The organism is Phycicoccus sp., from assembly GCF_035325325.1.
GTDB lineage: Bacteria > Actinomycetota > Actinomycetes > Actinomycetales > Dermatophilaceae > Phycicoccus.
Window position 1 is genome coordinate 1 of the sequence record NZ_DAOLAC010000010.1, and the last position, 57671, is coordinate 57671.

General features: G+C 69.7%; 43 protein-coding genes, 1 tRNA gene and 1 pseudogene (1 of these 45 running past the window's edge). 21 read left to right on the forward strand and 24 right to left on the reverse strand.

Features of this window, described 5'->3' with window-relative positions:
• Positions 1 to 121: 121 nt before the first annotated feature.
• Positions 122 to 1321, reverse strand: coding sequence for an endonuclease (locus PKA89_RS08275; RefSeq protein WP_324418445.1), 1200 nt, complete (start codon positions 1319 to 1321; stop codon positions 122 to 124).
• Positions 1322 to 1474: 153 nt separating this feature from the next.
• Between PKA89_RS08275 and PKA89_RS08280 the strand changes: the two genes are divergently transcribed.
• Entirely contained in the window at positions 1475 to 1801 is a 327-nt protein-coding gene (locus tag PKA89_RS08280) for a hypothetical protein (RefSeq protein ID WP_324418447.1), read from the forward strand.
• A 12-nt stretch (positions 1802 to 1813) separates the two neighbouring features.
• On the opposite strand, the gene PKA89_RS08285 is transcribed toward PKA89_RS08280, so the two are convergent.
• The 5 genes from PKA89_RS08285 to PKA89_RS08305 form a co-directional block, all read right to left on the reverse strand.
• Positions 1814 to 2341 (reverse strand): isochorismatase family protein, encoded by a 528-nt coding sequence (locus tag PKA89_RS08285; RefSeq protein ID WP_324418449.1) that lies wholly within the window; start codon positions 2339 to 2341, stop codon positions 1814 to 1816.
• A complete protein-coding gene (locus tag PKA89_RS08290; RefSeq protein WP_324418450.1) occupies positions 2341 to 3864 on the reverse strand; it encodes a cytosine permease in 1524 nt (507 codons plus the stop codon). The genes PKA89_RS08285 and PKA89_RS08290 overlap by 1 nt, the downstream gene beginning before the upstream one ends.
• A gap of 102 nt (positions 3865 to 3966) precedes the next feature.
• Positions 3967 to 4155 carry a DUF3073 domain-containing protein gene (locus PKA89_RS08295; RefSeq protein WP_324418452.1) on the reverse strand — a complete coding sequence of 63 codons (189 nt, stop codon included), beginning with the start codon at positions 4153 to 4155 and terminating at the stop codon, positions 3967 to 3969.
• Between the two features lie 188 nt (positions 4156 to 4343).
• Positions 4344 to 5435 (reverse strand): Glu/Leu/Phe/Val dehydrogenase dimerization domain-containing protein, encoded by a 1092-nt coding sequence (locus PKA89_RS08300; protein ID WP_324418454.1) that lies wholly within the window; start codon positions 5433 to 5435, stop codon positions 4344 to 4346.
• A gap of 41 nt (positions 5436 to 5476) precedes the next feature.
• On the reverse strand, positions 5477 to 6091 hold the full coding sequence (locus tag PKA89_RS08305; protein ID WP_324418456.1) for a DUF1345 domain-containing protein: 615 nt from the start codon (positions 6089 to 6091) through the stop codon (positions 5477 to 5479).
• A 148-nt stretch (positions 6092 to 6239) separates the two neighbouring features.
• Here PKA89_RS08305 and PKA89_RS08310 point away from each other — a divergent pair, with 148 nt between their 5' ends.
• The 3 genes from PKA89_RS08310 (at position 6240) to PKA89_RS08320 (ending at position 9296) form a co-directional block, all read left to right on the forward strand.
• Entirely contained in the window at positions 6240 to 6803 is a 564-nt protein-coding gene (locus tag PKA89_RS08310) for a M23 family metallopeptidase (RefSeq protein WP_324418458.1), read from the forward strand.
• A 244-nt stretch (positions 6804 to 7047) separates the two neighbouring features.
• Positions 7048 to 8085, forward strand: coding sequence for a glucose-6-phosphate dehydrogenase (coenzyme-F420) (gene fgd, locus PKA89_RS08315; RefSeq protein WP_324418460.1), 1038 nt, complete (start codon positions 7048 to 7050; stop codon positions 8083 to 8085).
• Positions 8086 to 8090: 5 nt separating this feature from the next.
• On the forward strand, positions 8091 to 9296 hold the full coding sequence (locus tag PKA89_RS08320) for a CaiB/BaiF CoA-transferase family protein (protein ID WP_324418462.1): 1206 nt from the start codon (positions 8091 to 8093) through the stop codon (positions 9294 to 9296).
• 8 nt (positions 9297 to 9304) lie between these two features.
• On the opposite strand, the gene PKA89_RS08325 is transcribed toward PKA89_RS08320, so the two are convergent.
• On the reverse strand, positions 9305 to 10477 hold the full coding sequence (locus PKA89_RS08325) for an SGNH/GDSL hydrolase family protein (protein ID WP_324418464.1): 1173 nt from the start codon (positions 10475 to 10477) through the stop codon (positions 9305 to 9307).
• A gap of 60 nt (positions 10478 to 10537) precedes the next feature.
• Here PKA89_RS08325 and PKA89_RS08330 point away from each other — a divergent pair, with 60 nt between their 5' ends.
• The 9 genes from PKA89_RS08330 to PKA89_RS08370 all read left to right on the forward strand — a co-directional run bounded on the left by PKA89_RS08330 (position 10538) and on the right by PKA89_RS08370 (position 21253).
• Positions 10538 to 11299, forward strand: a complete 762-nt coding sequence (locus PKA89_RS08330) for an enoyl-CoA hydratase-related protein (RefSeq protein ID WP_324418466.1) — start codon at positions 10538 to 10540, stop codon at positions 11297 to 11299.
• Positions 11300 to 11519: 220 nt separating this feature from the next.
• The gene (locus PKA89_RS08335; protein WP_324418595.1) at positions 11520 to 11606 is read left to right on the forward strand and encodes a potassium-transporting ATPase subunit F; all 87 of its coding nucleotides are present in this window, start codon (positions 11520 to 11522) and stop codon (positions 11604 to 11606) included.
• Positions 11607 to 11616: 10 nt separating this feature from the next.
• The gene (kdpA, locus tag PKA89_RS08340) at positions 11617 to 13263 is read left to right on the forward strand and encodes a potassium-transporting ATPase subunit KdpA (RefSeq protein WP_324418468.1); all 1647 of its coding nucleotides are present in this window, start codon (positions 11617 to 11619) and stop codon (positions 13261 to 13263) included.
• Positions 13260 to 15296, forward strand: coding sequence for a potassium-transporting ATPase subunit KdpB (kdpB, locus tag PKA89_RS08345; RefSeq protein WP_324418470.1), 2037 nt, complete (start codon positions 13260 to 13262; stop codon positions 15294 to 15296). The genes kdpA and kdpB overlap by 4 nt, the downstream gene beginning before the upstream one ends.
• Before the next feature lie 10 nt (positions 15297 to 15306).
• Positions 15307 to 15873 (forward strand): potassium-transporting ATPase subunit KdpC, encoded by a 567-nt coding sequence (kdpC, locus tag PKA89_RS08350; RefSeq protein WP_324418472.1) that lies wholly within the window; start codon positions 15307 to 15309, stop codon positions 15871 to 15873.
• Between the two features lie 10 nt (positions 15874 to 15883).
• Positions 15884 to 18388 carry an ATP-binding protein gene (locus tag PKA89_RS08355; protein WP_324418474.1) on the forward strand — a complete coding sequence of 835 codons (2505 nt, stop codon included), beginning with the start codon at positions 15884 to 15886 and terminating at the stop codon, positions 18386 to 18388.
• Entirely contained in the window at positions 18388 to 19074 is a 687-nt protein-coding gene (locus PKA89_RS08360; protein ID WP_324418597.1) for a response regulator transcription factor, read from the forward strand. The genes PKA89_RS08355 and PKA89_RS08360 overlap by 1 nt, the downstream gene beginning before the upstream one ends.
• 112 nt (positions 19075 to 19186) lie before the next feature.
• The gene (locus tag PKA89_RS08365) at positions 19187 to 19621 is read left to right on the forward strand and encodes a GNAT family N-acetyltransferase (protein ID WP_324418476.1); all 435 of its coding nucleotides are present in this window, start codon (positions 19187 to 19189) and stop codon (positions 19619 to 19621) included.
• Positions 19622 to 19717: 96 nt separating this feature from the next.
• Positions 19718 to 21253, forward strand: coding sequence for an ATP-dependent DNA ligase (locus tag PKA89_RS08370; protein ID WP_324418478.1), 1536 nt, complete (start codon positions 19718 to 19720; stop codon positions 21251 to 21253).
• Positions 21254 to 21276: 23 nt separating this feature from the next.
• Here PKA89_RS08370 and PKA89_RS08375 read toward each other — a convergent pair whose 3' ends face one another.
• Both PKA89_RS08375 and PKA89_RS08380 read right to left on the reverse strand, forming a co-directional pair.
• Complete coding sequence (locus PKA89_RS08375; RefSeq protein WP_324418480.1) at positions 21277 to 21729, reverse strand: hypothetical protein; 453 nt, start codon at positions 21727 to 21729, stop codon at positions 21277 to 21279.
• Between the two features lie 170 nt (positions 21730 to 21899).
• Positions 21900 to 22643: a class I SAM-dependent methyltransferase gene (locus PKA89_RS08380; RefSeq protein ID WP_324418482.1), complete on the reverse strand. Its 744-nt coding sequence runs from the start codon at positions 22641 to 22643 to the stop codon at positions 21900 to 21902.
• 70 nt (positions 22644 to 22713) lie between these two features.
• On the opposite strand from PKA89_RS08380, the gene PKA89_RS08385 reads away from it, so the two are divergent.
• Positions 22714 to 23436: an aldolase/citrate lyase family protein gene (locus PKA89_RS08385; RefSeq protein WP_324418484.1), complete on the forward strand. Its 723-nt coding sequence runs from the start codon at positions 22714 to 22716 to the stop codon at positions 23434 to 23436.
• A 13-nt stretch (positions 23437 to 23449) separates the two neighbouring features.
• Here the strand turns inward: PKA89_RS08385 and PKA89_RS08390 are convergent, their stop codons facing one another.
• The 4 genes from PKA89_RS08390 to PKA89_RS08405 form a co-directional block, all read right to left on the reverse strand.
• Positions 23450 to 24418 carry an aldo/keto reductase gene (locus PKA89_RS08390; RefSeq protein ID WP_324418486.1) on the reverse strand — a complete coding sequence of 323 codons (969 nt, stop codon included), beginning with the start codon at positions 24416 to 24418 and terminating at the stop codon, positions 23450 to 23452.
• Positions 24355 to 25515: a lysylphosphatidylglycerol synthase domain-containing protein gene (locus PKA89_RS08395; protein WP_324418488.1), complete on the reverse strand. Its 1161-nt coding sequence runs from the start codon at positions 25513 to 25515 to the stop codon at positions 24355 to 24357. The genes PKA89_RS08390 and PKA89_RS08395 overlap by 64 nt, the downstream gene beginning before the upstream one ends.
• Before the next feature lie 146 nt (positions 25516 to 25661).
• Entirely contained in the window at positions 25662 to 26504 is an 843-nt protein-coding gene (locus PKA89_RS08400; protein ID WP_324418599.1) for a DUF72 domain-containing protein, read from the reverse strand.
• Between the two features lie 984 nt (positions 26505 to 27488).
• Positions 27489 to 27570 (reverse strand) — tRNA-OTHER (locus PKA89_RS08405).
• Positions 27571 to 27844: 274 nt separating this feature from the next.
• Between PKA89_RS08405 and PKA89_RS08410 the strand changes: the two genes are divergently transcribed.
• Positions 27845 to 28048 carry a helix-turn-helix domain-containing protein gene (locus PKA89_RS08410; protein WP_324418490.1) on the forward strand — a complete coding sequence of 68 codons (204 nt, stop codon included), beginning with the start codon at positions 27845 to 27847 and terminating at the stop codon, positions 28046 to 28048.
• 101 nt (positions 28049 to 28149) lie between these two features.
• Positions 28150 to 29310, forward strand: a complete 1161-nt coding sequence (locus PKA89_RS08415; RefSeq protein ID WP_324418492.1) for a tyrosine-type recombinase/integrase — start codon at positions 28150 to 28152, stop codon at positions 29308 to 29310.
• A gap of 536 nt (positions 29311 to 29846) precedes the next feature.
• Here the strand turns inward: PKA89_RS08415 and PKA89_RS08420 are convergent.
• Positions 29847 to 32246 (reverse strand): DEAD/DEAH box helicase, encoded by a 2400-nt coding sequence (locus PKA89_RS08420; RefSeq protein ID WP_324418494.1) that lies wholly within the window; start codon positions 32244 to 32246, stop codon positions 29847 to 29849.
• Between PKA89_RS08420 and PKA89_RS08425 the strand changes: the two genes are divergently transcribed.
• The 3 genes from PKA89_RS08425 (at position 32217) to PKA89_RS08435 (ending at position 42713) form a co-directional block, all read left to right on the forward strand.
• Entirely contained in the window at positions 32217 to 36026 is a 3810-nt protein-coding gene (locus tag PKA89_RS08425; RefSeq protein WP_324418496.1) for a helicase-related protein, read from the forward strand. The genes PKA89_RS08420 and PKA89_RS08425 overlap by 30 nt on opposite strands.
• Before the next feature lie 560 nt (positions 36027 to 36586).
• Positions 36587 to 39355, forward strand: a complete 2769-nt coding sequence (locus tag PKA89_RS08430; RefSeq protein WP_324418498.1) for a DUF1156 domain-containing protein — start codon at positions 36587 to 36589, stop codon at positions 39353 to 39355.
• A 1-nt stretch (position 39356) separates the two neighbouring features.
• Positions 39357 to 42713: a DUF499 domain-containing protein gene (locus PKA89_RS08435; RefSeq protein ID WP_324418500.1), complete on the forward strand. Its 3357-nt coding sequence runs from the start codon at positions 39357 to 39359 to the stop codon at positions 42711 to 42713.
• A gap of 421 nt (positions 42714 to 43134) precedes the next feature.
• Here PKA89_RS08435 and mobF read toward each other — a convergent pair whose 3' ends face one another.
• Positions 43135 to 46653: a MobF family relaxase gene (mobF, locus tag PKA89_RS08440; protein ID WP_324418501.1), complete on the reverse strand. Its 3519-nt coding sequence runs from the start codon at positions 46651 to 46653 to the stop codon at positions 43135 to 43137.
• Positions 46654 to 47201: 548 nt separating this feature from the next.
• Between mobF and PKA89_RS08445 the strand changes: the two are divergent.
• A pseudogene (locus PKA89_RS08445) lies at positions 47202 to 48370 on the forward strand (IS3 family transposase).
• A 73-nt stretch (positions 48371 to 48443) separates the two neighbouring features.
• Here the strand turns inward: PKA89_RS08445 and PKA89_RS08450 are convergent.
• The 6 genes from PKA89_RS08450 to PKA89_RS08475 all read right to left on the reverse strand — a co-directional run bounded on the left by PKA89_RS08450 (position 48444) and on the right by PKA89_RS08475 (position 53615).
• Positions 48444 to 49103, reverse strand: a complete 660-nt coding sequence (locus PKA89_RS08450; RefSeq protein ID WP_324418502.1) for a hypothetical protein — start codon at positions 49101 to 49103, stop codon at positions 48444 to 48446.
• Between the two features lie 84 nt (positions 49104 to 49187).
• A complete protein-coding gene (locus PKA89_RS08455) occupies positions 49188 to 49721 on the reverse strand; it encodes a sigma-70 family RNA polymerase sigma factor (protein ID WP_324418601.1) in 534 nt (177 codons plus the stop codon).
• 151 nt (positions 49722 to 49872) lie between these two features.
• Positions 49873 to 51228, reverse strand: coding sequence for a hypothetical protein (locus PKA89_RS08460; protein ID WP_324418503.1), 1356 nt, complete (start codon positions 51226 to 51228; stop codon positions 49873 to 49875).
• 323 nt (positions 51229 to 51551) lie between these two features.
• Complete coding sequence (locus PKA89_RS08465; RefSeq protein WP_324418505.1) at positions 51552 to 52982, reverse strand: ThiF family adenylyltransferase; 1431 nt, start codon at positions 52980 to 52982, stop codon at positions 51552 to 51554.
• On the reverse strand, positions 52972 to 53352 hold the full coding sequence (locus tag PKA89_RS08470) for an E2/UBC family protein (protein ID WP_324418507.1): 381 nt from the start codon (positions 53350 to 53352) through the stop codon (positions 52972 to 52974). The genes PKA89_RS08465 and PKA89_RS08470 overlap by 11 nt, the downstream gene beginning before the upstream one ends.
• 5 nt (positions 53353 to 53357) lie before the next feature.
• Positions 53358 to 53615, reverse strand: coding sequence for a multiubiquitin domain-containing protein (locus tag PKA89_RS08475; protein WP_324418510.1), 258 nt, complete (start codon positions 53613 to 53615; stop codon positions 53358 to 53360).
• Between the two features lie 267 nt (positions 53616 to 53882).
• Between PKA89_RS08475 and PKA89_RS08480 the strand changes: the two genes are divergently transcribed.
• The gene (locus tag PKA89_RS08480; protein WP_324418512.1) at positions 53883 to 54893 is read left to right on the forward strand and encodes an aldo/keto reductase family protein; all 1011 of its coding nucleotides are present in this window, start codon (positions 53883 to 53885) and stop codon (positions 54891 to 54893) included.
• Positions 54894 to 54958: 65 nt separating this feature from the next.
• On the opposite strand, the gene PKA89_RS08485 is transcribed toward PKA89_RS08480, so the two are convergent.
• The 3 genes from PKA89_RS08485 to PKA89_RS08495 all read right to left on the reverse strand — a co-directional run.
• A complete protein-coding gene (locus PKA89_RS08485) occupies positions 54959 to 55942 on the reverse strand; it encodes a hypothetical protein (RefSeq protein ID WP_324418514.1) in 984 nt (327 codons plus the stop codon).
• Positions 55943 to 56153: 211 nt separating this feature from the next.
• Positions 56154 to 56837 (reverse strand): nuclease-related domain-containing protein, encoded by a 684-nt coding sequence (locus PKA89_RS08490; RefSeq protein WP_324418516.1) that lies wholly within the window; start codon positions 56835 to 56837, stop codon positions 56154 to 56156.
• 339 nt (positions 56838 to 57176) lie between these two features.
• Positions 57177 to 57671, reverse strand: partial view of a DUF3500 domain-containing protein gene (locus tag PKA89_RS08495; RefSeq protein WP_324418519.1) — the 3' end only. 651 nt of this gene lie beyond the right edge of the window; the window shows 495 of its 1146 coding nt (coding positions 652–1146); the start codon falls outside the window, past its right edge; it ends in the stop codon at positions 57177 to 57179.

The window sequence follows — 57671 nt, forward strand, 5'->3', positions numbered from 1 at the left end:
CTTCGGTGGGCCCGACGACGGCCGGCGGCTTCGGTGGGCCCGACGACGGCCGGCGACTTCGGTGGGCCCGACGTCGGCCGGTGGCTTCGGGGGTCGGGCGCCCGGCACCTGACCCGGTCGGTCAGCCCCAGATCGCCGAGGCCCACTCGGGGTGGTCGATGAACGGGTTCCGGTTGTGCTGCCAGGTCGTGTAGATGCGGTCGTTGCGGCGCAGCTCGAAGGAGTCGACCGGATCCTGGGCGTTCCACCGCAGGAGCACCGACAGCCTGCCGATGTGCGGGGCGCTGCCGTTGCCGACCGCGTCGTTCATCTCGAGGTCCGCCCAGCCGTCGTCGCCCTCGTAGCGGACGGCCATGTAGAAGATCATCCGGGCCACGTCGCCCTTGACGGCGTCGCGGGGCTCGAACGAGTCGGAGTCCGAGCGGCAGCCGGAGCACTGGGCCACCGGGCTGCCCCCCTCGTCGAAGTCGAGGTTCCCGCGGGTCGAGTTGACGGTGACGTCCTCGGGGCGGAGGTGGTGCACGTCGGTGCCGGGACCGGTGGCGGTGCCGAAGTCACCGTGCGACTTCGCCCAGACGTGCTCACGGTTCCACTGGTCGACGCCACCACCGTTGTCCGACTTGGCGATCGAGCGCCCTGAGTAGATCTCGACGACGTCGTTCGTGTTGTTCGGGTCCTCGTCGGTGTCCTTGAGGGCGGTCCACACCTGGTCGTAGGTGAGCGTGGTCTGGTCGTCGATGATGTCGTGCAGCGCGGTCTTGAGCGCCGCCCCGGTCCGGCCGATGGCGGGTGCCCAGTAGGTGCTGTCGTAGTCACCGGTGCCCCCGCCACCGGTGCCGCCACCGGTGCCGCCGCCAGTGCCGCCACCGGTGCCGCCACCGGTCCCGTCGCCCACCGCGGCGAACGCGGTCGTGCCGGTCATCCCGGGGTGCGCGAAGTACGCCGCGAGGAGGCCGGTGACGTCGACCCGGGTCCCCAGGAGGTTCGGGTTGGACCGCAGCCCCCACTGCGCCCGGAAGGCCGACGGGATCTGGACGTAGAGCATCTTCGCCGTCGAGGTCTCGGACGCCGAGTCCGCGACGGCCATCGCGTAGTCGTTCGGGAAGGCGGAACGCACGACCGTCGAGGTGGCCGTCGGCTGGCCCACGACGTAGCCGCGCACCGTGTGGGAGGCACGGTCCTGGGTGGCGACGGCCTGGGCGACGGTCAGCGGGGTCGCCGCTTCGGACGCTGGGGCGGCGAGGCCGAGGAGGGCGAGGAGGGTCGCGGTGAGGGCGAGCCACGTCGTGGCGGTCCGCCGGCGGGTCTGGTGTCGGGTCACGGGTCCCGACCCTGCCGGATGCCCCGCATGGCGGGGGTGTGGCCGGGGTAAGGATCTGGCAAGGAGTCGGCCTCGGGCCGGTCAGCCGCCGACCCACGGATCTGAGTAGCGCACCCCATGCCCGACCCGCCGCCCGGCCACCACCCTCGAGGGATGGACGCGACCCCGGCCCTGCGCCCGACGACCCGGGCCCGCCACGCCTCGCCCGCGAACCACTTGAGCACGGCCCGGGGATGGACGTCCTCGGTGCTCGTCGTGGCCACGCTGGCCGCGGTCGCCGTCGGAGTCCGGGCGCTCGGCCTCCTCGCCACGCTGCCGCTGCTCGCCCCGACCCTGCTCCTCGGCTGGTGCTCGGGCTTCGCCGCCCTGGCGCTCCTCCTCCGCCGACGCGCGTCCGGTCCGGTCGGCGCCGGCCTGCTGGCCGGCGCGCTGGGCACGGCGGTCGGCGCCGCCGCGCTCCTGCTCCAGCGGCTCGCCTGAGGCACCCCGGCGTCAGACGATGGTGACCTGGGGGGTGAACAGCGCCATCGCGGCCAGGGCCCGCTCGTGATTCTCGGGGGTCGACCCGGCGCAGGCCGCGCCCACGACCTCGACCGTGACGCCCGCGTCGGCCATCGGCAGGACGGTCGAGATGACGCAGCAGTCGGTGGCCACCCCGGCGACGGTCACCCGGCCCGAGGCCCCGACGACCGCCCGCAGGACCGGCCACTTGCCGAAGGTCCCGGCCGTCACGACGGTCTGCGCCACGTCGGCCAGCTCGGGGACGACCGCGTACAGCGGGTCGGAGTCCGGGACGAGGGCGAACGGCCACTCCGCGTAGTACGGACCCCAGGAGCCGCCGAGCCCCGGGTCGGCGACGAAGCGCGTGACCACGGTGCGCTCCGGACCGAACGCGTCGGCGAGCTCGCGCATCCTCCCGACGGCGCCGGCGAACATGGGGGAGCCCCACGGCGAGGTGCCGGGGTCGGCGAAGACGACCTGGGGGTCGACGACGACGAGCCGTTCGTCGGACCCCGGCATCAGGCGACCGGCTCGACGGCGCGCTCCGGCAGCGGCGTCTCCTCCTGGCGGCGGACCGTGCCCCGCCGGAGCACGAGCGAGCCGAGCAGGCCGAGGACGAGCGCGAGCAGCACCCCGAGGTTGGCGTACGGCCAGGTGCCGTCCCAGTACGGGCCGCCCTGCGACGCCGGGACGAAGGTGCCGAGGCCGAGCGGCTCGATGAGGTAGCCCTGCCAGTTGTTCCACGCGGCGTCGGCGGCGAACCCGTTGACGACGAGCCCCCAGCCCAGCACCGAGGCGAGCACCATCGTCCCGATCGAGACGAGGTCCCAGGAGCCGTAGCGGCCGCGCGGCGTGAAGAGGTCGTCGTCGGCGTAGTCGCGCCGGCGCAGCCAGATGTCGCCGATCATCAGTCCGGCCCATGCCGCGAGTGGCACCCCGAGGGTGATGAGGAAGGACTGGAACGGGCCGAGGAAGTTCTTCGTGAAGAAGACGACCCAGACCGTGCCGAGGGTGAGGATGACGCCGTCGACGAACGCCGCGGCCGGCCGCGGGATGCGCACGCCGAGGGAGAGCAGCGTCAGGCCCGAGGAGTAGATGCCGAGGACCGCCCCCGAGACGAGGGAGAGGATGACCGCCACGAGGAAGAGCACGAGCAGCCAGGTCGGGAGCAGCGTCGCGAGCGTGCCGATCGGGTCGGCGGCGATGCCGTTGCGGAGCTTCTCGTCGGACCCCGCGAGCAACAGCCCGTAGAGGACGAGGACGACCGGGGCGACCGCGCCGCCGATCGTGTTCCACGCGACGATCGCACCACCCGAGGCGTCCCGTCGCTGGTAGCGGGACCAGTCGGCGGCGATGTTGATCCAGCCGAGCCCGAAGCCGGTCATCACCATGACGAGGGCGCCGACGACGGCACCCGGCGACCCACCCTTCAGCGACGTGACGGCCGACCAGTCGACGTGGTCGACGGTGAGCACGATGTAGCCGATGGTGACGACGCCGGTCACCCAGGTGAGCACCGACTGCAGCCGCATGATGACGTGGTAGCCGGCGACCGAGGCGCTGACGATGAGTGCCGCGACGACCGCCGCGGCCACGATCTGGGTGCCCTTGCCGCCACTCCAGCCGAGCCGGGTGAAGATCGTCGAGGTCGCGAGCACGGCGAGGATCGCGAGGAAGGTCTCCCAGCCGATCGAGGTGAGCCACGAGATGACGCCGGGCACCTTCTGGCCGGTGACCCCGAAGGCGGCGCGCGAGAGGATCATCGTCGGCGCCGAGCCGCGCTTGCCGGCGATGGCGATGACGCCGCACAGCGCGAACGAGACGGTGATGCCGACGACGGCGACGAGGACGCCCTGCCAGAACGAGACGCCGAACTGGAGGACGAAGGCGGCGTACGAGATGCCGAAGACCGACACGTTGGCCGCGAACCACGGCCAGAAGAGGTCGCGGGGGGAGGCGGTGCGCTCGGCCTCGTCGATGATCTCGATGCCGGTGGTCTCGACGCCGAGGCGACGGGTCTCGGCCGCGGTGGACGTGCTCATGGGGGGAGCATGGCAGACCACGGCACCGTGCGGCAGGTGCCGCACGCGCTCAGCCGGGGTGGCTCAGCGCACCACGCGCACGTGGGAGGAGCGGACGAGGCGTCAGCGGGACCCGGAGGTCCACTGCCCGTAGTCGTCCTCGTTCTCCCAGTCGCGCTCGTCGGCGGAGTCGCCGCGAGTCGTCTGGGTGTGGAGTTCTCGCTCAAGCGCGGAGAGGTCGGTGTCGGGGCTGAAGTACTTCAGCTCGCGGGCGACCTTCGTCTGCTTGGCCTTGGCTCGGCCGCGCCCCATGGCGTGACCCCCTCGTGCGTCTGCCGGGGCGGCACCACAGGTCGGATGGCCCCGAAGCGGGGGTCATCCCACACCGCGGGGCGGCTCCGGGAATGGTGTGCATATCGTGACGCCAACGATACATGGCCCGCGGGCCTCTCGGCGACGCCACCGACGTCAACACCGGCGGAGGCCGGGGGTGTTCCGACCTACGAGACGGAGCCCCGGGTCGGCGTCGGCAGCCACGGGGTCCGACCGCCCGCCGCGATGCGCCGTTCGGCGAGCCGGTCGGCCGCGACGGCCGGGGTGACGCCCTCGGCGTCGGCGGTGCGGAGCACCTCGAGAGTGCTCTCGAAGATCGCCTGCGTGCGGGCCCGCGCGCGCTCCATGTCGAACCCGTGCAGCTCGTCGCTCACCTGGATGACGCCCCCCGCGTTGACGAGGAAGTCCGGGGCGTAGACGACGCCGCGCTCGGCGAGCCGGTCGGCGGTGTCGTCGGCGGCGAGCTGGTTGTTCGCGCCCCCGCAGACGACGCGCGCCCGCAGGGCGCCGACGGTCTCGTCGTCCAGCGCTCCGCCGAGGGCGTTCGGGCTGAAGACGTCGAGCTCGGTGCGGGCCAGCTCGTCGGCGTCTTGCACCGCCGTGACGCCGGGGTGCCGCTCGAGCAGCCGGGCGAGCGCGGTCTCGTCGACGTCGGTGACGACGAGCTCGGCTCCGTCGTCGAGGAGGTGCTCGGCGAGCCTCGCCCCGACCTTGCCGACGCCCGCGAGCCCGACCCGTCGGCCGGCGAGGGTCGGCTCGCCCCAGACGTGCTGGGCGGCGGCGCGCATCCCCTGGAAGACCCCGAGGGCGGTGAGCACCGAGGAGTCGCCGGCGCCGCCGCGCTCGGGCGAGCGGCCGGTGGCCCAGCGGGTCTCCTCGGACACGACGTCCATGTCCGCCACGTAGGTGCCGACGTCGCAGGCGGTGACGTAGCGCCCGCCGAGGGACTCGACGAAGCGGCCGTAGGCGCGGAGCAGCTCGGGGGTCTTGTCGCGGTGGGGGTCGCCGAGGACGACCGCCTTGCCGCCGCCGTGGTCCAGGCCGGCCAGCGCGTTCTTGTACGACATCGCGCGGGAGAGCCGCAGCACGTCGGCGAGTGCCTCGTCCATCGAGCCGTAGGGGTGGAACCGCGTGCCGCCGAGCCCCGGGCCGAGGGCCGTCGAGTGCAGGGCGATGACGGCGCGCAGGCCGGTGGTGGGGTCGGAGCAGAAGACGACCTGCTCGTGACCCGCGAGGTCGACGAGGTCGGTGGGGGCCATGCCCGCCACGGTAGTCCCGGGATGCCGCACCGGCGACGCCGTCAGGAGGCGAGGGAGACGACGAGGTTGATGGTCGCCGCGACGACGACGGTGCCGAGCACGTAGGAGAGGAGGGTGTGGCGCAGGACGAGGCTGCGGACGGCGGACGTGCGCAGGTCGGTGTCGGAGACCTGGTAGGTCATCCCGAGGGTGAAGGAGAGGTAGACGAAGTCGGACATCCGCGGGTGGTCCGAGCCGGGGAAGTCGACGCAGCCGGGCTCGTCGAGGAACCAGTGGCGCGCGTACCGCAGCGCGTAGACGGTGTGCACGGCCAGCCAGCTCGAGGCGACCGCGGCCACCGCGAGGGCGGACTCGCCGCCGCCACCCCGGCCGGCGAGGAGCATGACGCCGACCGCGCCGAGGCTGGCGACGGCCGCGGTGACCACGACGACGTCGGTCTCGGTGCGGCCGCCCTCGAGGCCCTCGAGGTGCTTCCGCGTCGCCGCCGCGTCGGCCCGGTGGCAGCGCACGAGGACCGGGATGCTGAAGGCGAGCGACCCGACGACCCAGCCGAGGAGCAGCCGCGCCACGACCCCCTGGCCCGGCAGCGGGACGAGCGCCCAGACGAGGACGAGCACGACGCCGCCGATGAGCAGGTGCCTGCGGGTGTGGCGCACGGGGCCACGGTAGCCCCGGGAGGTCCGGCCGGGCGCCGCGCGGACCGCCGCCCGCAGACCGCGGGCACAGCGTCGCCGCAGCGCCCTGCGCGACGGTGGGTGCGGACCCCGGCCCGACGAGCCGGGGCCGACTCCGGGAGGGAACGAGATGCCCACCACGTCCGCCACGTCCGTCACCCGCCGCGCCACCGCGGGGTTCGCTGCGCTCGCGGCCACCGCCGCCGCCGTCTCTGTCGCGGCCGCCCGGCCCGCCGAGGCCGCCGACCGACCGCTGCTCAAGGTGCCGTTCCCCTGCCACCAGACCTGGCGCGGGTCGACCTGGGCGGGGCACTCCCCGAGCGACCGCGCGATGGACCTCAACCTGCCACCCGGCGGCGACACCGACCTCGGCAAGCCGGTCAAGGCGAGCGCCGCCGGCAAGGTCGTCTCCGCCGGGGTCGGCGGCGGTGGGTACGGCAACCGCGTCCTCATCGGTCACGGCAACAACTGGTCGACCTTCTACGCGCACCTGTCGCGGATCGACGTCAAGGTCGGCCAGCACGTCGAGGCGACGACGACCATCGGGGCGGTCGGCAAGTCGGGCGGCCAGTCCTCGGCCCACCTGCACTACGAGCAGCGGCACCACGGCACGCCGGTGAGCATCCGCTTCGGCAGCTCGACCTGGGCGACGTACTACTCCAACACCCAGACCTTCACCCGCACCCGCTGCTGAGCGGAGGGGCCACGGGCCGCGCAGCGGATTCGCAGCGATGCCGAAGCGGGCGCGGGCACGCTGGTGCCAACGCACCACCGGGGGGGACGGTGGCGCGGGGCCCGCACCACCGGGGGGATGGTGGCGCGGGACGCACCACCACCCGGGGTGCGGACCGGTCGAGGGGGTCGGTCCGCACCCCGCAGCGCGTCCCGGGGCGCGCCGCGGCGGTCCGGGGCAGCCGGCGGTGTAGCAGGATGGCCGCATGACGGCAGCACACGGCATCCGGGTCGGGTACAAGGCGTCGGCGGAGCAGTTCGCGCCGGGTGAGCTCGCGGGGTACGCGGTCCTCGCCGAGGAGCTGGGCCTGAACTCGGTGACCATCTCCGACCACTTCCAGCCGTGGCGGCTCGAGGGCGGGCACGCGCCGAACTCGCTGGCCTGGATGGCGTGGGTGCTGGCGCGCACGGAACGGATCGTGGTCGGCACCTCGGTCATGACCCCGACCTTCCGGTACAACCCGCCGGTCGTCGCCCAGACCTTCGCGACGATGGCCTGCCTCGCGCCCGGTCGGGTCATGCTCGGCGTCGGCACCGGCGAGGCGCTCAACGAGATCGCCGTGGGGTCGGTCGCCGAGGGGGAGTGGCCGGAGTTCAAGGAGCGCTTCGCCCGGCTGCGCGAGGCGGTGACGCTGATGCGACGGCTGTGGACCGAGGAGCGGGTGACCTTCGAGGGCGACTACTACCGCACCGAGGACGCCGCGATCTACGACCGCCCGGACGTCCCGGTGCCGGTGTACGTCGCGGCCGGTGGGCCGATGGTCGCCCGGTACGCGGGCCGCCACGGCGACGGCTTCATCTGCACCTCCGGCAAGGGTGAGGAGCTCTACCGCGACCAGCTGGTCCCGGCGGTCGACGAGGGGTTGGACAAGGCCGGCCGCGACCACGAAGAGATCGACCGGATGATCGAGGTCAAGGTGTCCTGGGACCCCGACCCCGAGCGGGCGCTGGAGAACTGCCGGTTCTGGGCGCCGCTGTCGCTCAGCGCGGAGCAGAAGCACTCCATCCACTCACCGGAGGAGATGGAGCGGGCGGCCGACGAGCTGCCGATCGAGCAGGTCGCCAAGCGGTGGATCGTCGCGTCGCGGCCCGAGGACGTGGTCGAGACGATGCGCTTCTACACCGACCTCGGGTTCGACCACCTCGTGGTCCACGGCCCCGGCCACGACCAGGAGCGGTTCCTGCGCACCTTCACCGAGCAGGTGCTGCCCGGCCTGCGCGAGCTCGAGCCCGCCGCCCGGTGAGCCCGGTGGGCTCCGGGCCCGGGCCGGCGGCCGGGCCGCGGGCCGGGCAGCTGGCCGGGCCCCCGGCCGGGCCCCCGGCCGGGCCGCTCACGGGAGTCCGGGTCGTCGAGCTCGGTGGCATCGGCCCCGGGCCGTTCGCCGCGATGCAGCTCGCGGAGCTCGGGGCGGACGTCGTGCGGGTCGACCGGCCGGGGGAGGCCAACCCGCTCGCGCTGGCCGGGGGGATGCGGCGCTCGCGGCCGGGCATCGCCGTCGACCTCAAGCACCCGGACGGCGTCGAGGTGGTCCGGCGGCTGCTCGCCGACGCCGACGTGCTCCTCGAGGGCTTCCGGCCCGGTGTCCTCGAGCGCCTCGGGCTCGCACCCGACGACCTGCTCGAGGCCAACCCACGGCTCGTCGTCGCGCGGATGACCGGGTGGGGCCAGGACGGGCCGTGGGCCCAGCGGGCGGGGCACGACATCACGTACGCCGCCCTGTCCGGCACGCTGCACGCCCTCGGGCCACGCTCCCGACCGGTGGCACCGGTGCCGGTGCTCGGTGACTTCGCGGGAGGCTCGATGTACGTCCTCGTCGGCGTGCTCGCAGCGCTCGTGTCACGGGCCACGACCGGGCGGGGTCAGGTCGTCGACGCCGCGATGGTCGACGGCGCCGCCCACCTGCTGACCATGGTCCACGGGATGCTGGGCGCGGGCCTGTGGCGGGACGAGCGCGCGGCCAACCTGCTCGACGGCGGTGCACCGTTCTACGACGTGTACGAGTGCGCGGGTGGCGGGTTCGTCGCGGTCGGGGCCCTGGAGCCGCAGTTCTGGCGCGAGCTCGTCTCCGGGCTCGGGCTGGAGCTCGAGGGCGAGCAGTACGACACGGACGCCTGGCCGGCGCACCGCGCGGCGTTCACGGCCGCCTTCGCCACGCGCACGCGGGACGAGTGGGCCCAGGCGTTCGAGGGCACCGATGCCTGCGTCGCGCCGGTCCTCTCCCTCGCGGAGGCGCCGTCGCACCCGCACCTCGCGGCCCGCGGGACCTTCGTCGAGGGGCCGGCGGGTGGGCATCCCGTGCCACGGCCGAGCCCGCGGTTCTCGGCGACGCCGCAGCGCGACCCGGGTCCCGAGCCCGCGCCCGGCGCCGACACGGTCACGTACCTCACGGCGCACGGGTTCACGGGCGAGGAGATCGAGGCGCTGCTCTCCTCCGGGGCGGTCGTCCGGTCCTGACCGGCCGGTCAGGAGGTGGGGAAGGGCCCGCCTGCGCCGAACACGGTGCGCGCGAAACGCTCTCCCATCAGCTGGTGCGTCTCGGCGTCGGGATGGAGGGCGTCCGGGAGTGGTAGTGCGTCGACGTCGCCCGCGCCGTACATCCCGAGCCCGTCGACGAGGTGGAGGTTCGGGTCGTCCGCCCGACGCTGCTCGACCACCCGGGCGAGCTCCTCGCGGACCGTGCGGAGGGTGAGCCGGCCGGCCGGGACCTCGGCCGGGTCCCCGACGGCGGTGAAGACGAGCCGGCCCTCCTGCAGCGCCACCGGGTCGACGGCGCCGGGGCCCGGGGTGTCCTCGTGGATCGGGCAGAGGACCGGCGTGACGACGAGCAGCGGCGTGGTCGGGTGCCCCTCGCGGAGGGTGTCGAGGAAGCCGTGGACGGCCGGGCCGAACACGCGACGGCGCATGAGGTCGCCGCCGACGATGTTGATGCCGACCTTGAGGCTCAGCAGGTCGGCGGCGGTGTCGCGCATCGTCCGGGCCACGAACGGGTCGAGGACGGCCGAGCCGCCGAACCCGAGGTTGACGAGGGCGAGCCGACCGAGCCGTGCCGCGACGGCGGGCCAGGTGCCCGTCGGCCGGACGGCGTTGGAGCCGTGGCTGATCGAGCTGCCGTGGTGCACCCAGCGGGGCCGGTCACCGGTCGGCAGCGGCTCGAGCGGGGCGTCAGCGCGCAGAGCGAGGAGCTCGACGCCCTCCTGGTGGGGCAGCCAGAGCTCGAGCACCTTCTCGCCGGCGGGCAGCTCGAAGCGGACCGTGCCCGGGCCGCCGCGGGTGAGCTCGGTGACGCCCGTCGCGATGTCGGTGGTCAGCAGGTCGCCGTTCGGCACGGTGCTGCCGGCGAGCACCTCGCCGTCCACGACGAGGTCGACACTGCCCGGCGCGCGAGCGGGGGCGCCGGTCAGGGCGCGGCGGGTGACGACGGCGTCGAGCTCGACGACGGTCGCCCGGGTGCGGCCGGCGACCCGCACGCCGGAGGGCTGCGCCTCGTTGACGGCGAGCATCTCGTCGGCGTTCTGGGCGCGGGCCCACGCGGGGAGGCGGTGCGGGCGCAGGCCGCCTGCCGGGGTGGTCTCGAGGTCGAGGGCGCCGTGGACGAGGTCGGCGGTCAGGGGGATGGGCTGGAGGCTGGTCGGCACCGGTCCATCCCAGCACGCGGCACCGGTGCGGGCGCGGGGTGGGTGCGGTTGGATGGCGGGATGAGCAGCGCACGGGTCCGCGTGGAGGCGGACGGAGCCATCGGCCGGATCACGCTCGACGCCCCGGAGCGGCTCAACGCGGTCGACCCGGAGATGTGTGCCGCGGTCACCGGGGGGGTGGGGGCCCTCGACGCCGACCCGGGGGTGCGGGTGGTCGCCCTCCCCGGGGAGGGCCGGGGCTTCTGCTCCGGCGCGCCGCTCACCGCCGAGGGCGCGCAGATGGGGGTCCTCGAGGCGGGCGCCGACCTCGTGCGGGCGCTGCTCGGGTCGCGCACCCCGGTCGTCGCGCTCGTCCACGGCGTCGCGGCCGGCATCGGGGTGCCGATGGCGCTCGCCTGCGACTACGTCCTCGCCGCCGACGAGGCACCGTTCGTCCTCGCGTTCAGCCGGATCGGGCTGATGCCGGACGGCGGCTCGACCGCGCTCGTCACCGCCGCCGTCGGCCGGGCGCGGGCGATGCGGCTGGCGCTCACCGGCGAAGCGCTGCCGGGCGCGACGGCTGCCGCGTGGGGCCTGGTCGCCGAGTCGGTCCCGGCCGAGGGGTTCGCGGCCCGGGCGGAGGAGCTCGTGGCGGCGTTCGCCGCCGGGCCGACGCTGGCGCTCGCCCAGACCAAGGCCGCCGTCAACGCCGCGGCCCTCGACGTCGAGGCCGCGCTGGCCCGCGAGGACGCCGGCCAGCGGGCCCTCGCGACCACCGCCGACCACCTCGAGGGCGCGGCGGCGTTCGTCGGCAAGCGCCGCCCGGAGTTCCGCGCCCGCTGACGCCTCCCACGCGTATCGGGTGACCCGATAACGCCACCCTTCACCCGACAACGGTTCCCGGGTGAAGCGCAGCCGTATCGGGTGACCCGATACGCGTGTGGTGTCGGGCGGGCGAAGGGGGGCGGGGCGGGCGGGCGGGGCGTCAGGATGGCGTCAAGACGTCGTCAGCGCGGCATCACCGGGGCGGCCGCGACCGCCGCCCGCTGGTGTCGTGGGCGGCATGTGGGAAGACCTCGTCGCGGGCGTCATCGGCCTGCTCCTCCTCGCCTATCTCCTCGACGCCCTGATCCGGCCGGACCGGTACTGAGGGGCGCGCCATGTCGATCGGACTCCAGACGGCCACGGCCGTCCTCGTCGTCGCCGCCGTGCTGGCGGCGGCCCACGTCCCCCTCGGGGCGTGGATGCACCGCGTCTTCACCGACGACCGGGACTGGCGCGTCGAGCGCGTGGTGTACCGCCTCGTCGGCGTCGACGCGCGGGCCGAGCAGCGGTGGAGCGCTTACGCGCTCTCCGTCCTCGCGTTCGCGGTCGCCTCGGTCGCCCTGCTCTTCGGCCTGATCATGGTGCAGGGCCTGCTGCCCTGGGACCTCGGCCGCTCGATGCACTGGGACACCGCCCTCAACACGGCCGTCTCCTTCACGACCAACACGAACTGGCAGTCCTACTCCGGCGAGGCCGCGGCCGGTCACACCGTGCAGATGCTCGGGCTCACCGTGCAGAACTTCGTCTCGGCCGCGACCGGGCTCGCCGTCGCCGTCGCGCTGGTGCGCGGCCTCTCCCGCGCGCACACCGACCGACTCGGCAACTTCTGGGTCGACCTGACCCGGGCCACCGTCCGGGTCCTGCTGCCCCTCGCCACCGTCGCCGCGGTCCTCCTGCTGCTCGGCGGAGTCGTCCAGAACCTCGCCGCACCGCACACGATCGAGACGCTGACCGGCGTGCAGCAGACCATCCAGGGCGGGCCGGTCGCCTCCCAGGAGGCGATCAAGGAGCTCGGCACCAACGGCGGCGGCTTCTTCAACGCCAACTCCGCGCACCCGTTCGAGAACCCGGGGGCGTGGACCAACCTCCTCGAGATCGTCCTGCTCCTCGTCATCCCCTTCTCGCTGCCCTACACCTACGGACTCATGGTGGGCGACCGCCGCCAGGGTGCCGTCGCGACCGGGGTGATGGGGACGCTCCTCGTCGGCGCCGTCACGCTGTCGGCCTGGGCCGAGTCGACCGCCGCGAGCGGCCCGCTCGGGGCGATGGAGGGCAAGGAGCAGCGCTTCGGCGTCGCCTGGTCGGTCCTCTTCGCCAACGCGACGACCGGCACCTCGACCGGTGCGGTCAACTCGATGCACGACAGCTACAGCGCCCTCGGTGGCGGTGTACCCCTGCTCAACATGCTGCTCGGCGAGGTGTCCCCGGGTGGGGTCGGGACCGGCCTCTACGGCTACCTCGTCATGGTCGTCCTCGCCGTGTTCATCGCCGGACTCATGGTCGGTCGCACGCCCGAGCTGCTCGGCAAGACGATCGGACGGACGGAGGTGACGAGCGCCGCCCTGGTTACCCTGACCATGCCAGCCCTCGTGCTCCTGTCCACCGGGCTGGCGGTCGTCCTCCCAGTCTCGCTCGACGCCCGGCTCAACGACGGACCGCACGGCCTCTCCGAGCTGATGTACGCCGTCGCGTCGGCCTCGAACAACAACGGCTCGGCCTTCGCGGGTCTGTCCGCGGACCAGCCCTTCCTCAACCTGCTGCTCGCCGGTTGCATGTTCGTCGGCCGGTTCGTCCCCATCGTGCTGGTCCTCCGGCTCGCGGGATCGCTTGCTGCACAGGGCAAACGGCCGGTAACCGCCGGCACCATGCCCACCCACACCCCCCTGTTCACCACGCTGGTCGTCGGCACCGTCCTCATCGTCGCCGGCCTGACCTTCTTCCCGTCCCTGGCCCTGGGACCCATCGCGGAGGCCCTGTCATGACCACGTCCCTCGCGCGCACCGCGTGGCAGAACCTGCCCGCCGCGTTCACCAAGCTCGATCCTCGCCACCTGTGGCACAGCCCGGTCATCATGGTCGTCTGGGTCGGGTCGGTGCTCACGACGGTGCTGTCCGTCCTGGACCCGTCGGTCTTCTCGGTCGGCGTCACCCTCTGGCTCTGGGCCACCGTGCTCTTCGCGAACCTCGCCGAGGCGGTCGCCGAGGGCCGGGGCAGGGCCCAGGCGGAGACGCTGCGCCGCACCCGCACCGAGACGACCGCGCGCCGGATCCTGCCGGACGGCACCGAGGAGGAGGTGCCCGGGACCCGGCTCGCGCTGGGCGACCACGTCGTCGTCGAGGCCGGCCAGGTGATCCCCGGCGACGGCGACGTCGTCGAGGGCGTCGCCACGGTCGACGAGTCGGCGATCACCGGCGAGTCCGCACCGGTCATCCGTGAGTCCGGTGGCGACCGCTGCGCCGTCACCGGCGGCACCACGGTGCTCTCGGACCGGATCGTCGTGCGCATCACCAGCAAGCCGGGCGAGACCTTCATCGACCGGATGATCGCGCTCGTCGAGGGCGCCTCGCGGCAGAAGACCCCGAACGAGATCGCCCTCTCAATCCTCCTGACCACCCTCACCATCATCTTCGTCCTCGCCGTCGGGGCGATCCAGCCGATGGCGGTCTACTCGGGGCAGCGGCTCTCGATGGTCGTCCTCGTCGCCCTCCTCGTCTGCCTCATCCCGACGACGATCGGCGCGCTCCTGTCGGCCATCGGCATCGCCGGGATGGACCGGCTCGTCCAGCGCAACGTCCTCGCGATGTCCGGGCGGGCCGTCGAGGCCGCCGGGGACGTGAGCACGCTGCTCCTCGACAAGACCGGCACCATCACCTTCGGCAACCGGCGGGCCAGCGAGCTCGTGCCCGTGCACTCGGTGCAGCGCGAGGAGCTGGCCCGCGCCGCCTACCTCTCATCCCTCGCCGACGAGACCCCCGAGGGCCGCTCGATCGTCGAGTTCACCGTCGAGGACGGCGTCGACGCGGCCAGCCTCGGCGACGTCGTGTCCCTCCGCCGGGCCGGCGCCGAGGTCGTCGAGTTCAGCGCGACGACGCGGATGTCGGGCGTCGACCTGCCCGACGGCGGACGGGTCCGCAAGGGGGCCGGCAGTGCGGTGTCGGCCTGGGTGCGCGAGAACGGCGGGACGGTCGGTGGGGACCTCGAGGTGCACGTCGACGGCATCAGCGCCACCGGAGGCACGCCGCTCGTCGTCGCCGAGGCCGCGCCGGGAAGCGCGCCACGGGTCCTCGGGGTCGTCCACCTCAAGGACGTCGTCAAGCCGGGGATGCGCGAACGGTTCGCCCAGCTGCGCGAGATGGGCATCCGCACGGTGATGATCACCGGCGACAACCCGTTGACCGCCAAGGCGATCGCCGAGGAGGCGGGGGTCGACGACTACCTCGCCGAGGCGACGCCGGAGGACAAGATGGCGCTCATCAGGAAGGAGCAGGAGGGCGGGCGGCTCGTCGCGATGACCGGGGACGGGACGAACGACGCGCCGGCGCTCGCCCAGGCCGACGTCGGCGTCGCGATGAACACGGGCACCTCGGCCGCGAAGGAGGCCGGCAACATGGTCGACCTCGACTCGGACCCGACGAAGCTCATCGACGTCGTCGCCATCGGCAAGCAGCTGCTCATCACCCGCGGTGCGCTGACGACGTTCTCGATCGCCAACGACGTCGCCAAGTACTTCGCGATCATCCCGGCGATGTTCGTCGGCGTCTTCCCGGGCCTGCAGTCGCTCAACGTCATGGGGCTGTCCAGCCCGCAGTCCGCGATGCTCTCGGTCGTCATCTTCAACGCCCTCGTCATCGTCGCGCTGATCCCCCTGGCGCTGAGGGGGGTTCGCTACCGACCGCTGTCGGCCCACGCGATGCTCCGTCGCAACCTGCTCGTCTACGGCCTCGGGGGCGTGGTCGCGCCGTTCATCGGCATCAAGGCCATCGACCTCGTCGTCTCCCTGATCCCCGGTCTCTGAGGTGACCACCATGACCCGTCAGATCGGCGCCGCCGTCAAGGCGCTCCTCGTCCTCACCGTCGTGTGCGGCATCGTCTACCCGGCCGCGATCCTCGGCGTCGGGCTCCTCGTGCCCGAGCGGGCGGCCGGCCAGCCCGTCCGGGTCGACGGGCGCGAGGTCGGCTCGGCGCTCCTCGGCCAGCCTCCGAGCGGCCCCGAGTGGTTCCAGGGCCGGCCCTCCGCGTCCGACGCGGCCGGCGACACCAGCGGCGGCTCGAACTACGGTCCGGCCAACCCCGACCTGGCGGCCGCCGTCGCGGACCGCGAGAAGGCGCTGCGTGCGGCGAACCCGGATGCGCCGCAGACGATCCCGGCCGATGCCCTCACCGCGTCGGCGAGCGGGCTCGACCCGGACATCTCGCCGGAGTACGCGCGGTGGCAGGTGGCCCGGGTGGCGGCCGCCCGAGGCCTGGAGCAGGCCCGTGTGCTCCGGCTCGTGGACCAGCACGTGCGCCGGGCGCCGCTCGGCATCCTCGGTCAGGACCGGGTCGACGTCCTCGAGCTCAACGTGGCGCTCGCCGCCCTCGGCCGCGGGTGAGAATGAGCCCATGGCGCGCGGACGGCTGCGGATCTACCTCGGGGCGGCTCCGGGGGTCGGCAAGACCGTCGCCATGCTCGACGAGGGTCACCGCCGCCTCGACCGCGGCACCGACGTCGTCGTCGGCCTCGTCGAGACCCACGACCGGAGGAACACCCTCGCCCTGACCGAGGGCCTGGAGGTGGTGCCGCGCGCGCGGGTGTCGCACCGCGGCACCGTCCTGGAGGAGATGGACCTCGACCGGCTCCTCGAGCGCCGGCCGCAGGTGGCCCTCGTCGACGAGCTCGCGCACACGAACGCGCCGGGGAGCCGGCACGAGAAGCGGTGGGAGGACATCGAGGAGCTGCTCGAGGCCGGCATCGACGTCATCTCCACGGTCAACATCCAGCACCTCGAGTCGCTCAACGACGTCGTCACCTCGATCACCGGGATCGTCCAGCGCGAGACGGTGCCGGACGCCGTCGTCCGGGCCGCCGACCAGATCGAGCTGGTCGACATGTCCCCGGAGGCGTTGCGCCGCCGGATGGCCCACGGCAACATCTACGCCCCCGAGAAGGTCGACGCCGCGCTGGCCAACTACTTCCGCGTCGGCAACCTGTCCGCGCTGCGGGAGCTGGCGCTGCTGTGGCTGGCCGACCGGGTCGACGAGGGGCTGGGGAAGTACCGGGCCGACCACGGCATCGACGCCACCTGGCCGACCCGTGAGCGGGTCGTCGTCGCGATCTCGGGTGGTCCGGAGGGGGAGGTGCTGCTGCGCCGCGGTGCGCGCATCGCCGCCCGCGGCGCCGGCGGCGAGCTGCTGGCGGTGCACGTCGCGCGCACCGACGGCCTGGCCGGTCCGGCCCTGCCCGACCTCGTCGCGCTGCGCCGGCTCACTGCCGAGCTGGGCGGCAGCTTCCACACGGTGACGGGCGACGACCTGGCCGAGGCGGTGCTCGACTTCGCCCGGGGGGTGAACGCCAGTCAGGTCGTCATCGGGTCCTCACGGCGGGCCCGCTGGCGAACCCTCCTCTCCCCGAGCACGACCGAGGAGGTCATCACGGGCTCCGGGGACGTCGACGTCCACGTGGTGACCCACCGGTTCGCGGCCGGTCGGGGCTGGCGGGCGCCGCGGGCCGGCCTGCCGCAGCGCCGCAAGCGGCTCGGGTACGGCCTCGCCGTCCTCGGGCCGTTCGTCCTCACCGAGCTGCTCGCCGCGCTGCCCGAGGACCCGGGCCTGCCCCTCACCGTGCCGCTGTTCCTCCTGCTGGCCGTGCTCATCGCGCTGCTCGGCGGCATGGGTCCGGCGCTCGTCGGCGCCGTCGCCAGCTCGATGTTCCTCAACTGGTTCTTCACCCCGCCGGTGGGTGGCTTCACGATCTCCGCCCCCGAGAACGCGATCGCCCTGACGATCTTCGTCCTCGTCGCCGCCGCCGTCGCGTGGGTCGTCGACCGCAGCGCACGCCGGGCGGACCGGGCCCTGCGCGCGCAGGCGGAGGCCGCGTCGCTCGCCGAGCTGAGCCACACGCTGCTCGGCTCCACGGACCAGATGGCGCTGCTCCTCCAGCAGGCGCTCGACATGTTCGGGGCCCGGGCCGCGGCCGTCGTGCGCCGGCCGGACGCGCACCACCGGATGGAGATGGTCTCCACGACCGACCCGGCGCTGACGCTCGAGGACGTCCGGGCACCCGGGCTGCCGGTCGAGGAGGCCGACGACGAGCACGACCTCGTCCTCGTCGGAGCCGCCGTCCCGGCCGGTCGCCAGCGGCTCCTCGCCGCGTTCGCCGCCCACGCGGGGGCCATCCTCCAGCGGCGTGCGCTCCAGGCCTCGGCGGGCGAGGCGGCCGCCCTGGCCCGGGACAACTCCGCACGCACGGCCCTGCTCTCGGCGGTCTCGCACGACCTGCGCACGCCGCTGGCCGGCATCAAGGCGGCGATCGGCAGCCTCCGCTCGAGCGAGGTCACCTTCAGCCCGGAGGACGAGGCCGAGCTCGAGGCGGCCATCGAGGACTCGGCCGACCGGCTCGACGCGCTCATCGGCAACCTCCTCGACATGTCGCGGCTGCAGGCCGGGGCGCTCGTCGCGCACCCGCGGACCGTCGACCTCGGCGAGGTCGTCCCGGGGGTCGTGGCGGCGGTGCCCGAGCCGGACCGGGTGCTCTGGGACCTCGGTCCGGACGCCCGGAGCGTGACCGCCGACTCGGGCCTGCTCGACCGGGTGCTCGGCAACGTCGTCGAGAACGCACTGCGCCACCAGCAACCGCCGTGGCGAGTCCGGGTGTCGACCAGCCGGCTCGGCGACCGCGTGCAGATCCGGGTGTGCGACACCGGCCCCGGGGTGCCCGAGTCCGAACGCGAGCGCATCTTCCTGCCCTTCCAGCGGCACGGGGACGCCCCGGCCGGTGACGGCGTGGGCCTCGGGCTGGCCGTGGCGCGCGGGCTGGCCGAGGCGATGGGTGGCAGTGTGTCGGCCGAGGACACGCCGGGCGGCGGGCTCACGGTGGTCGTCGAGCTGCCGGCGGCGGAGGGAGCGTGATGGGGCAGAGGGTGCTCGTCGTCGACGACGACCCGACGATCCGGCGGACCCTGAGGATCAACCTCCGGGCGCGGGGCTACGACGTCGAGGAGGTCGGCTCGGGCCTCGACGCGCTGGCCACCGTCGAGGACGCTCCGCCGGACCTCGTCGTCCTCGACCTCGGGCTGCCCGACCTCGACGGCGTCGAGGTGCTGCGGCGCATCCGCGCTCGCTCGCGCGTGCCGGTCGTCGTCCTCTCCGCCCGCCACCAGTCCGACGACAAGGTCGAGGCCCTCGACGAGGGGGCGGACGACTACGTCACCAAGCCGTTCGGGATGGACGAGCTGATGGCGCGGGTGCGCTCGGCGCTGCGCCGCGGTGGCGACGACGAGGGCCTGGCCGCGGTCGCCCCGGTCGAGACGGACGCGTTCTCGCTCGACTTCGCCACGCTGACGGCCACCCGCGCCGGCGCACCCGTGCACCTCACCCCGACCGAGTGGCGGCTCGTCGCCGAGCTCGCCCGGCACCGCGGCCGCGTCGTCACCCAGACCGACCTGCTGCAGGCGGTCTGGGGGCCGGGCTACGGGCGCGAGTCGAACTACCTGCGCGTGTACGGCAACCAGCTGCGCCGCAAGCTCGAGGCCGACCCGTCGGCGCCGCGGCACATCGTCACCGAGCCCGGCATCGGCTACCGCCTCGTCGAGTGACCGCTGCTCCGGGCCATCCGCGTCGTGTGCCGAGATGGCGGTCCTGGCGACCGATTCGGCACACGACCCCGGTGGTGGGGCGGCGCGCCGGCCGGCTCCTAGGCTGACGGGCGTGACCACCGTGCGCTGGGCCCCGACGACCGAGCTCCCCGCCGCGACGCTCTACGCCGTGATGCGGCTGCGCCAGGACGTGTTCGTCCTCGAGCAGCAGTGCCTCTACCCCGACCTCGACGGCCGCGACCTCGAGCCCGGCACCGTGCAGTGGTGGGCCGAGGACGCGTCCGGCGCCGTGGTCGGCACGCTGCGGGTGCTGGACGACGGTGACGACGGGCTCCGCATCGGCCGGGTCGCCACCGCCCGGTCGGCCCGGGGCGGCGGGGTGGCCCGGCGGCTGGTCGAGGACGCCCTCGCGGCCACCGAGGGTCCGGTCGTCCTCGACGCCCAGGCGCACCTGGCGGGCTGGTACGCCGCGCTCGGGTTCGAGGTCACCGGTGACGAGTTCCTCGACGACGGCATCCCGCACGTGCCGATGCGCCTCGACCGCTGAGCGCCCGCCCGTCGGTGGTCGTCGCTAGCGTGCGGGGATGACGCACCCGCACCTTGCCACCGGCGCCGTCGGGCACGGCGCCCGGCAGCCGGGCTGATGCCCACCTCGCTCGCCGACCTCGTCGCCGTCTCGGGCGAGGTCGCGGCCACCCGGTCGCGCACGGCCAAGACCGAGGCGCTCGCGGGGCTGCTCGCGCAGGCCCCCGCCGAGGAGGTCGGCACCGTCGTCGCGTTCCTCTCCGGGGTGCTGCCCCAGCGCCGCCTCGGTGTCGGGTACCGCTCGCTGGGCTCGATGCCGGAGCCGGCGGCCGAGCCGTCGCTCACAGTCGCCGCGGTCGACGCCGCCTTCGACCGGCTGGCCGGGGCGGCCGGGGCGGGGTCGGCCGCCGCCCGCCGCGCCGAGCTCGCGTCGCTCCTCGGCGCCGCGACCGCCGACGAGCAGCGCTTCCTCCGCGACCTCGTCACCGGCAACCTCCGGCAGGGGGCGCTCGACGGCGTCGTCCTCGCCGCCGTGGCCCGCGCCTTCGAGGTCCCGGACGCCGTCGTCCGCCGCGCGGTGATGCTCGCGGGGTTCACCCACGTCGTCGCCGGCATCGCCGCCCGCGGCGGGCAGGCCGCGCTCGAGGAGGTCGGGCTCGTCGTCGGCCGGCCGCTGCGCCCGATGCTCGCGGCGTCGGCGAAGACGACCGACGAGGCCACCGAGGGGTTCGCCGGCGCCGAGATGCTCGTCGACGGCAAGCTCGACGGCATCCGGGTGCAGGTCCACCGGGCCGACGGCGTCGTCACCGTGTTCACCCGCAGCCTCGACGACATCACCGAGCGGGTCCCCGAGGTCGTCGAGGCCGTCGTCGCGCTCCCGGGCGGTGACCTCGTCCTCGACGGCGAGGCCATCGTCATCGAGGAGGGTGGGCGGCCGGCGCCGTTCCAGGTCACCGGCGCCCGGACGGCGAGCTCGGCCGACGTCGCCCGGCTGCGCGCGGAGGTGCCGCTCACGACCTTCCTCTTCGACGTCCTCCACGCGAGCGGGCGCGACCTCGTCGACGCCCCCGCCCTCGAGCGGCACGAGGTCCTCACCGAACTGGCGCCGCACCTCGTCGTCCCGCGGCTGCTCACCACCGACCCCGCGGCCGCGGCCGGCTTCTTCGACGACCTCGTCGCCGCCGGGCACGAGGGCGTCGTCGTCAAGGACGCGTCGGCCCCGTACGCGGCCGGTCGGCGTGGCAGCGGCTGGGTCAAGGTCAAGCCGACGCACACCCTCGACCTCGTGGTGCTCGCCGTCGAGCGGGGCTCGGGTCGCCGGCGCGGCTGGCTGTCCAACATCCACCTCGGCGCGCGCGACCCCGACTCCGGCGGCTGGGTCATGGTCGGCAAGACCTTCAAGGGGATGACCGACGAGATGCTGCGCTGGCAGACCGAGCGCTTCACCGAGCTCGCCGACGGCCCCACCGACGGCTACGTCGTGTCGGTGCGCCCCGAGCAGGTCGTCGAGATCGCCCTCGACGGCGTGCAGCGCTCCTCCCGCTACCCGGGGGGCGTCGCGCTGCGGTTCGCCCGGGTGCTGCGCTACCGCGACGACAAGCCGCTCGACGAGGTCGACACCATCGAGGCCGTGCGGGCCCTGGGCGGCCGCTGAACCCCGGCGAGTGCCCAGGCGGCTCAGCCGCGCGGGCGCGGGGTGATGCCCTCGAGCAGGCGGCTCAGGGCGGACACGACCCCGACCACTCCGCCGACGACCGCGAGGACGAGCACGACCCGCACCGGGACGCTCCAGCCGGCCGGGAGGTCGAACGGGAAGACGTCCCAGACCCGGAGCGTGGCGACGAGGCCGACGACCGACGTCGCGAGGTCGCCGAGGGCGCGGAACCAACCCGTGTGCACGAGGGCCGCGAGCGCCTCCACGATGACGCCCGTCCACAACGCCGCGGCGACGAGCGGAACGACCTGCGCGGCGTCCGGGCTGAGGAACGGCACGGCCCGCCACCCGGGGCGCACCTCGAGCAGGTAGAGGAGGACGAGGTTGACGACGAGTCCGGCGAGGTTGGCCGCGCGCGGCGCGGGCCGGGTGGCGGCGGTTCTCGGGACGGGGTGCGTGGGGTGTGTCGTGGCCATGGCCTGCTCCTGCCGGCGACGACGTCCCACGCCGCGCCGCGACTGGCGGGCGCGCGCCCCCGCCACCGTCATCGTCCCACCGGCGACCGTGGTCGGCGGCCGGTCGAGAGCGGGGTCACCCCCGGCGGCTGCGACGGGTGGTCCGCCGGCGGACCGACGGCCCCGCCGGGTCAGCGGCGCGCGTCGACGAGGACGGAGGTGACGAACCCGAGCTCGTGCCGGTAGCCGCGCAGCCAGCCCTGTCGGTGCTCGGCGGCGACCCCCAGGGCCTGCTCCCGCTCGGCCGGGTCCCGGCCCTCGGCGAGCGCCCAGTCGGTGAGCGACCCGACCCAGGACCACTCGTAGTCGTCCCACTCGGCGGCGGTGCTGACGTGGGCGTACGCCGTGCCCCAGCCGAGGGCCCACGCGTGGGCGACGAGGCCGTCGAGGTCCGGGAAGTCCTCCGGGGTGGCCTCGAGGGCGGTGAGGGCGGCCGGCCCGGGGGGTCGCTCCCAGAAGCCGTCGCCGACGAGGCAGCGGGCGCCGGGCGAGACGTGGGCGCGCAGGGTGTCGAGCATGCGCTCGTACCCGCCGAACGCGTGCGAGGCCCCCACGCAGAGGGCGGCGTCGAAGCGGCCGCCGGACCACGTCGCGGCGTCGGCGGTCACCCAGGTGACGCGGTCCGCGACCCCTCGGGCCGCCGCACGCTCCTCCCGGTCGGGGTGCAGGTGGAGGTCGACCCCGACCGCCTGCACGTCGGGACGCGCGGCGAGCAGGGCGAACAGCCACTCGCCCGCGCCGCACCCGAGGTCGACGACCCGGCCGTCCCGAGGGATCGAGAGCCGGTCGAGGAGGCGGGCCGTCGCCACGGCGTCGACCGGTGCGGCGAGCGGATGGTGGGCGTGGGCGATGCGCGAGATGTCCGAGTGGTCCATCCGGTCATGCTGCGTGGCCCGGGCACGACGGCACAACGCAGTTCCGTCTGTGCGGTGGCACGATGCTCGGGTGGAGGTCTCGAACGGCATCTGGACCAGCACGGCCGACGTCGACCTGCTGCTCCGCCTGGCGGGCTCCGGCTTCGACTGGCTCGTCCTCGACGCCCAGCACGGGCCGGTCGACCGCGCGGCGCTGCACGGCGCCGGCCGCGCGCTCGGCGCGGCGTCCGCTCCCTTCCTCGTGCGCGTCCCGGCCGTCGACGCCGCGTGGATCGGGACCGCCCTCGACGCCGGCGCCCACGGCGTCGTCGTGCCGTCGGTCACCGGAGCCGAGGACGCTGCGCGGGCCGCGCTGGCCTGTCGCTATCCGCCTCTCGGGGAACGCAGCTGGGGCCCGTGGTCGCCGATGTGGGGAGCCTCGGCGCCGGCGGCGGACGTCGCGAACGGCGTCGTCCGCTGCTGGGTGATGGTCGAGACGGTCGGCGCCCTCGACGAGGTGGAGCGGATCGCGGCGACCCCCGGCGTCGACGGGCTCTTCGTCGGCCCGCTCGACCTCGCGCTGGCCCTCGGCACGAGCGTCGAGGCGCTGCTCGCCGATGACGCGCCGGACGGTCCGCTCCGCCGGGTCGTCGCGGCCGCCGAGCGGCAGGGCATCCTCGTCGGCGCCTTCGCCGGGAATCCCTCTGCGGCAGCACGTCTGCGAGCCCACGGCATCGGCTTCCTGGCGGTGACGACGGACGCAGCGCTGCTCGCGTCCGGCGCCCGGACGGTGTTGGCCGAGCTCGAGGGCTGAACCGTTCGCCGCCTCAGAAGCCGCTGGGCTCCCGGGGGGTGTAGGCCGCCTCGAGCGACGCCACCTCGTCGTCGGTCAGCTCGAGGTCGAGCGCGGCGACCGCGTCCGGCAGGTGGTGGGCCTTCGTGGCGCCGACGATCGGGGCGTCGACCACCGGGTTGTGCAGCACCCAGGCGAGCGCGACCGTGGACATCGCGACGCCCCGGTCCCGGGCCACCCGCTCCACCGCGCCGACGATGTCGGCGTCGGAGTCCTGGTAGAGGCGCTTGCCGAACTCGTCGGTCTCGGAGCGGTTGGTCTGCTCACCCCAGGGCCGGGCCAGGCGGCCGCGCGCGAGCGGGCTCCACGGGATGGCCCCGACGCCCTGGGCCGCGAGCAGCCCGAACATCTCCCGCTCCTCCTCACGCATGAGCAGGCTGTACTGGTCCTGCATCGAGACGAACCGCGTCCAGCCCCCGAGGTCGGCGGCGTGCTGCATCGTCGCGAACTGCCACGCGTACATCGACGAGGCCCCGATGTAGCGCGCCTTCCCCGCCTTGACGACGTCGTGCAGCGCCTCCATCGTCTCCTCGACGGGGACCTCGGGGTCGAACCGGTGGATCTGGTAGAGGTCGACGTGGTCGGTGCCGAGCCGCGTCAGCGACGCGTCGACCTGCTCGAGGATCGCCTTGCGGGACAGGCCGGAGCCGCCGGGGCCGTCGTGCATCCGGCCGTGGACCTTGGTGGCCAGGACGACGTCCTCACGCCGGGTGTACCGCCGGATGGCGCGCCCGACGAACTCCTCGGAGGTGCCGGCGCTGTAGACGTTCGCGGTGTCCCAGAACGTGATCCCCAGCTCGACGGCCTGGCGGAAGAAGGCCCCGGAGGCCTCCTCGTCGAGCGCCCACGCGTGGAAGCCACGAGAGGCGTCCGCGTAGGTCATGCACCCGAGCGCGATCCGGCTGACGGTGAGGCCGGTGCTGCCGAGACGCGTGTACTCCATCGTGCTGCTCCTTCGGTCGGGAGCCTCCCAGCATGCGCCCACCGACCCACCGGACGGACGGTGGGGTGCACGCGGGCTGCTGCGCCGAGGTGGCCCGCCCGTCGCCGGGAGAGCCACCACCCGAGCAGTCCGAGCCCGCCGACGGGCACCTCCATCCCGATGACGAACGCACGGTAGAGCAGCACCCCGGCGGCGGCCGGCGCGGCGGGGACCCCGAGCGCGGTCAGCGCACCGGCCATCCCGACCTCGACGATGCCGGTGGCGCCGGGGGTGAGGACGAGCATCGACAGCAGCCGCTCGACGACGAAGGCCGAGGCGACGACGACCGGTGCCGCGGGCGCGCCGACGACGGAGAGGCAGGCCCAGAGCAGCACGGCCTGGAGCAGTGCGTAGAGGACCTTGGCCCCGAGCAGGCGGCCCCAGCCGGCGCGGACCAGGTCGGCGCTCTCCCGGCGGAAGCGGGCGGCGCGCTCACCCCATCCCTCGGGAGCGGACGGCAGGGGGCGCAGCCGGGCGGCGAGCCGGTCCAGTCGGCCACCGGCCCAGCGCACCGCGCGGTCGTCGCGGCCGACGAGCACGACGGCCGCGACGAGCACGGCGAGGAGGGCCACCCCGACGACGCCCGGGCCCGTGAGGTTGTGCGTCGCGGAGCTGCCGGCCGCGGCGAACCAGCAGAGGACCGCGCCGGGCAGGAGCAGCTTGACGACGAGGTCCGCGAGGTTGGTCACGAGCGCCCAGCGCCCGAAGGCCGCCGAGCCGAAGCCCCAGGTCCGGGCCATCCGCCAGTTGACGACCGTCCCGGCCGCGCCGCCGAGGGGCAGCAGGTTGGAGACGAAGGAGCCGGTGAGGTTGAGCAGGAGGGCGCGGCGGTGGCTCAGCCCGGGCAGCGCGGCGGTGAGGGAGGGCGTGTGCGCCCACAGCCCGAGCAGCCAGAGCACCGCGAGCACGGCGAGCTGGGTCGGCGTCGGCCGGCTCAACGCGTCGACGATCGGGCGCCACGAGGTCCCCGTCACCTTCGGCAGGGCCAGCGCCACCACCGTCGCGGCGAGCGCCGCGCCCGCGGCCATCCGCACCCCCGGACCCCACACCTTCGTCATGGTGCCCACGGTCCCGCGGTCGGGGGGTCCGGCGCATCGGGGGTGACCCCGACATCGACCCCGACTCCGCCCCGAGGTCGGCCCGCCGGCTCGGGGTGGGGAGTCGACCCGACCCCGGCACGTCGTCGTCTGCCGGCTGGGCTCCCTCAGCCGGTCGGCGGATGCAGGTCGCAGAGCCGCTCGATGAGCCGCAGCGCGTCGTGCGGCGCGTGGCCGCGGGCGTCGTTGTCGAAGTAGACGACGACGTCGGCGCGCTGCGCCCAGCCCCGGCACCGGTCGGCCCAGCGGTCGAGGGACTCGTCGCCGTAGCCGCTCGCGTACAGCTCGGTGTCGCCGTGCAGCCGCACGTAGACGAGGTCGCTCGTCACCGCCTCGGCCATCGGCCACCGCCCGGCCGTATCGGCGACGACGGTGGCGACGTCGTGGCGGCGCAGCAGCTCGCTCGCCTCGTCCGAGCAGAAGGTGGCGCTGCGGAACTCGAGGGCGTGCCGGATCCGGCGGCCGGCCAGCCCCCGCGGGGCACGTGTCAGGGTGCGGTCCTCGCGCACCTTGGCGTCGTGCCGCCGGGCGAGGGCCGCCGCCTCGCCGACCGTGCGGGGCAGGAGGTCGAGGAAGGCCTCCAGCACCACTGGGTCGAAGGTGACCCGTTCGGGCAGCTGCCACAGGACCGGCCCGAGCTTCGGGCCGAGCGCGAGCACCCCCGAGGCGAAGAAGTTGGCCAGCGGGGTCTCGACCTCGCGCAGCCGCTTCAGGTGGGTGATGAAGCGGCCGCCCTTGACCGCGAGGACGAAGTGCTCGGGCGTCTCGTCGCGCCACAGGGCGTAGGACGTGGGTCGCTGGAGTGAGTAGAAGGAGCCGTTGACCTCGACGCTCCCCGTCCGGGCCGCGAGGTACTCGAGCTCGCGACGATGCGGCAGACCGGGCGGGTAGAAGTCGCCACGCCACCGCGGGTAGCTCCACCCCGAGGTGCCGACGCGGACCTCACCCATCGGCGCGGGGGCGCTGGGCACGACGAGGCTCGACGTGACGAGTCATGCCCACGTGATACCCCGGATGGCAGCGGGCGCAACTTCCCCGCCTGATGCCGGAAGCTCCGGTCGGGCACCCTCCATCTCGCACCCGGGGAACGGGGCGTGAGCTCGGCGCCACGACGGCAAGACAACGCCCCCGCGGCCTTCAGGCGACGCGGGGGCGCTGCGCGGCCACGGCTCCAGAGGAGCGGGCCGTCTGCCCCAGGGGGGTTGGGGCACTCTGTGGGCCAGCCGGGGCTGGCTGTCATGGTGGCGCCGGGTCGGTCCGTGGGCCGGCCCGGCGTCGCAACACCGCCCCCGAATGAGGGAGACGGCGGCCACGTCATGACCTCGAGCCCCTGCGCTCTCAGTCACCGTGAACAGTCTCGGACCCCTGCAGTCCTTGACCGGTGCTAGAGACAGACTTTACCTGCGCTTTACCTTCTCCGCGACCCCGGACGGGTCGCGGGTGACCGAAAGGGCCGGACGGATGATGCATGGCTCGACCGAACGGCTGAAGGGCGGTGCTCACGCCTCCTCCTGGGCACCCGGGTGGCCCCCCGCGACATGGTGAACCGGTGACTGGCACCGCCCACGAGCCAACGACCACTCGTGAACAACAGCCACACCAGCCGGTCGCGAGCGATGGGCGCGACTGTCTCCACGCCCTCGGGCGCCCTCGCGCCCGCATGCGGGAACGGTCCGTTCGGCCTGGTGCGACGTCGGACCCGGTTGCTGGCACGCGGTGGTCCGCGGCGCTGACACGGTGATGCGGCCGACGTCCCCCGCGCTCCCCACCCTCCCACTTAGTGCGGGAACCTCCGGTCGCGCACCCCGAACGTCGGGTTGCTCCAGCCGAGGTGCTGGCGTGGACCTCTGGCGCTGCGCCCCGGCGTCGTCACCCGAACGGCTCGGACGACGAGGAAGCCGCAGGCCAGGTCGACTCTGGGCTGCGGCTTCGGATGGTGGCCAGGGGCGGGGTCGAACCGCCGACCTTCCGATTTTCAGTTGTCGCAGAACGGTGTTCGCGTTGCCAGTGCCGTCCGTTTCGTGCTCAAATGGCTCGGGCTCGAGGTCGCTCCTGCAGGAGTTTCCACGGGCTCTGGTTAGCAAATGAATAGCGGCCCTTGGAGGCCGTTGTCGCCGCCTCGCCAGCGGTCCGGCTGGCCTCCTGGCCCTCCAACACGGAATCCGATGGTCGACGGGGCAAGCCGTGGTTTTCGTCCCGGCACCCATCCTGACCGCCAAGGTCCCGGCGGACGCATTGGGAGTCAAGACGGCTGCTGCGTTAGCAGGCGCGAACCAGCATTGGAGATGTCATGGAAGACAAGTTGCTCTACAAGGTGGCCGACGTCGCCCAGGTGCTCAGCCTGAGCCGGACCAAGGTCTACGAGCTCGTACGGAGCGGCGAGCTGCCGTCGGTCCGCATCGGAGGATCGCGTCGGGTTCGTGGGGAGGACCTCACCGACTACGTGGAGTCCCTGCAGCGGATCTCCGCCCATGCCCGGGCGGGCGTCGGATGAGCGCGACGCGGCAGCCGGCCGCCAAGCCGAGGTTGCGAAACGGGATCATCCGTCGGGGGAGTACGTGGTCGTACGTCATCCGTGTCACCGACCAGAGAGGGGTGAGCAAGCCCAAGTGGGTCGGCGGCTTCCCGACCGAGGCCGAGGCCAAGCGAGCGCGCGACGCCGCACGGGCCGGGGCGAACCGGGGAGAGTTCGTCGACCGCAACAAGGTGACGGTCGAGGAGTATCTGCGGAAGTGGCTCGAGGACCATGCCCTTGAGGTGAAGCCCAGAACGAGCGCCGGCTACGCCCACATCATCAGGGTCTACGTGGCTCCCAGGATCGGACCCATGCGGCTTCAGGCGCTGAAGACGACCAACCTCACTGGGCTCTACCGCGACCTCTCGGAGGGCGGGGGCGTGGGTGGCAAGCCGCTGGCCGCGAGAACCGTCGAGTACGTCCATGCGGTCATGCGCAAGGCCTTGGCTGACGCCGTCAACAACGACCAGATCCTGACGAGCAACCCCGCCCTTAATGCCAAGCGCCCCCGCAAAGAGCTGCACCAGCCTGTCGTCATGTGGAACGCAGAGAACCTTGCCGCCTTCCTCGAGACGACCAGCCGCCACCGCATGCACGCCTACTTCCAGCTAGCGGCGTACACCGGAGCCCGCCGGGGCGAGTTGATGAACCTGCGCTGGTCCGACGTGCACCTGGGCGACGGCCCGTTCATCCGTGTACGCGGAACAGTGGCGGTCATCGAGAGACGGCGCGTCGAGGGCACCACCAAGGGTGGGCGTGAGCGAACGATCTCCATCGACCCGGACACGGTCGGCCACCTCGTTCGCCACCGCGCAGAGCAGGAGCAGGAACGACAAGTCGCCGGCGCCTCATGGGTCGACGACGACCACGTCTTCCGCCAGGAGCTTGGCCTGCCGATGTTCCCCGACAGCCCGACGGCGCTCATGGCCAAGTTGTTGCGGCAACACAACCAAGGGGCCGTAGGGCTCGGGCGAAAGCCGCTGCCGCTCATCCGTCTCCACGACCTTCGACATCTGCACGCGACCCTTCTGCTGAAGGCAGGGGTGCCCGTCCACGTTGTCGCGCACCGCCTCGGTCACGCTGACCCTGCAATTACGCTCCGCGTCTACGCCCACGTACTAGACGATCAGGCAAGCCATGCCGCTACCGTGTTTCGGCAGCTCATGGAGACTTCAGAGCGCGGGGAGGAAACCGCCGATGAGGCGCGGTACGGAACCCAAGGACCCCGGGACGTCCCGTAGGGCGAGGGTGCCGCTCGACAGCTAGGTGGGCTTTCCCTTGCGGCAAGCCGCACCTCCACCATGACTCCGTGCTGGTGTCTGCCAGACGCGTCAGGTTTCCCTAGACCCACAATCTAAGGAGCGCCTACACCGCATCCTGGTTGGCTTGGGATGGGCTCGTTACCTGCGAAGGCTTCAGTGATCGGGGCCGCCCTCGCGTTGGTACTCGGGATTGAGCTGGATGAGCTTCCGGTCGGGGTTGAAGCGGGAGACAGCGAACTCCTGGCGGTTGGTCTTTACGGTCGCTCAGGGTAGCCACGGTTCGTCCCCCTGTCAGACTTGTGCGGTCCGCTTGCTCCTGCGGCCTCGAGCGCAGCCAGTCGAGTGAGGCGAGCGCGGCTTCCAGGCATGGGGCCGACCGAGGGATCTGGCCGAAGGCATGCCTCTTGCGTGATACATGGACGGGGATCGTCATGCCGTCCTGGGACAGTTCGGCACAGATCGATTGGCTGAACCGCGGTGGCATGGTGCGCGCAGTCCCGGGGGCTGCGTGTGCTTCAGGTGCCTGGAGGCTGCTCGGTGCTGCGGAAAAGCCTCTCGCGCTCTGCGGCCACCACCTCGCGGGCCAGCTGAGCCTCAGAGACGTCGAAAGCCTCCGGTGCGCTGTCCGCGGTTTCGCTTACCCGTGCGAACTCTTCGAATAGCTCCCGCTTCCTGGCCAGGATCTCGGTAATGCGCTGGTCCACGCCCTCCTCGGAGAGCAGCCTGTGAACCTGCACTGTCTCCAGCTGCCCCATTCGGCGGGCACGGGCAATCGCCTGCCACTCGGTGGTCGGCTTGAGTTGCGGTTCGCAGATGACCACAACAGAGGCCGCCTGGATGTTCAGCCCGACTCCGCCCGCGACTATTTGAGACACCAGAACGGCACCCTTTCCAGCCGCGGAGAACCGATCGACCATGACCTGCCGAGCGGCCGCTGGCACGGAGCCGGTGAGGGGCCCGAAGACCTGCCCCCTCACTGAATGAGCGACCTGATTTAGCACCTGGCGGAAGTGAGAGAACACAATGACCCGTCGCCCGTTGGCTTCAGCCTCCTCCACGATCTGCACCAGGCGCTGCAGCTTCTCGGAGCGGGCGCCCGAGACCATCGCGGCTTGCCGCATCGCCATGAAGTTGCCCTCCGCGACGGCTTTCCGGTACTGGAAGGCGTCGTGGGAAGACATGGGAAGCCACTCCTCGACCTCGACGAGCTCAGGGAGCTCGGTCAGGACATCTTCTTGGTTGCGGCGCAAGTAAGCCGGGGCGACTTGGCGACGGAACCGGCTAGGTGTGAACTCGTTGGCGTCCACAACCAGGTCTGGGCGAAGGTAGCCGACCAACGTGCGGAACTCGTCAAGCCGGTTCTCCAAGGGTGTTCCGGTGAGCAAGAGGGTGCGTTCCGCACGGTCGATGATTCGTGCGGCACGCTCGGACCTCTTGGCGAGGGGGTTCTTGATGTAGTGGGCCTCATCGATCACGACGCAGCCCAGCTCGCTGTCGAGCAGTTGGGGCTCCAACCAGGCGAGGGTCTCGAACGTGGTGACGGCCACGCCGCCGCCTCGAAGCCAGCTACGCAAGCCGGACTCCCTAGTCGTTCCGTGTAAGCGATGGGCTTGCAGCGCAGACTTCGAATGCACCTCGCGGATCCAGTTAGTGACCACCGCGGCGGGACAGATCACTAGGGCATAGTGAGTGCCTTTCGCCCGGAGGTGAGTCATTACTGCCAGCGCTTCGATGGTCTTTCCTAGGCCCATCTCGTCACCGAGGATGACCTTGCGCTGGACGAGGGCGAACCGGGCTCCGAAGCTCTGGTAGCCGCGCAGTGAAGCCGAAAGGTGCTGGGTGTTCAGCTCCAGACGGCGCACGGCCTCAACGATGTGCTCTGGGAGGTCGCCGTGTGTCTTCTCCTCGTCTTCGGTTAGGAAGCCGAGTTCCGCCAGCATCGCGAAATAATCCGCTGGGCGCTGGAGGAAATCTTCCCAAGGGTCCTTCGGCCCGCCACCGGCACCGCTGCCGAGAATTGACCGTGCTCGCCGCTTGACGCATTCAATGGCTTCGTGAAACTCCGCGCTGGAGCCGCCGTCGGAAAGCAGCAGTAGGTGGGTCACGTTTTGGTCGAGCGCGCGCGCGAGGGGGGTGAGTGCGGCAGTCCAGGAGAGGTCTGTTGTTGCGCCCTTGGTCTTGCGCATGGCGTCCCACGCGCTGAGCCGCCGCAGCAGCTCTGTCGCCTCCCTTGAGCGGTCCTTGAGGTCTATGCGAACCGGCATCTCGTCGTACGTGGCTTGCCACAACGTCTGGGCCGCGCCCCTCATACGGATGGCTGTGGTGGCGCCGATGCCGGGGAGATGCTCGAGCCTGCCGCCTTGCTCCAGCACAGTTTTGACCGTGGTGATGCCGGCATCGGTCAGCGGGGCGATCCGCAGGCGGTCACGTGTGGCCTCCTTGAGCCTCTCCACCGGCATCTCGTGCATCAAGCGGTTGACGTCGTGGTGGCGGAGGGCCTCGCCGGCCTGCGTCGCCTCTGAGCGGAACTGGTCTTCTCGTCGTAGGGCCTGCTTGATCGTCTCCACCGCATCCTGCAGGTCGCCCAGAGCACCAACAGGCAGCGTCTCCTGCGTTCGACCCAGATCCTTGAGCCTGGGCGCCAACCCGACCCACCCACCCAGTGCGTCAACGACCGGGATCTCGTGTCGTGACGGGCCGGCGGTCGGCACGATCCGCTGGATCAGCCCAGGCAGGTCCGTCTGCAGAGCCCACTCACGGTAGGCGCGGAGGTATCGGGCTGACTGCTCAGCCGTCTCTCGCTTCCTGCCACCGGCGATGAACCGTCGTCCACCAATCGCGGACTTGCTGTCGGCCACAGCCTTCGCGGTCTCTCCCAGAAGACGATGCAGAAGCTCAGCCTCCGGGGCGGTCATCGGCGGAAGGTGAGCCATCCGTGCAATCAGACCGAGATATCCACCGTCGCCGTAGCGCAAGGGCAGCACACGCCACTGGATCTGGCCTTCATGACGCACGTGGACCAGGGCCCGGCGCAAATGCTCGACGGCGTCGGAGCCGGCGGCCTCCACCTTCGCCCGTGCGGACAGCGCAGCGCGCGCCTGCTCGACCCATGCACCTACTTCTTCGCCAACTGCGCGAAGCTCATGTCGTTCGATTCGTTCCATTGCGCCCGTCGGTCCCTTGGCTTGCTGAGAAGGTTAGTGGGGCTCCCGACGTCCGGGCCCACGGACAACCGTGTCGGCATCGGGGACTACGGTGGGCGGCTGTCGATCAGGGAGGTCATCGTGCTGCTGGAGCAAGTCAAGGCTGGGTTGCGCCTGGACGGGCTGATCCCGGGCGAGGTGATCACCGTCATCGCGGCTCAGTGGCACGGCACTGACGCCGTCGAGCTCACCTACAAGACGGCTTCCGGTGGCTTGGGACAGCAAGTGGTCTTCCGCAAGGATGAGAGCAAGTTGTCCGTCGCGCAGACCGGGAGCCGCGCGTTCGATGCGGATGCTGGGGACTTCAAGCTCGTCGCTGAGGCGCAGCGCATCACCTTGGCCGGCCTCTTCGACCCAATGCTCGCGGTCGCGACAAGCGACGTGCGGCCGTTGCCGCACCAGATCCGCGCGGTGTACGGGGAGCTATTGCCTCGCACGCCGCTACGTTTCCTGCTCGCCGATGACCCCGGAGCAGGCAAGACAATCATGGCCGGGCTATACATCAAGGAGCTCCTGCTCCGCGACGACGTCCAGCAGTGTCTTATTGTCGCTCCGGGGGGCCTAGTCGAGCAGTGGCAGGACGAGCTCTTCTTCAAGTTTGGCCTTCGGTTCGACCTCCTCAGCAACCAGCTGATCGACTCCAACGTCAACCTCAACGTATTCGACACCAACCCGCTTCTCATCGCGCGCATGGACCAGCTCTCACGAAACGAAGTTCTGCAGGCGCAGCTGCGAGAGACGGAATGGGACCTGATCATCGTGGATGAGGCCCACAGGATGGGCGCCCACTACTTCGGCGGCAAGCTCGAGAAGACCAAGCGGTTCCAGCTCGGTGAGTTGCTCGGCGAAATCACCCGACACCTTCTGCTGATGACCGCCACCCCACACTCTGGCAAGGAGGAAGACTTTCAGCTCTTCCTAACCCTGCTCGACCGGGACCGCTTCGAGGGCAAACGCACCAAGACCGCCGACACCACCGGGATTATGCGCCGAATGGTGAAGGAGGACCTGCTCACCTTCGAGGGGAAGAAGCTCTTCCCCGAACGGATCGCCGAAACCGTCCCTTACGAGCTGACCGCGCTCGAGTACGACCTCTACGAGGACGTCACTCGCTACGTTCGTGAAGGGATGAACCGCGCCGACAAAATCGGGGGCAAACGGAAGAACACTGTCGGCTTCGCCCTGACGGTCCTGCAACGACGCCTTGCCTCCAGCCCCGAAGCCATCTATCGCAGTCTCGTCCGGCGCTCAGAACGCCTGGAGCGCAAGAAGCAAGAAATCCTCGACGGCACCTACCGCGACACCGAACCCAGCATCGATCTGACCGAGCTCGACGACGACGAGTTCAACGCCGAAGAGATTGAAACAGTGGAGGAGGAGCTCCTCGACGCGGCCACCGCCGCTCAAACCGTGGAAGAACTCAGCGCCGAACTCCTCGAGCTCGCCGACCTCGTCCAGACCGCGAGGCGAGTTCGGGACGCCGGCACCGACAAGAAGTGGTCCGAACTCTCAACGATCCTTCAAGACCACGCCCTCACCGTCGACGCCGATGGCCATCCCCGCAAGTTCATCATCTTCACCGAGCACCGAGACACCCTGGAGTACCTACGCAGCAAGATTGCCTCGCTCCTCGGGCGCGCCGACGCGGTCAAGGCGATTCATGGCGGTGTGCGCCGAGGAGAACGCCGGCAGATCACCGAAGAGTTCACCAAGAACCACGACTGCCAGATCCTCCTGGCCACTGACGCTGCCGGGGAGGGCCTCAACCTGCAGGCGGCGCACCTGATGGTGAACTACGACCTGCCCTGGAACCCCAACCGCATCGAACAACGTTTCGGCCGCATTCACCGCATCGGCCAGGAGGAGGTCTGCCGCCTCTGGAACCTCGTCGCCTCCAACACCCGAGAAGGAGAGGTCTTCACACGCCTCCTAGAGAAGATCGAAGAGCAACGTAAAGCTTATGGCGGCAAGGTGTTTGACGTCTTGGGGGAAGCCTTCACAGAGGTCCCACTTCGCGATCTCTTGAAGGACGCCATCCAGTATGGAGACCGGCCCGAGGTGCGCGCCAAGATGCACGAAGTCATCGACGCCAGCGTGGGCGACGGTCTCAAGGAGATACTCGAAGAGCGTGCCCTCGCCTCCGAGCACCTCGCGGAGGCGGACCTTCAGGCACTACGCGCCGCCATGGACGAAGCCCGAGCCCGCCGCCTCCAGCCCCATTACATCGAACTCGCCTTCAAGGCCGCTTTCACACGTCTCGGCGGAAGAATCGCACGACGCGAACGCGGCCGCTACGAGATCTCCAACGTCCCCCAGCACGTACGCTCCTCCGGCACAGGGCCTATATCTACCAAGTACGACCGGGTCACCTTCGACCTAAGCCACGTTCAGCTGGGTGACCTCATACGCGCCGATCTCCTTGCACCAGGCCATCCCCTGCACGATGCAGTCATGGGCGAGGCCATCCGCAACTTCGGCGCCGCCCTTAACCATGGCACCGTCCTGGTCTCCGCCACCTTGGAAGAGCCCCAGCTTCTTGTCGGCGTCATCGAAGAGGTAGCCGACGCCACTGGTGGGACAGTCGCCCGTCGCTTCGGCTACGCCTACGTCGATAGCTTCGGCACCGTCAGCCCAGCCGGCCCGGCGCCCTATCTGGACTGCGTAGGAGCCCCACCTGGTCACGTTGTGGGCGCAGCGCGCAGCCTCGCTTGGCTGGGTGACGCCGAAGACAAGGCGATGAGCTGGATCATCGCTAACCAACTTCCGGAGTACCTAGCAGAGGTACAACCGCGTCGCCTCGCCGAGCTCACCAAGGCCCGTGAACTCGTCACAAAGCGTCTTAGCAACGAGAGCGAGCGACTCCTTCTCGACGCCGCGATCGCCTCGGAAAAGGAGCAGAAGGGTGAGAAGCCGAAGGAGTCCTCCGTTAACCTCAACCGCAAGGCGGTCGAACTTGACTCGCGGCTCCGCAAACGCCTGGCCCTCCTCGACCAACAGCAATTGATGTCGACCAAGCCGCCTCACATCGTGACGGCTGCTCTTGTGCTGCCCATCGGAATGCTCGAAGGCGAGATCCCTCCGACTGCGCCGATGCATGCCAAGGAGACCAAGGAGGTCGAACGACGCGGCGTCGATCTCGTCTTGGCACGCGAACGTGACGTCGGCCGCAACCCCGTCGAGCAGGCATTCAACAATCCCGGCTTCGACATCCTCTCGACCGACGCCAAGGGCGACACCTATCGCATCGAGGTCAAGGCCCGCATCGACGGAGCCACGGACTTCTTCGTCACCCACAACGAGGTCATGACAGGCAAGAACGCCGTCCCGCGTTACCGGCTGGCTCTGGTGCGCGTCGACCCACGCGGATCCCAGCACGACGAGGTCCGCTACCTTGACGACCCTTTCGCCACCACAGACCTAGGTGACTTCGACGCCACCGGAATCCGTGGTGACTGGGCTAAGTCCTGGGCTAGGGGAACGGCTCCATTCTGATGGGTGCATCCTCGGAGAAAACGCTTGTCGCCGTCCTGACGAATCCACCCGTTAGCGATGGCAAGCGGACGTTGAATCGTGTGGCCTTGGCGGCAGAGCTGTTGGGGTATGGAGAGGTCAGCGTTGCGAACCTGTTCGCTCTTCCTTCGCAGGCGACCCGCGCAATTGACGAGCTTGGGGCGACGGAGCTTGGATGGGTTGCAGCAAGGGATCGGCTGGTGACAAGTCTCTCTGTGGCCGACGGCGTGCTCCTCGCCTACGGCGCCACACCTCCGTCTGGCCCGGCACGACTGCACTTCCGCGATCAAGTCGCATGGCTGCAGAATCGCGTCGATGAGTTGTCCGTACCGACCTGGATCGTCGGAGACGGGCCGCGTCACCCGTCCCGCTGGCAGCGCTGGACCCACCGCGTACATCCCGATCTTGCTTTCCGGGACGCGCTTCGGCAGAGCCTCGCTCCGGTTCGACCTGATTCCGTCGGCGGCGCCGGTTAGGTTTGGACATGAAGCTTGGGGCGCATTTGCGCCGCTTGGTCATGCCTGGTGACGGGCAGAGGGGTCGTGGCAGTGCAGAAGCGCAAACTGATCGAGGTGGCCTTGCCGCTGGAAGCGATCAACCGGGAGTCTGCTCGGGAGAAATCGATTCGGCACGGCCATCCGTCGACGCTCCATCTCTGGTGGGCGAGACGTCCCCTCGCTACGGCTCGGGCGATGCTTTTCGCTCAACTCGTGGATGACCCGGTTAGTCACCCCGACAGATTCCCGACGGAGGATGAGCAGCGCCGCGAGCGAGAGCGCCTCCACAGGATCATCGAACGGCTGGTGGTTTGGGAGAACGTCCGTGACGAGAAACTGCTGGAGGAAGCCCGTCGGGAGATCTTGGATTCCACCGGCGGAAACCCGCCGCCTATCCTCGACCCGTTTGCCGGAGGCGGAACCATCCCGCTCGAAGCGCAACGGCTGGGGCTTGACTCGCGAGCGTCCGACTTGAATCCCGTTCCTGTCCTTATTAACAAGGCGCTCATTGAGATTCCCCCTAGGTTCGATAGTCAACCCCCGGTGTTTCCCGGCGTCGCCGAGTCGCAGATTCGAGTCTGGAACCGTGCCGAAGGACTGGCCGCTGATGTGCGGGCCTACGGCCAATGGATTCGCGAGGGAGCCGAGCGACGAATAGGCCATATGTACCCACGCGCGAAGCTAGTTGATGGGAGCACGGCCACAGTTATCGCCTGGATTTGGGCACGCACCGTCATCTGCCCCAACCCGGCGTGCGGGATTGAGATGCCTCTTGTTCGATCATGGTGGCTTGGAAAGAAGAAGGGAAAGGAAGCGTACGTTGTGCCCGTCATCATCGACGATGCGTCACACGCATCGGGGAAGACCGTCACCTTTCGTATCGGGCATGGCGTCGCGGGTGCCCCCAGACCTGGCACCGACGGGACGGTCATGCGGAATGACGCTGTGTGCATCTCGTGTCAAACGGTCATCTCAAAGGAGCACATCAAATCTGAAGGTTTCGCGTCACGTCTTGGGACGACGCTGATGGCTGTTGTGGCCGAGGGAAAGCGCCAGCGTCTGTACCTGCCGCCCACCGAAGAAGCGGTGGCAGCAGCAGACGTAAGTGCTCCGGATGACGTCCCAAGTGCCTCACTCTCCACCAACTCGCAGTACATGGGAGCGCCCCTTTACGGGTTGACGACTCTGGCCCATCTATTCACTAATCGTCAGTTGGTTGCCCTTACAACTCTGAGCGACTTGGCGGCCGAGGTTCGATCGCAAGTCCTGAGGCACGGTGGAGCGGCGGACTACGCCGATGCTGTCACCACGTACCTTGGGCTGGCGGTAAGCCGCGGGGCCGATCGCCAGTCAGCGCTTTGTTCATGGGATTCCAGTCCGTCCAAAGAGCAAGTGCGGGGTGTATTTGCCCGTCAGGCAATGTCGATGACGTGGGATATCGCAGAGGCGAATCCGTTTGCAAGTTCAAGCGGAACATGGTCGGAGAGCGTGGAGTGGGTGGCGAAGGTTCTCGATTATCTGCCGGGTCGGGGGCTTGGACGAGTATCTCAAGCGAGCGCCACTGATGCCGACATGACCGGGGTTGTCTTGAGCACCGATCCGCCGTACTACGACAATGTTCCGTACGCCGACCTGTCTGATTTCTTCTATGGATGGTTGCGTCGCACACTACGCGCCGCTCAGCCAGCCCTGCTTGGCACGATTACGGTGCCGAAGGCGGAAGAGCTAGTCGCCAATCCGGTTCGGCAGGGGGGGAAGGACGGAGCTCGTCAATTTTTCGAGGATGGTTTCTACCAAGTTTTCGAGCGTGCACAGAGGCTGACGTCGGACGAATACCCAATGGCCGTGTACTACGCGTTCAAGCAAAGCGAGGGGGACGAGGCCGGTGAAGCATCGACGGGTTGGGAAACGCTCCTTGAAGGAATGATCCGATCCGGTTGGATGATCACGGCCACATGGCCGAGTCGAAGTGAACTCGCGAACCGGATGCGAAGCGTCGGCTCTAACGCCCTGGCATCCTCGATTGTGCTCGCGCTGCGCAAACGTGCATCCGGCGCGCCACCCACTGATAGAAGAAGCTTCATCGGCGCTCTAGAGGCAGAACTGCCGAGCGCGCTCCGCAAACTTCAGCAGGGTCAAATCGCGCCCGTAGATCTCCCCCAGGCAGCGATTGGACCAGGCATGGCTGTGTTCAGCCGCTACTCCGCAGTTCTTGAGCCTGACGGATCGAAAATGAGTGTGCGGTCCGCCCTGGCTCGGATCAACGAAATTCTCGACGAGGTGATCAACGAGCAGGAAGGTGACTTCGACGCCGCATCGCGATTCGCGATCGCTTGGTACCGGCAGCACGGCTACGACGTTGGCGCATTCGGTGACGCCAACAGCCTCGCGAACGCGCGCAACACGAGTGTGGACGTGATGGATCGCGATGGCATCCTCACGAGTCGCGCCGGCAAGGTGCAGCTCATCAAGCCGACCGATCTGAGTTGGGATTACAGCCCTGTTGCCGACCCCCATACAAGCAACTGGGAAGCGCTGCACCATCTGGTCAAGGTGTTGGAGCGAGACGGCATTGCGCCCGCAGGGGACTTCCTCCACGCTGCGCTAGGGCGCCCTGACGGCGCGGTGGATGCCGACCTTGTGAAGGAACTGGGCCATCTGTTGTTCCGCGTTGCTGAGGGCAACGGCTGGGCCAGGGATGCACTCTCCTTCAACAGCCTCGTGACGAGCTGGCCAGAGATCATCGAGGTCGCGCGGTCCGTAAGAAGGCCCTCGCAGAAGCAGGGCGCGTTCGAGTTTGACGAGGACGAGTGACATGGCAGCAAGTAACCGCGACCGCGTCGGCAAGCTGTTCGAAGTCATCGCCCCGGCACTTGACGATTACATCTCATCAGTGATCGGCGCCGTCGACCCGTCGGCTGGTGCGAACTGGGTCCAGCTCGTTGGGGCGAAGGATGGTCACGCTGGCAAGGTCTATGATCCGCTGGACCCCCAGGTCCAGCTCCGCATGCTGACGGAGTCCTCGATCACCACGAACGTGAAGCCGCGGTGGTACCCGTTCTCCGACACGCTAGGACGGGTAGGCGAGGCGTTCGCCACTGAGCTGAAGAACGCCCGCAACACCTGGGCACACAATGGCTCGTTCACCGACGACGACGCGTACCGCGCGCTCGACACGGCGGAGCGCCTCATGACTCTGTTGGGGCGGCCTTCTGAGGCGGACCAGGTGAAGTCGATCCGCCTGAACCTCCGGCGAGTGACCGCGGACCGGGACGACAAGAAGGTTCTAAAGGCTGCGGTTGACAATCCTGAGGCGGCGGGTGGCCTCAAGCCATGGCGGGAGGTGCTTCAGCCTCACGACGATGTTGCCACCGGCAACTTCCATGCTTCAGAGTTTGCTGCCGACCTCTATAAGGTGGCCACCGGCGGCGAGGTCGACGCGGATTACGCTGATCCCGTTGAGTTCTTCAAGCGCACGTATTTGACCGAAGGTCTGAGCGACCTGATCGGCCGTGCGGTTCGGCGTCTGTCGGGTGACGACAACGCGTCACCGGTCATCAACCTTCAGACCAACTTCGGTGGCGGTAAGACACACTCGATGCTGTCGCTGTGGCACGTCGCCGCTGGCTTGCCGGTGGGCGACTTCCCTCAGGAGACGCAAGAACTGCTCGTCGCCAGCGGCTACCGGGGCGCCAAGGTCAACCGCGTCGCCATTGTCGGCAACCACTTCAGCCCCTCCGGCGTGGTGAAGGACGACGGTACCCACGTGAACACGATCTGGGGCGAGCTCGCCTGGCAACTCGGCGGTCCCGAGGCATACGCGCTTGTTGCGAAGGCCGACGGTGACCGAACTCACCCCGGTGATGCACTCCACGAGGTCTTGGCGAAGTACGCGCCGGCCGTGATCCTGATCGATGAGTGGGTCGCATACGCGCGCTCCCTTGTCGGGCGTGACGACTTGGCCGGCGGCACGTTTGATGACCAGTTCACCTTCGCGCAATCGTTGACCGAGGCATGCAAGGGCACCCCTGGGGTCTTGCTAGCCATCTCTATCCCGGCCTCGGAGAGTGGCGACGACGCGGAGATCGCAATCGGTAACGCCGAGGAAGTCGGCGGGGCTCACGGGCTTGAGGCGCTCAAGCGGCTCCAGAACGTGGTGCGTCGCGTGGCGGATCAGTGGCGCCCGGCGTCGTCCGACGAGGCGTACCACATCGTCAAGCAGCGTCTGTTCAAGCAGCCCGATGCGGCAGGATTGGCGTCCATCGGAGCAACCGCCAGGGCGTATGTCGAGATGTATCGCAAGTACACCGACGACTTCCCGCGGGAGGTTCGCGACGCGGCGTATGAGGACCGCATCAAGCGGACCTACCCGATCCACCCCGAGCTGTTCGACACCCTTTATGAGGAGTGGTCGTCGCTCGAGCGTTTCCAACGCACCCGTGGTGTTCTGCGCCTGATGAGCACCGTGATCCACGCGCTCTGGACGGGCGAGGATGCCTCGCCGTTGATCATGCCCGGCTCGATCCCGCTCGCCACCGCGAATGTGAATGCGGAATTGACGCAGTACCTCCAGGATTCGTGGAAGACGATCATCGACGCTGATGTCGACGGACCCAACTCTGAGCCCGGTCGGATCGATAGGGAGAAGCCGCTGTTTGGTCAGCGGGCTCTCACCAAGCGACTCGCCCGGACGGTGTTCTTCGGTGCTGCCCCGACGATCGCGCCGGGCTCGACACACAAGGGAATCGGCACCCAGCGCGTGTTCCTCGGTACTGCGGTCCCCGGTGACGTGCCGGGTAACTTTCACGCCGCTCTGACGCAGCTTGGCGACCGGGCGACGTACTTCTACTCCGGCTCGGGCAAGTATTGGTATGACCTTCAGCCCAACATCACCCGGACCGCCAAGGATCAGGCCGAGCGCCTCCATAAGGAGGACGTGTGGGCTGAGATCGTAAGACGTCTCCAGAGCCAGAGCCGCACGCTTGGCGACTTCGCCGGCGTCCATGTCTGTCCGGAGTCGAACGCCGACATTCCTGACACCGACGAGGCGCGGCTGGTGATCCTGCACCCAAAGGTGGCTCACAAGGGCAAGACTGAGTCGGAGGCCAAGGCATTCGCGCAGAAGGCGACCGAACAGCGTGGCAGCGCCAACAGGACAAACCGCAACACGGTCCTGTACCTCGCCGCCGACGAGGCCAGACTTGAGGAGCTCGACGCCGCGACTCGTGACTATCTCGGCTGGACCCACGTCCTCGCCAACCAGGCCGACCTCGACCTGACGCAGAACCAGAAAAACCAGGCCGCGCAGCGCCAGGCGCAAGCTGACCAGACCGTCACCGCGCGTCTGTTGCAGAGCTTCACCTGGGCGCTAGTCCCCACGCAGCCGGACCCGGGGGCGCCGTTCCTGATTCGCGAAACCAAGGTCGAGGGTCAGTCACAATCGCTCGCAGAGCGGGTGTCGAGGCGTTTGGGCAATGACGGTGACCTCTCAACCCGGCAGGCCGCTGCAACCATCCGGTTGGCCATCAACAAGGTGCCCCAGATCTGGAAGGACGGCCACGTCACACTTGGCGCGCTTTGGGGCCTGTACAGCCAGTACCCGTACATGCCGCGCCTGCGAGACAGAAAGGTTCTCAACGAGGGCATCGTCGACTTGCCGATGATATGGGTGACCGACGCGTTCGCCCTCGCCGCCGGGTATGACGAAGCCGCCGGCCGCTACATCGGGCTGTGGACTCCCGAGGACAAGGGTCCCGCACCGGTTGCCAGCGACACGCTCCTCGTCGTGCGCCCTGATGTCGCGACGACACAGCGTGAAGCCGAGTCCGAGCCAAAGGTCTCGTCCGAAGAGCAACTCGCCGCCCTCGTCGAGCAGCACCTTGGACCCACGACGCTCGACCCGTCAGCCCCCAAGGTCGATGTCGTATTCGTAAAGCCAAAAACCCGCTTCTACGGAGTGAAGACCCTTAACTCCGACAAGATCGCGCTGGACTTCAAGAACATGGCCGACGAGGTCATCGCCAACCTGCGGGCCGCCGATGGCACCAAGCTGACCGTGCGCATTGAGATCGAGGCCACCAACACAACCGGCTTTGAGGACGGCGAGGTCCGCACGGTGTTGGAGAACGCCCGCACCCTTCGGTTCGATCAGTTTGGCTTCGAGGAAAGTTGATCGACTGCCGCAGCACCGATGACCAGAAGTGTGCTGGTTCTTCGGATCAATCCAGGGCGATCGCCCCGCAATGGAGTCAAGGCGGAGGTGCGTTGGCGGTGGTTGCGTGACACAGTGCCTTCCGGATGGAGCCCGGCCAGCAACTCTGGGGTTGATCTGAGCGCGCCCACCGCCGGAGGCATACGAGCCCAGATGTGGTGGAGTGTAGGGCGTGGTTCCCCGTGCCTAAGGGCCAGCGCGCCCTGACCGTTGATGTGCTTTTGATGCTGTGAGCACGTGGCGGCCGAGGACGGCGCCAGCGCTGGCCGCAGGCCCGGCCGAGAGCGGCGAGGCTCCAAATTCATTGGCGATGCTGTCGGCAACTAGGCCATTGGCATTCGTCGCGTTTGCGACCGTGTCGCCGGTGACTTTCGCATGCCGATCATCTGGAGGCAGATTGGATTGCAGGCCGATACCGAGCCGGCGGTCGCGCACGATCCTGGTCATATTGACCCGCTCGTAACCTGCGGTCGAGTTCGGCTGGAGGCTCTGCTCGTTGGTCCACGGCAACCTCAAGCTCATTGATGACAGAGATGATGCGGTTGAGGTAGGGGCCGCATTTCGGGTGTTCACGTAACGAGTCAGGTGTGGCGGGTAGCCAAGACCGGATGCCGACCCAGGTGGGCGGCGGGCCGGACCTCGCGACATGCTGAGCCAGCGCAGCGGCGGGGTCTTCAGCGGCGTCGAGTTCGCCCTCGTTAAGCCACCACGCCGCCTGATCTACGACCTCGCCGGGGGATTCGCCGTCGACCCATCGGAGCGCGATCTGGCCGCGGAGCGCTACGTAGCCCGGCTGGTTGGTCAGGTCGGGCATCCAACGCTCGAGCGCCGCGTCGAGGGCGCGGATCTTCGAGTCACCGAGGAGGTGCTCGGCGAGCAAGGGCAGTGCATCCTCGTACTGCTGAATGGCCCGCCCCAGCTCGCGGGCCGGGTCAGCTGCCATCGCCCGCGTGGCGGATTCAGCGCGGTCGTCTCGTTCAAGGATCCGGGTGAGCACCTCGCGGGGGCCGTGGTCGACCGGCAGCTCGAGGGCGAACCCATCGGGGGCTGGCTCGTCATCCGACAAGTAGAGGTGGTTCTCGTGCCGTCCCCTGGAGAGCGCAACATAGAGCCCTTGTCGACTCTCAGCACCCGTGACCACGGTGTGTGTCGTGTCGACGGTGGCGCCCTGTGCGCCGTGGATGGTGCTGGCGTACCCCAGCTGCACGTGTTGCACGACGTAATCGGCGGGCAGCCTGAGGGTCGGCCCCAGCCTGCGAACCTGCTGACCCGCACGCGCCACGTGGAGGTCGCCGTTGCGGTCGATGCCTCGGACGACCCACCGGTCCCCGTTCTTCACCCACGACCCGTCGCGGCCGCGAAGGGAGCGGTCGTTGTGCCGCGTGATCACCACGTCGCCGGCCCTGGCTCGGGTGCCGTCGGCAAACACGACCTCCCGACCCGGACGGACCGGCCACGCTCCGAGCCGGTCACCGCGAGCCAGTTCGTTCAGCCCGCGGACCGTGTCGCGGCTGGCCGCCAGCAGCAGGCTCGACCTCCCGGCGGCAAGGTCGGCTCGCCAAGCTTGGAATGCCTGATCGACGGCGGCACCAGCCCCACCCACGTGGACGCGCCCCTTCGAGAGGTAGTGCTCCAGCGCGGCGGAGTCGCCGCTGCGGATGCCGAGTGTCGCGGCAGCCTCCTCCGCGTCGGAGAAGCGGTGGAGCTCCGTGAGCCGAACCGTCGTCCCCAGCGCAGAGCCCTGCTCGGCCAGGTCGCGGAAGACGCCGCTCGCGGCGACCGCAGTCAGCTGCTGGTCGTCTCCCACCAGACGGACGCTGCCTCCTCCCTCGAGAACACGATCAACCACGGCAGCGAGGTCCTTGGTCCCCACCATCCCCGCCTCGTCGATGACGACGAGAGTGCGCGGGCCGATGTGCGGGAAGGCCGCAACCCGGCCGTCGCTCACGGCGGCTGCCGCGGTGTGGAGGAACTTGGCGACGGTCTCGGCGAGCGTGGTGATTGCTTCGCCGAGCTCATCCGCTGCGACCGCCGTGGGCGCGAGTCCGATGACGTTCCCGCCCCCACTGCGCCAGGCCATGGCGAGGGTGGCCATCGCCGTGGTCTTGCCGCTCCCGGCTGGTGCCAGAGCGACCTGCACCCTGGCCCCGCTTGTGGCGAGAGCGCTGACCAGTTCGGCCTGACCAGTGTCGAGTCCAGCGCTCGCCGCCGCACCCCGCCGGACCGCGAGGTCTACGAAGAACTCGGGGATGACGTACCCGTTTGTCCGTTCAGCGGCCTCGAGGAGGCGTCGCTCTGCCTCGAGGATCGATGCCGAGGTGTAGGTCCGACTCCCGTGGACCGTGTAGACCGATGCGCCGTCGAGTCGGCGGAGGAACTCGGGCTCGCCGAGGTCACGGCCGGCACCCTCAGGCAGGGACAAACCTTGCGTCACCCGATCGACGACGTCCCGAACCGTCTCGTCGAGGGACGGGAGTGGGATGCCCGCGTACCTGGCCTGACGGAGAGCCTCGGCCTGGACGTGCCACACCTGCCAGGTCGACCGGGACGACTCGAGGACGTCGACCACGCGCCTGGCGAGTTCCTCCGCGGTTTCGTCCCTCCCCCCTTTCAAGCCTCCGTCCACGTCGCGGCCGATCACGGTCGCGAGCACGGCCGTAACGGCAGAGGACCGAGCGTTGTCCCCGGCACCCAGGACGGCGTCCGCCTGTGTGCGCCACTCTTCGCGCTGCTCGCGCAGGCTTCGCGGCTCGTGCTTGTTGGGGCGTGTCTCGAGGTTGGCCTGCTGGGCCAGGGCGAGGGACTCAATCCGGGTCGGCGCACGGCCGTGGTCGGCCTGGAACGAGGCCGCGAGCTGGTGCTGACGCCTTGTGATGTCGCTACGTCGAGAGGACCACTGCTCAAGGAGCCGCGTGTCGATGCCCTCGATCTCGCGCACGGGGCGGCGTCCCTGGGAGGAGGGACGTTCGGTGAACCGGACGCCGAGCCGCTCGGTGAGCTCGGCCTCGAGCCGAGTGTTGTAGTGCTCGGAGGCCATGACCTTGGCCTTAAAGACCATCCGGCCGTCAAGGGTAAGCCACTTGGCTCCTTCGTCCGGCAGGGTCTGCACCTTGTTGGAGATCACGACGTGCGTGTGCAGGTCGGGGTCCCCGGCACGCGAGTCGCGGTGGTCGAACGCGGCAGCGACGAGCCCGGTGACCGGGACCTGCCGGATGCCGCCCTTGCCGACGCGGGTGAAGGCGACCTCCCGCTCGAGCAGGCCGATCGTCGCCCGAACCGCCGCCTCGTGCGCGGCCTCGACCTCGCGGGCCACTTCAGGCGCGGCGAGTGCCCAGAGTGCCGACACTGACTTCACCGGGCTGAAGGTCAGGTCGTAGCCGGCGACCGGGGTCTGCGCCGGCTTCGACGCGGATGCGACGAACCCGGTCAGCTCGGTGTCGTCATGCGGGGCGCGGCCGTGCTTCCGGGCGAAGGCGTTAGTGATGACGTCGGTGCGAATGAGGGCCCGCTCCTCGATCGGGATGGGTGCATTCCACGCGCGTCCTCCCCAGGTATTGTGCGCGCTGAAGGCAGTGGCGATCTCCTGACGAAGAGTGGTCGCCTCGAAGGTCGGGAAGGGCCGGCCGAGGGCGCCCCACCCGCGCGCGACGGCATCCGGCTCCTGGGAGCGCGGGTGCCAGCCCTGCCCGAAGAGGAGCTTCATCTGCTCCTCGGTGACGACGTCTCCGTCGGCGAGGTCGAGGCCGGCGAGGCCGCTGCCCATCCAGCGGCCCGGCGACTCGCCCTTCTCCTCGTAGTAGGCGGCCAGCCCGAGCTGGCCCCGCTCGGTGGCGTCGTGGGCAGCGACCTGCTGCGTCAGGTAGGTGTACCCGCTGCCGGCCGCGAGTTTGTGGAGTGTCATCACACCCACCTATGCCGGCACGCGAGGCCCTGGGGACAGGCGAGGTTCACGAAGTGCACCAGGTGTGTCCTCGGATTGCCTGGTCCGACGCCGAGGACAGCAATGGCGGAAGGCCTCTCGTGCGCCTGAGATTGGGGCGGCTGGCATCTCAACTTGAGCGGCGGTGGGTCGTGCTGTCGACGGCTTCGTCGTCGCGGGCCGGGTTCCCGCTTTCCAGTGGGAGGGCGCAGAGGTCGTCCCAGACGAGGGGTCAATCATTGCCACCGTTGCGAAGGATGCCGCGCTTCCGATCCTCCGGCGGAAGTCGCCCATCGGCTGGCATGAATCGCGGCTGATTTGCCGAGGCAATCTCGTGCCCGATGCATCGCAGCCCTTGGTTCGCTGGGCGCATCCCGCACTTGGGAAGTGCTGCAAATCGCGGGCAGTGGAAATCTCAGCGCCTGCGCTAGATGTGAAAGGCGCCATCCCCCACACAAGGACGGGACTGCTGAAGGTTCGGTTGACACCTGATCTGTGGGGCCGGGAGGTCCCGCTGGAAGGATGTCGACATGCCTGCACCCCATCCGAAGGAGTTCCGTGACGACGTGGTCGCGGTCGCCCGCAAGGGCGAGGCTCCGATCGCGAAGCTGGCCGCGGACTTCGGGATCTCCGAGTCGTGCCTGCGCAACTGGCTGCGCCAGGCCGACGTCGAGGACGGCGTCCGTCCCGGCACCACGGCGGCTGAGAACGCCGAGTTGAAGGAGGCCCGGCGCAAGATCCGGCTCTTGGAGCAGGAGAACGAGGTCCTGCGCCGGGCCGCGGCGTACTTGTCGCAGGCGAATCTGAGGCTGGGTCAGTCCCCAAAATGACCTACCCGCTGGTCCTGGACCTTGCCGCCGACGGCATCCCCGTCGCGGTGACCTGCGGGCTGCTGGGGTTCTCCCGGCAGGCGTTCTACTCCTGGAAGGCGCACCCGGTCAGCGAGCGGGACCTGGTCGACGCCTACGCCACAAACGCCGCCGTCGAAGTGCACCGCGACGACCCGGGGTTCGGGTACCGGTTCATCGCCGACGAGCTGACCGACGCCGGCCACACGGTCTCGGAGCGGCGGGTGTGGAAGGTCTGCTCCCAGGCCGGGATCGTCTCCGCCCACGCAAGAAAGCGTGGCCGGTCCAAGAAGCCAGGACCACCGGTCCACGACGACCTCGTCGAGCGGAACTTCACCGCGCCCGGCCCGAACATGGTGTGGCTGACCGACATCACCGAACACCCCACCGGTGAGGGCAAGCTGTACCTGTGCGCGGTCAAGGACGTCTGGTCCCGCCGGATCGTGGGCTACTCGATCGACTCTCGGATGACCAGCCACCTCGCGGTCGACGCTCTCGAGATGGCCATCGCCCGCCGCGGCCGTGACCAGGTGGCCGGGTGCGTGGTCCACGCCGACAGGGGCAGCCAATTCCGCTCCCGACCCTACGTCGCCGCGCTACACCGCCACGGGCTACGCGGGTCGATGGGCCGGGTCGCCTCCTCGGCGGACAACGCCGCCATGGAGTCGTTCTTCTCCCTGCTTCAAAAGAACGTCCTGAACGCCCGCCGCTGGGAGACCCGCGACCAGCTCCGCCTCGCGATCGTCACCTGGACCGAGCGCACCTACCACCGCCGACGCCGGCAACGCGCCCTCGGCAAGCTCACCCCGATCGAGTTTGAGACCATCAACCAAGCCGCTCACGCGGCCTGAAACACCACACCGGAAGTGACAACCAGACCTTCAGCAGTCCCGACTGTGCAGTTGGCGTGTCAACGACGCCGACTCACGTTGAGTCGGTATCTGGATCGACGTTGCCGCTGAGCTTCTCCAACTCTGCTTCGAACGCTGTGATGAACTCGTCCAAATCGTGCACGGGCACTTTCGAGACGGCTTCCTGCGTTCCGCCGGCGTACACCCTCTGCCCCTCTGCAGGTTTCAACGACCGCCTCAATGCAGTGCGAGCTTCGTCCTCGGGCACGCGAATGGCGTGCACCCACTGAGCCAACGTTTGGGCAGGAAGATTGGTGAGGGGGAGACTGCCGCTCTCCAGGTCTCGCAGATCCCTCGCAGAGGTGCCAAGTGTATTAGCCAAATCGTCCAAGCTGGTGCTGCGCCCGGTGCGCTGCTGCCGCAGTACGGCTGGCAGCGGTCCCTCCTTGAGGGTGCGTCGAGCCGCGACGGCGCGTTCCGCTGTCGCGACCACACGCTGACGGACGGACGGTTCAAGGACGTCTCCGCGACCGAGGAGGATGTCGACCGCAGCGAGCACGGACGTGGAGAAGGCGCCGTTGTCAACGTCAGAAAGGGCCAGTAGGAGTTCGGAGGTCTCCTCCTCGGCGAGGGTGTCAGGGCCCGCATCCTCATTGACGGCGAGCTCCTGCAGCAGGGCGCGCGCTCTCTCCAGAGTGTCCGGGTCGGTAAACGTGCGCTGTTCGTGCTTCATGGTGTCGCTCCTTTCAGAGATGGAATGGCGAAGGGCCGACAGGCGGACTGTCGGCCGAGGTGCTGTACGTGGACGCTGATCACGTCAGGTAGACATGGCGTCACGCAGGCGGGAGGTGATGCGGCTCAGCCGCTTTCGGACGGCATCGTCGGAGATGCCCGTCAGGTGCGCGATCTCTTTGCTCGGCAACTGTTCGAAGTACCGAAGTCGCACAAGCAACTGGTCAGCGTCGCCCAGGTCCGCGATCGCTTCATTCAGTTGTCTGGTCTGTGGGTGTGGGCGCGGGTGTTCTGCCAGCATCGGCGGCGCCTGTAGGGGCAGATCATCGGACGGCCTGACGTCTCGAGCCGCCGTTGACCGGCGCCAGTCCAGGAGGGTGTAGCGCACGAACCCCCGAAGCCATCCTTGGAACGTTCCCCTAGTTGGGTCGAAGTTGTCGATCTTGCGGACGGCGCGTTCGACGGCGAGTTCACAGATGCATTCGCGGTCAGCGTCGGACAGGTCGTGGGTGATGGAGCGGGCATATGACAGCATGCGAGGGGCGTACATACTGACCAAGAAGGTCCCCGCGTGAGGCTGCCCTTCGCGGGCTGCCTCGATGAGTTCTGCCTCGTCCATGTTGCCCACCTTCCTGACGGTGGCGCCCGCGCCGTCTGCTGCAGCTCGATTCAGCCTTAATTGGACGAAAGCGAGCTTGTGATCGTCGTTCCTCACCATGATTCGTTTCCGTGTGACAGGGGTGGGCCTGGGAACGAGAGCGGCTTGTTGCTCATGTCGGTGTCCCGGACGCGGAAGACCAAGGAGATTGAGGGGTCAGATCGTCCCTGCGGCGAGTGCTATCGCGGTCCGGATCCCAAGCGGTGAGAGTCGAAGGGGTGCGGACCAACAGAGCCCGCAGATCCCTTGGATGGTCGGTGGCATCGATGACTGCGTCGGCGACCACACAGGGCAACTTTTGGCGCCGGAGGTCGCGGTCCACCACCTCCACGATCCAGACCCATCGAGATAGTTGAGTCCGACGGTAGATCGACGCGACCGGTTCTTCGATTCCTCGGTCCGCCAAGGCCATCTTGAATCGGTTCGACGGGTGGACGGACGATCGCCACGAGAGACGCCCCACCGCAAGACCCTGCAGCACGTCACGCGCTTGGCTGCTGGCATCTTCCTCGAGGCGGGCCTGCAGCCAAGTCTGTCCAATCGCTTCGGCCTCTTCGCCGGGAAGGTAGACCTTCGCGGGCAAGGGAACTAACAGGTATTCCCAAGGGGCGTACACATCCAGGTTGTATTCCTCTACTCGGCGGTAGGGGCCCTCTTCGTCGTCATGGCGGTAGAACACTATGCGTTCATCGAAGCCATCGCCCTCACGGCGGTAGCCGACGAGAACCCAAGCGTGTTCACCTCCGACTGCGATGACGGGTAACGATGAGTTGAGATACCGGCAAGCGACCCGTAGAAGAGTCTCCCCGGCGGGTAGGTCGTCGACCTTGTAAACCAACGGGGGAAGCCCGAGACTCTCGCTCGCCCCAGACATTTGGAACACATCCAACCCTTGGCTTGGAACACTCCTGCCCAGCCCCAGCTCAGGGGTTGCGCTCGTTATGTCTCCAGGGAGGGCGCGGGGCGCGCCGAACTGGCGGTGGTGGTGGTATGCCGTGGTCCAGAGGGTCGCGTGGGCGCAACGAAGAAGCATGGCATCTTGGGCCATGAATCCGGTGCCACGCACGCTCAGCTCCTCTCCTAGGAGGTTGACCTGGTCCGTGGCTTGGCACGTGATTGCTAGGTCGTCGTCGGGCAGCGCCTGCAGAAACACGCGCCCAACGGGCGCGGCTGGAACAGGTCGGAGAACGACGTAGCCAAGGAAACCGAGATCGGCCAGCCCGGCGAGGCCATCCACGCCAAAGGCCTCCGCAGGGATCCTGTCTTGAAAGAAGTGCAATCGGTGCGTCACCGAGGGGTACCGACGGAAGGTGCCTGCGTACAGATTCGAGTGCTCGCTCCGCCAGTCGGGATCGATATACCTGTACTCCAGCACAGCCCCTTGGGCACCCAGCTGATAGGCATGGCCGAGGACAGTGCGAAGCACGTCCGGATTGCGGGCACCGTACCTGTCGAGCAGCCACGCCATGGCGCTTGGGTTCCCATAGTCGAGGACCACGGCGGGCTCGGGCCGGGACCATTCATCGAAGCGCAACGCGGCCCGATCCCACTACCCGACGAAAGTTTGCCGGCTGGCCGCCCTAGCGCGGAGCCGGGCGGATGCGATCTCCTCGATTCGTTCGACGAGCCGACGCGCTTGCTCTCGGCCCAGCTGTCGTGCGGGGGACTCCGCAGCCCCCCCAAAGGTCGATGCCCCCATGCCCGTCTCGACCTCTGTGACGAAGCCCGGGCGGTCCGCGGTGTCGCTCATGACAGTCAACATAGGACGCTTGCCCCCCCGGTGTCTCTTTCTCATGCGTGGCGCGCCGAGTTGGCCTGGTACAGCGTGGACACGGTCTGGCCCGAACCGAGGCCGAGAAGTCCGGCGACCCCACACACATGGCAACCGGGGTCAGAGACCATGGCGGTTGTCGTGAGGCGACGAGCATGAGCTCGGTACAGCAGGCGATCCGTCGGCGTGCCGAACATACCGGCCAGCAGGTGACAGGCCTCGAGGACTGCCAGGCTGGCGACCACGCCGTTTAGCGCGATCACGCTTGGCGCGGGTTCGCTCAGGTCTCGTAGGTACCCGCGCGCGACCTCCCGTCCGCGGGCCTCTTCCGACAGGTACTCCTGCCGGACGAGTTCCGCGTCAAGAGTGCCTGCGCAGAGCAGGCATCCCCCGCCCGGGCGAAGCACCCGAACACCTCCACCGGCAGACACGCCGGTCGGCGCAGCCATCACTTCCACTCCGAGGTCGATGATCGGCACCAGGAACTGCTGGGCAATCTCGTTCAGTAAGGCTCGCGATCCGTGCCCGTCTGTGCACGCGAAAACCAGGTCCAGTTCGGCAATGGCAGTGGGGTCGAGGCTGAGGACGCTCAGATGGTGCGCCGTGACGGACGCAAGAGACTGGGTTCGATGGACAAGGTCGACAAGAACGTCGACCTTGGGCCGGCCGATGTCATCCGGAACCGAACCGACGATGCGCGACAGGTTCGACGACTCGATGACGTCATAGTCGACGAGAACCAGATGCCCCACGCCAAGGTGGGCCAACTGCTGCACCACCTGCGAACCGGTCCCACCGCATCCGACAACTCCTACGCGCGCTCGTGCAAGCTGCCGCTGACCTGCCGCACCCCAAGCCCTCACCTGGCGGTCCACGCGATCTTCCGTCTTCCGTAGCAGGTCGTCGACGCCTTCCGGGCGATCGAGTACACCTGTGATGAGCCCGGCATCGGCGGCCGTGGTGGGCACCAGTGTGGCGATGGTGTCTCCGATGACGCGGACGCGATCCAGCGCACGCATTCCGTCCCCGGTCCACACAGCGCCATCGAGGCTGGCATGGCCAAGGACAAGAGCGCCAACTGGCCCCTCGACCCTTCTAGTCAGGACGCGACCGCAGAGGTCAGCCTCTGTCCGTCGGTCGAGCGTCGACGCACGCACCGTGCCGCGGCCGTGAGGGTGGCTATGGCACAGCACCAACGTCGCACGTCGAGCGCGGGCCAACTTGGCCAATCGGGCGGTTGCAAGCGGGCTGACCGAGATGTGCTGGCCCCCGTAGGTGACGATGTCATTCCTCGAAAGGGGTACGACCTCCTGAGTGACAAGGTAGGTGTCATCTGCGGTCTCGAGGAAACCGCAGATTAGGAATGCGGCGTGCTCAAGCCCGTCGTTGGGCAGCAGCTGGTCGCGCAGTTGTGCCCAGTGCTTGGCCGTGATGCGCAGTTCAGTGGGCACGACGGAACCTTTCGGCTATGAAGTGGGCGTAGGTGACGAGAGTGTGTCGGGCGGGGAGCCATGGAGTCTGAAGGTGCCAGGAGAACCAGAGGCGATTCTTGCCCTCGAGTAGTTGCTGGCCACTGTTCGACGGCACAGCGCCCGACGCCAGGCGCAGGTTCTCGTTCGCGAAGAAACAGTCCGGCTGAGCGGTCGGATATGGCACGGGAACGATGAACTCGACCTCAGCCAGATCTTGCGACCAACCCGGCGCAAGCGTCATAGACACGCTGACAACATGGGTGCCATCGGGGAGTGGTCGCATCGCGGCGCCCGGGAAGGTCGCCGATAGCTCAGACATCTGCCTCTTCAAGACCGCTTCGGTCGCCATGCCCGTCAGCCGAGGTTGCCAACGGGCACGTCGTAGAAGCGCATGCCACTCTTCAGCTCGACAGTCTCAGCCGGCGCGATCGGGCGATCATCGCCAGCTCCAGGTACTTCGAGGAAAAGCTGGTTCCCAACCGGGACCCCGGCGAGTTGCGCCAGCTCGGCGCCAGTCATCGCCCCGCGGGTGACCTTGTAGTGCTCGTCGTTGATGTGGATGTTGATGACTGTGTTGGGCTTGCCCTTCACAGTCGACGCGGTGGCGGTCATCGCGTGCTCCTCTCTCCAGGTTCTCACCCGATTTCGCACGCGTGTGACGGTCAGGTGTGGTTGACCGCCCAGATCGAAGGCAGCCCCGGTTCACCCGCGTAGCACCCGAGGCTCCCCGGCCCTTGGGTATCGAAGAAGTCTGGCCGTCAGGGTCGAGACACGAGTTGGGACGCGCAGTTCGACGAGGAAGCACAAGGCCCTACCTCCCCCGGACGATCAGAGGACCCGAAGGCTGGAGGAAACGATCACCAGGCATACCGTTGCTGCATGAACTTTCGCTACCTCGGCAACAGTGGACTGAAGATCTCCGAGATCACCTACGGCAACTGGCTCACCCACGGATCGCAGGTGGAGAACGACGTCGCGACCCAGTGCGTGCGCGCCGCGCTCGACGCCGGCATCAGCACCTTCGACACCGCGGACGTCTACGCCAACACCAAGGCTGAGACCGTCCTCGGCGAGGCGCTCAAGGGCGAGCGGCGCGAGAGCCTGGAGATCTTCACCAAGGTCTACTGGCCCACCGGCCCCGGCGGGAAGAACGACACCGGCCTGTCCCGCAAGCACATCATGGAGTCGATCAACGGCTCCCTCGAACGCCTCCGGACCGACTACGTCGACCTCTACCAGGCCCACCGCTACGACACCGAGACCCCGCTCGAGGAGACGATGACGGCCTTCGCCGACGTCGTGCGCCAGGGCAAGGCGCTCTACATCGGCGTCAGCGAGTGGACCGCCGAGCAGATCCGCGAGGGCCACCGCCTCGCCAAGGAGCTCAACATCCAGCTCATCTCGAGCCAGCCGCAGTACTCGATGCTGTGGCGCGTCATCGAGGGCGAGGTCGTCCCGACGTGCGAGGAGCTCGGCATCAGCCAGATCGTGTGGAGCCCCATCGCGCAGGGCGTCCTCACCGGCAAGTACGTGCCCGGCCAGCAGCCGCCGGAGGGCTCGCGCGCCGCCGACGAGAAGGGCGGCGCCGACATGATCAAGCGGTTCATGAACGACGACGTCCTCACGCGGGTCCAGGCGCTCAAGCCCGTCGCGGACGACGCGGGCCTGACGATGGCGCAGCTCGCGGTGGCGTGGGTGCTGCAGAACAAGAACGTCGCTGCCGCCCTCGTCGGGGCGTCGCGTCCCGAGCAGGTGGGCGAGAACGTCAAGGCCGCGGGCGTGACCCTCGAGCCCGAGCTGATGCAGCGGATCGACGACGTGCTCGGGAACGTCGTGGAGCGCGACGCCGCGAAGACCGCGGAGACGGCGCCGAAGACGCGCGTGGCCTGACGCACGACTGCAACGACGGGTGCGTCACCGGAAGCAGCTCCGGTGGCACACCCGTCGTCGTGGGGTCAGGGATTCGCCGTCACCGCGGCCGGTCGGCGGTTGACCATGAGGACGTCCGTTCGGCTCGGCAGCCAGCGCACCGCGGCTGCCGTCGCCGGGTTCGAGCCGTAGACGAGCAGCGCGAGGAACACCCCGTAGACCGGCAGGTGACCGACGAGCTCGGTCTGGCCGAAGAGGAACAGGGTCGCGTTGAACGGCACCATCGCGACGAGGACGGCGACCTGCGGGAACGCGCCCGACAGGACGAGCAGGCCGAAGAGCAGCTCGACGCCGCCCGCGATGACGACGAAGACGTCGGTCGGGACGTCGAGGCCGATGACGCTGAAGACGTTGAGCGCCGGGAACGCGTCGAGGGTCGCGCGGGCCATCGACGGGTTGGTGAACTTCTCGGTGAAGGCCAGCGCGATGAGCGCCACCCCGACGCCGGCGCGCAGCGCGAACAGGGCCGACCGCAGCTGGTTCGGGGAGAGCGACGCGGCGCCGTGCCGGTCGGCTCCGGCGGGGGCGATGACGAGGAAGGCCGCGACGGCGGCGAGGTTGGCGCACTCCAGCAGCGCCATCGGTCCGGTGAAGAGGACCATGACCGGTCCGAGCAGCAGGGTCAGGGCGGCGGCCCAGCGCTGTTGGAACCCGGTGATGAGCCAGACGCCCAGCCCGGCCTCGATGAGGAGAAGAGCAGTCCCGCCGATGCCGTGGAGGTCGTCGACGCTCGGGGTGACGAACATCCCGGCGGCGGCGAGGGCCAGCAGGGCCACGCCGAGGTGGATGCCGAGCAGGCGTGGGACCCACGGCGCGAGGTCGCCGAGGCGGCGCAGCCACGGGAGCTCGGGACGGTCGATCCGCAGCGCCACGAGCCGCCAGGTCACGGCGACGACCACGACGAGGGCCGTCACGACGAGCGGCACGGGTCGCAGGAAGAACGACCAGTCGCCGGCGGCGGAGTCGACGAACCAGCGCTCGTGGGCGGGCAGGGCCAGGGCGGGGGACATGCGGTGGGTCTCCATCGGTCGAGGTGCGTGGCGCCGCGTGGTCCAGCGCCGCCGGTCTCGTGGCCGGCACCATCGACGGTACGTATGCGTGAGTCACCGGATCAGGGCCGAAGGTCCCGAGCCGGTGGGCCCTTGGTCGCCGATTGGTCCGGTCCGTCGATCGCATGGGTGACAGGACGATCCGTCGGGCTGCTGCTGCCGGTGCCGTGCCTCAGGTCATCGAGGGCAGGGCCTCCGACAGCGCCATCGCCAGCTCGAACCGCCGCTCGTCATCGACCTCGCCCGCGGCGGCGACCACCTTCCCGAGCTTCTTCGGACCGGAGAGCCGGACGTCCCCGACTCGGCGATGGCCCTCCCAGAAGGGGAGGTACGCGTCGACGAAGCACAGGACCGGGACGATGACGACGTCCTCGTGGCCGGCCTTGGCCAGGACTGACCGGACGACCTCGCACTGCTCGTGGATGCCGTCGACGAGGTTGGTCCTGCGTCGTCCGCCGACCTTGACGGTCTCCGTGGCGGGGCTGAAGAGTCCGCCTTGGCGCTCGACCGTCACCTCGGCGTTCTTGTACTGCTTGGCATCGATGACGAACACGCCCCCGGCGCCGACGAAGAGGTGGTCGATGTTCGCCCGACGCCCTGGGATTCGCCGGTCGTGCAGGGCGTAGCCGTGGCCCTCGTCGACGAGCACCGTGAGGGCCTGCGCCACGCGCTCCTCGCCGGCGGCGCCGACCCGCCAGGCGTGGGTGGTCTGCCTCCCGTCCGGGTAGAAGAACGCGTTGAGGGCCCGCCAGACGCGCGAGCGCTCGGCGCGGGCAGCGTCGTCCTTGGCCTTCCGGCGCTCGTACTCGCGCTTCGCCCCCGCGCCTGCGACGCCCACGTCGAGGACGCGCGGCACCGGATCGAGGCCCGGCGCAGGCTCCGTTTCCGGCTCCGTCGGCACGGCGTGTGAGGGAGGTGCGGTGGGCTGAGCGACAGATTCGGCTGCGGTCGGCGTCGGCGCCTCGTCCTCCGACGCCGTGTGGCACGGCAGGCACCGGACACTGCGGCTCGAGCGCACGTAGGCGGCGCGCTCGCCGGCGTCGACCTGACGGCCGCAGCCGCACGTCCCGGCGTACCGCAGCCGCATCACCTTGACGTCGGGTGTCGTCCCCACGATCGCCCCCTCCCGTAGCCCTGCCGAGCGTACGAGAAGCCCCGCCTTCGCCGAAGGGGTTCGCCGAGAACCGGAGGCGGTTCAGTGGTGGCGGGCGCGGTGGGCGGCGAGGACGTCGAGGCCGAAGTCGGCGGCCGGGTCGCGCCACACGGAGTGGGCGTGGTTGGCGTCGCGCTGGGTGTTGTCCCACTCGATGAGCAGGTTCGGGCCCTGGAGCCGGTAGTAGTGCGGCGCACCGGGATCGGTGGGTCCGGCCCAGGCGAAGTGCACCGCATCGAGCGCAGCATCGTCGTAGGTGGGTGAGGGCGAGACGCCCTCGGGCACCCGGTCGAAGTAGGTGCCGAGGAGCGCGCGAAGCACCTCGCGCTGCTCGCCACCGAGGTCGCGACCGGCGATGCCCTTCGGAGCCAGCGTGTACTCGAGGACGGCGTGGTCGTCGTCGCTGTAGTCGGCGACCTCGTCGATGCGGTCGCTGGCCGCCTGCAGCTTGGCCTGCTCCCCGTCGTCCGGGAAGCGCTCGTGGCGCCAGATGGCGGCGAGCGGGAGGACGCGGTCGCCCTCCGCGACGGTGGTGCG

Excerpts from the sequence above, each read along its gene's own strand:
- PKA89_RS08480 (WP_324418512.1), top strand. The coding sequence starts at position 53,883 with ATGAACTTTCGCTACCTCGGCAACAGTGGACTGAAGATCTCCGAGATC.
- PKA89_RS08360 (WP_324418597.1), top strand. The coding sequence starts at position 18,388 with ATGGGGCAGAGGGTGCTCGTCGTCGACGACGACCCGACGATCCGGCGG.
- PKA89_RS08410 (WP_324418490.1), top strand. The coding sequence starts at position 27,845 with ATGGAAGACAAGTTGCTCTACAAGGTGGCCGACGTCGCCCAGGTGCTC.
- PKA89_RS08380 (WP_324418482.1), bottom strand. The coding sequence starts at position 22,643 with ATGGACCACTCGGACATCTCGCGCATCGCCCACGCCCACCATCCGCTC.
- PKA89_RS08455 (WP_324418601.1), bottom strand. The coding sequence starts at position 49,721 with ATGGACGAGGCAGAACTCATCGAGGCAGCCCGCGAAGGGCAGCCTCAC.
- PKA89_RS08285 (WP_324418449.1), bottom strand. The coding sequence starts at position 2,341 with ATGCCGGGGTCCGACGAACGGCTCGTCGTCGTCGACCCCCAGGTCGTC.
- kdpB (WP_324418470.1), top strand. The coding sequence starts at position 13,260 with ATGACCACGTCCCTCGCGCGCACCGCGTGGCAGAACCTGCCCGCCGCG.
- PKA89_RS08390 (WP_324418486.1), bottom strand. The coding sequence starts at position 24,418 with ATGGAGTACACGCGTCTCGGCAGCACCGGCCTCACCGTCAGCCGGATC.
- PKA89_RS08470 (WP_324418507.1), bottom strand. The coding sequence starts at position 53,352 with ATGGCGACCGAAGCGGTCTTGAAGAGGCAGATGTCTGAGCTATCGGCG.
- PKA89_RS08425 (WP_324418496.1), top strand. The coding sequence starts at position 32,217 with ATGCAGAAGCTCAGCCTCCGGGGCGGTCATCGGCGGAAGGTGAGCCAT.
- PKA89_RS08400 (WP_324418599.1), bottom strand. The coding sequence starts at position 26,504 with ATGGGTGAGGTCCGCGTCGGCACCTCGGGGTGGAGCTACCCGCGGTGG.
- PKA89_RS08335 (WP_324418595.1), top strand. The coding sequence starts at position 11,520 with ATGTGGGAAGACCTCGTCGCGGGCGTCATCGGCCTGCTCCTCCTCGCC.
- PKA89_RS08370 (WP_324418478.1), top strand. The coding sequence starts at position 19,718 with ATGCCCACCTCGCTCGCCGACCTCGTCGCCGTCTCGGGCGAGGTCGCG.
- PKA89_RS08435 (WP_324418500.1), top strand. The coding sequence starts at position 39,357 with ATGGCAGCAAGTAACCGCGACCGCGTCGGCAAGCTGTTCGAAGTCATC.
- PKA89_RS08330 (WP_324418466.1), top strand. The coding sequence starts at position 10,538 with ATGAGCAGCGCACGGGTCCGCGTGGAGGCGGACGGAGCCATCGGCCGG.
- PKA89_RS08310 (WP_324418458.1), top strand. The coding sequence starts at position 6,240 with ATGCCCACCACGTCCGCCACGTCCGTCACCCGCCGCGCCACCGCGGGG.
- PKA89_RS08475 (WP_324418510.1), bottom strand. The coding sequence starts at position 53,615 with ATGACCGCCACCGCGTCGACTGTGAAGGGCAAGCCCAACACAGTCATC.
- PKA89_RS08295 (WP_324418452.1), bottom strand. The coding sequence starts at position 4,155 with ATGGGGCGCGGCCGAGCCAAGGCCAAGCAGACGAAGGTCGCCCGCGAG.
- kdpA (WP_324418468.1), top strand. The coding sequence starts at position 11,617 with ATGTCGATCGGACTCCAGACGGCCACGGCCGTCCTCGTCGTCGCCGCC.
- PKA89_RS08485 (WP_324418514.1), bottom strand. The coding sequence starts at position 55,942 with ATGTCCCCCGCCCTGGCCCTGCCCGCCCACGAGCGCTGGTTCGTCGAC.
- kdpC (WP_324418472.1), top strand. The coding sequence starts at position 15,307 with ATGACCCGTCAGATCGGCGCCGCCGTCAAGGCGCTCCTCGTCCTCACC.
- PKA89_RS08300 (WP_324418454.1), bottom strand. The coding sequence starts at position 5,435 with ATGGCCCCCACCGACCTCGTCGACCTCGCGGGTCACGAGCAGGTCGTC.
- fgd (WP_324418460.1), top strand. The coding sequence starts at position 7,048 with ATGACGGCAGCACACGGCATCCGGGTCGGGTACAAGGCGTCGGCGGAG.
- PKA89_RS08290 (WP_324418450.1), bottom strand. The coding sequence starts at position 3,864 with ATGAGCACGTCCACCGCGGCCGAGACCCGTCGCCTCGGCGTCGAGACC.
- PKA89_RS08280 (WP_324418447.1), top strand. The coding sequence starts at position 1,475 with ATGGACGCGACCCCGGCCCTGCGCCCGACGACCCGGGCCCGCCACGCC.
- PKA89_RS08395 (WP_324418488.1), bottom strand. The coding sequence starts at position 25,515 with ATGACGAAGGTGTGGGGTCCGGGGGTGCGGATGGCCGCGGGCGCGGCG.
- PKA89_RS08460 (WP_324418503.1), bottom strand. The coding sequence starts at position 51,228 with ATGGCGTGGCTGCTCGACAGGTACGGTGCCCGCAATCCGGACGTGCTT.
- PKA89_RS08375 (WP_324418480.1), bottom strand. The coding sequence starts at position 21,729 with ATGGCCACGACACACCCCACGCACCCCGTCCCGAGAACCGCCGCCACC.
- PKA89_RS08450 (WP_324418502.1), bottom strand. The coding sequence starts at position 49,103 with ATGAAGCACGAACAGCGCACGTTTACCGACCCGGACACTCTGGAGAGA.
- PKA89_RS08355 (WP_324418474.1), top strand. The coding sequence starts at position 15,884 with ATGGCGCGCGGACGGCTGCGGATCTACCTCGGGGCGGCTCCGGGGGTC.
- mobF (WP_324418501.1), bottom strand. The coding sequence starts at position 46,653 with ATGACACTCCACAAACTCGCGGCCGGCAGCGGGTACACCTACCTGACG.
- PKA89_RS08420 (WP_324418494.1), bottom strand. The coding sequence starts at position 32,246 with ATGACCGCCCCGGAGGCTGAGCTTCTGCATCGTCTTCTGGGAGAGACC.